Source organism: Dietzia sp. KRD202 (genome assembly GCF_017168155.1).
Lineage (GTDB): Bacteria > Actinomycetota > Actinomycetes > Mycobacteriales > Mycobacteriaceae > Dietzia > Dietzia kunjamensis.
Window position 1 is genome coordinate 25,459 of the sequence record NZ_JABFAN010000006.1, and the last position, 56,502, is coordinate 81,960.

Annotated in this window: 55 protein-coding genes; 14 read left to right on the top strand and 41 right to left on the bottom strand. The window is 70.6% G+C overall.

What is annotated here, in order from left to right:
* Positions 1-85 precede the first annotated feature (85 nt).
* The 5 genes from J1M64_RS03145 to J1M64_RS03165 form a co-directional block, all read right to left on the bottom strand.
* A complete protein-coding gene (locus J1M64_RS03145; protein ID WP_003855542.1) occupies positions 86-187 on the bottom strand; it encodes a 30S ribosomal protein bS22 in 102 nt (33 codons plus the stop codon).
* Positions 188-369: 182 nt separating this feature from the next.
* Positions 370-591, bottom strand: coding sequence for a helix-turn-helix domain-containing protein (locus J1M64_RS03150; RefSeq protein WP_067718677.1), 222 nt, complete (start codon positions 589-591; stop codon positions 370-372).
* 283 nt (positions 592-874) lie between these two features.
* Entirely contained in the window at positions 875-1,717 is an 843-nt protein-coding gene (gene proC, locus J1M64_RS03155; RefSeq protein ID WP_096906784.1) for a pyrroline-5-carboxylate reductase, read from the bottom strand.
* 274 nt (positions 1,718-1,991) lie between these two features.
* Positions 1,992-3,713 (bottom strand): hypothetical protein, encoded by a 1,722-nt coding sequence (locus tag J1M64_RS03160; protein WP_206472730.1) that lies wholly within the window; start codon positions 3,711-3,713, stop codon positions 1,992-1,994.
* A gap of 2 nt (positions 3,714-3,715) precedes the next feature.
* Positions 3,716-4,663 (bottom strand): Ppx/GppA phosphatase family protein, encoded by a 948-nt coding sequence (locus J1M64_RS03165; RefSeq protein ID WP_182608845.1) that lies wholly within the window; start codon positions 4,661-4,663, stop codon positions 3,716-3,718.
* A 33-nt stretch (positions 4,664-4,696) separates the two neighbouring features.
* Here J1M64_RS03165 and J1M64_RS03170 point away from each other — a divergent pair, with 33 nt between their 5' ends.
* The gene (locus tag J1M64_RS03170; protein ID WP_206472731.1) at positions 4,697-5,557 is read left to right on the top strand and encodes a hypothetical protein; all 861 of its coding nucleotides are present in this window, start codon (positions 4,697-4,699) and stop codon (positions 5,555-5,557) included.
* Positions 5,558-5,654: 97 nt separating this feature from the next.
* Here J1M64_RS03170 and J1M64_RS03175 read toward each other — a convergent pair whose 3' ends face one another.
* From J1M64_RS03175 to J1M64_RS03185, 3 genes are all read right to left on the bottom strand, one after another.
* On the bottom strand, positions 5,655-6,344 hold the full coding sequence (locus tag J1M64_RS03175; RefSeq protein ID WP_206472732.1) for a response regulator transcription factor: 690 nt from the start codon (positions 6,342-6,344) through the stop codon (positions 5,655-5,657).
* A complete protein-coding gene (locus J1M64_RS03180) occupies positions 6,341-7,537 on the bottom strand; it encodes a cell wall metabolism sensor histidine kinase WalK (RefSeq protein ID WP_206472733.1) in 1,197 nt (398 codons plus the stop codon). Before J1M64_RS03180 ends, J1M64_RS03175 begins: the two co-directional genes overlap by 4 nt.
* Before the next feature lie 114 nt (positions 7,538-7,651).
* Entirely contained in the window at positions 7,652-8,398 is a 747-nt protein-coding gene (locus tag J1M64_RS03185) for a phosphoglyceromutase (protein WP_206472734.1), read from the bottom strand.
* Between the two features lie 41 nt (positions 8,399-8,439).
* Between J1M64_RS03185 and J1M64_RS03190 the strand changes: the two genes are divergently transcribed.
* Positions 8,440-10,149, top strand: a complete 1,710-nt coding sequence (locus J1M64_RS03190) for a long-chain-fatty-acid--CoA ligase (RefSeq protein ID WP_206472735.1) — start codon at positions 8,440-8,442, stop codon at positions 10,147-10,149.
* A 24-nt stretch (positions 10,150-10,173) separates the two neighbouring features.
* Here the strand turns inward: J1M64_RS03190 and J1M64_RS03195 are convergent, their stop codons facing one another.
* The 3 genes from J1M64_RS03195 to J1M64_RS03205 all read right to left on the bottom strand — a co-directional run bounded on the left by J1M64_RS03195 (position 10,174) and on the right by J1M64_RS03205 (position 13,230).
* A complete protein-coding gene (locus J1M64_RS03195) occupies positions 10,174-10,737 on the bottom strand; it encodes a YbjN domain-containing protein (protein WP_069389592.1) in 564 nt (187 codons plus the stop codon).
* Between the two features lie 154 nt (positions 10,738-10,891).
* Complete coding sequence (mshA, locus tag J1M64_RS03200) at positions 10,892-12,202, bottom strand: D-inositol-3-phosphate glycosyltransferase (protein ID WP_206472737.1); 1,311 nt, start codon at positions 12,200-12,202, stop codon at positions 10,892-10,894.
* A gap of 116 nt (positions 12,203-12,318) precedes the next feature.
* Entirely contained in the window at positions 12,319-13,230 is a 912-nt protein-coding gene (locus J1M64_RS03205; RefSeq protein ID WP_206472739.1) for an alpha/beta fold hydrolase, read from the bottom strand.
* 73 nt (positions 13,231-13,303) lie between these two features.
* On the opposite strand from J1M64_RS03205, the gene J1M64_RS03210 reads away from it, so the two are divergent.
* Positions 13,304-13,753, top strand: a complete 450-nt coding sequence (locus J1M64_RS03210) for a limonene-1,2-epoxide hydrolase family protein (protein WP_154829827.1) — start codon at positions 13,304-13,306, stop codon at positions 13,751-13,753.
* Here the strand turns inward: J1M64_RS03210 and J1M64_RS03215 are convergent.
* Genes J1M64_RS03215 through J1M64_RS03235 form a run of 5 tightly spaced genes read right to left on the bottom strand, consistent with a single transcriptional unit; the run spans position 13,734 to position 18,672 of the window.
* Positions 13,734-14,198, bottom strand: coding sequence for an ATP-binding protein (locus J1M64_RS03215; protein ID WP_206472741.1), 465 nt, complete (start codon positions 14,196-14,198; stop codon positions 13,734-13,736). The genes J1M64_RS03210 and J1M64_RS03215 overlap by 20 nt on opposite strands.
* Positions 14,188-14,523 carry an STAS domain-containing protein gene (locus J1M64_RS03220; protein WP_206472744.1) on the bottom strand — a complete coding sequence of 112 codons (336 nt, stop codon included), beginning with the start codon at positions 14,521-14,523 and terminating at the stop codon, positions 14,188-14,190. The genes J1M64_RS03215 and J1M64_RS03220 overlap by 11 nt, the downstream gene beginning before the upstream one ends.
* Positions 14,520-16,439: a glycosyltransferase gene (locus tag J1M64_RS03225; protein ID WP_206472746.1), complete on the bottom strand. Its 1,920-nt coding sequence runs from the start codon at positions 16,437-16,439 to the stop codon at positions 14,520-14,522. The genes J1M64_RS03220 and J1M64_RS03225 overlap by 4 nt, the downstream gene beginning before the upstream one ends.
* A 50-nt stretch (positions 16,440-16,489) precedes the next feature.
* Positions 16,490-17,713: a PP2C family protein-serine/threonine phosphatase gene (locus J1M64_RS03230; protein WP_206472748.1), complete on the bottom strand. Its 1,224-nt coding sequence runs from the start codon at positions 17,711-17,713 to the stop codon at positions 16,490-16,492.
* Positions 17,714-17,721: 8 nt separating this feature from the next.
* Positions 17,722-18,672: a glycosyl hydrolase gene (locus J1M64_RS03235; RefSeq protein ID WP_206473197.1), complete on the bottom strand. Its 951-nt coding sequence runs from the start codon at positions 18,670-18,672 to the stop codon at positions 17,722-17,724.
* Positions 18,673-18,789: 117 nt separating this feature from the next.
* On the opposite strand from J1M64_RS03235, the gene J1M64_RS03240 reads away from it, so the two are divergent.
* A complete protein-coding gene (locus J1M64_RS03240) occupies positions 18,790-19,569 on the top strand; it encodes an SDR family oxidoreductase (protein WP_154829823.1) in 780 nt (259 codons plus the stop codon).
* A gap of 107 nt (positions 19,570-19,676) precedes the next feature.
* Positions 19,677-20,213, top strand: a complete 537-nt coding sequence (locus J1M64_RS03245) for a ferritin (RefSeq protein ID WP_206472750.1) — start codon at positions 19,677-19,679, stop codon at positions 20,211-20,213.
* Positions 20,214-20,427: 214 nt separating this feature from the next.
* On the opposite strand, the gene J1M64_RS03250 is transcribed toward J1M64_RS03245, so the two are convergent.
* The 4 genes from J1M64_RS03250 to J1M64_RS03265 form a co-directional block, all read right to left on the bottom strand.
* Positions 20,428-21,033, bottom strand: coding sequence for a dihydrofolate reductase family protein (locus J1M64_RS03250; protein WP_206472752.1), 606 nt, complete (start codon positions 21,031-21,033; stop codon positions 20,428-20,430).
* Between the two features lie 56 nt (positions 21,034-21,089).
* Entirely contained in the window at positions 21,090-22,712 is a 1,623-nt protein-coding gene (locus tag J1M64_RS03255; RefSeq protein ID WP_206472754.1) for an ATP-binding cassette domain-containing protein, read from the bottom strand.
* Between the two features lie 217 nt (positions 22,713-22,929).
* Positions 22,930-24,066, bottom strand: a complete 1,137-nt coding sequence (gene yidC, locus J1M64_RS03260) for a membrane protein insertase YidC (RefSeq protein ID WP_206472756.1) — start codon at positions 24,064-24,066, stop codon at positions 22,930-22,932.
* A 134-nt stretch (positions 24,067-24,200) separates the two neighbouring features.
* On the bottom strand, positions 24,201-25,286 hold the full coding sequence (locus J1M64_RS03265; RefSeq protein ID WP_206473198.1) for a UDP-N-acetylmuramate dehydrogenase: 1,086 nt from the start codon (positions 25,284-25,286) through the stop codon (positions 24,201-24,203).
* Positions 25,287-25,421: 135 nt separating this feature from the next.
* On the opposite strand from J1M64_RS03265, the gene J1M64_RS03270 reads away from it, so the two are divergent.
* From J1M64_RS03270 to J1M64_RS03285, 4 genes are read left to right on the top strand one after another with little or no spacing between them, the layout of a single operon-like run.
* The gene (locus tag J1M64_RS03270) at positions 25,422-25,922 is read left to right on the top strand and encodes a DUF2505 domain-containing protein (protein WP_154829819.1); all 501 of its coding nucleotides are present in this window, start codon (positions 25,422-25,424) and stop codon (positions 25,920-25,922) included.
* A 57-nt stretch (positions 25,923-25,979) separates the two neighbouring features.
* A complete protein-coding gene (locus J1M64_RS03275) occupies positions 25,980-26,894 on the top strand; it encodes a DUF2993 domain-containing protein (RefSeq protein WP_206472759.1) in 915 nt (304 codons plus the stop codon).
* On the top strand, positions 26,891-27,481 hold the full coding sequence (locus J1M64_RS03280) for a metallophosphoesterase (RefSeq protein ID WP_206472760.1): 591 nt from the start codon (positions 26,891-26,893) through the stop codon (positions 27,479-27,481). The genes J1M64_RS03275 and J1M64_RS03280 overlap by 4 nt, the downstream gene beginning before the upstream one ends.
* 58 nt (positions 27,482-27,539) lie before the next feature.
* The gene (locus tag J1M64_RS03285) at positions 27,540-28,490 is read left to right on the top strand and encodes an NADP-dependent oxidoreductase (RefSeq protein WP_206472762.1); all 951 of its coding nucleotides are present in this window, start codon (positions 27,540-27,542) and stop codon (positions 28,488-28,490) included.
* Positions 28,491-28,564: 74 nt separating this feature from the next.
* On the opposite strand, the gene deoC is transcribed toward J1M64_RS03285, so the two are convergent.
* Positions 28,565-29,263, bottom strand: a complete 699-nt coding sequence (deoC, locus tag J1M64_RS03290; protein WP_069390408.1) for a deoxyribose-phosphate aldolase — start codon at positions 29,261-29,263, stop codon at positions 28,565-28,567.
* 53 nt (positions 29,264-29,316) lie between these two features.
* Here deoC and purU point away from each other — a divergent pair, with 53 nt between their 5' ends.
* Entirely contained in the window at positions 29,317-30,183 is an 867-nt protein-coding gene (gene purU / locus J1M64_RS03295) for a formyltetrahydrofolate deformylase (protein WP_067717112.1), read from the top strand.
* 50 nt (positions 30,184-30,233) lie between these two features.
* On the opposite strand, the gene J1M64_RS03300 is transcribed toward purU, so the two are convergent.
* From J1M64_RS03300 to aceA, 9 genes are all read right to left on the bottom strand, one after another.
* Positions 30,234-30,944, bottom strand: coding sequence for a MerR family transcriptional regulator (locus J1M64_RS03300; protein ID WP_206472764.1), 711 nt, complete (start codon positions 30,942-30,944; stop codon positions 30,234-30,236).
* The gene (locus J1M64_RS03305) at positions 30,941-31,222 is read right to left on the bottom strand and encodes a DUF2516 family protein (protein WP_206472766.1); all 282 of its coding nucleotides are present in this window, start codon (positions 31,220-31,222) and stop codon (positions 30,941-30,943) included. The genes J1M64_RS03300 and J1M64_RS03305 overlap by 4 nt, the downstream gene beginning before the upstream one ends.
* Before the next feature lie 189 nt (positions 31,223-31,411).
* Positions 31,412-32,641, bottom strand: a complete 1,230-nt coding sequence (locus J1M64_RS03310; protein ID WP_206472768.1) for a hypothetical protein — start codon at positions 32,639-32,641, stop codon at positions 31,412-31,414.
* A 79-nt stretch (positions 32,642-32,720) separates the two neighbouring features.
* A complete protein-coding gene (locus J1M64_RS03315; protein WP_067717123.1) occupies positions 32,721-33,242 on the bottom strand; it encodes a helix-turn-helix domain-containing protein in 522 nt (173 codons plus the stop codon).
* 162 nt (positions 33,243-33,404) lie between these two features.
* Positions 33,405-34,613, bottom strand: a complete 1,209-nt coding sequence (locus J1M64_RS03320; RefSeq protein WP_154829813.1) for a DUF445 domain-containing protein — start codon at positions 34,611-34,613, stop codon at positions 33,405-33,407.
* Between the two features lie 89 nt (positions 34,614-34,702).
* Complete coding sequence (locus J1M64_RS03325; protein ID WP_206472770.1) at positions 34,703-35,011, bottom strand: hypothetical protein; 309 nt, start codon at positions 35,009-35,011, stop codon at positions 34,703-34,705.
* A gap of 21 nt (positions 35,012-35,032) precedes the next feature.
* Positions 35,033-37,465 carry a 5-methyltetrahydropteroyltriglutamate--homocysteine S-methyltransferase gene (metE, locus tag J1M64_RS03330; protein WP_206472772.1) on the bottom strand — a complete coding sequence of 811 codons (2,433 nt, stop codon included), beginning with the start codon at positions 37,463-37,465 and terminating at the stop codon, positions 35,033-35,035.
* A 4-nt stretch (positions 37,466-37,469) separates the two neighbouring features.
* Positions 37,470-38,387, bottom strand: coding sequence for a 3-hydroxybutyryl-CoA dehydrogenase (locus J1M64_RS03335; RefSeq protein WP_206472774.1), 918 nt, complete (start codon positions 38,385-38,387; stop codon positions 37,470-37,472).
* A gap of 135 nt (positions 38,388-38,522) precedes the next feature.
* Positions 38,523-39,812, bottom strand: a complete 1,290-nt coding sequence (aceA, locus tag J1M64_RS03340) for an isocitrate lyase (protein ID WP_067717135.1) — start codon at positions 39,810-39,812, stop codon at positions 38,523-38,525.
* A gap of 194 nt (positions 39,813-40,006) precedes the next feature.
* Between aceA and ramB the strand changes: the two genes are divergently transcribed.
* Both ramB and J1M64_RS03350 read left to right on the top strand, forming a co-directional pair.
* Positions 40,007-41,461 (top strand): acetate metabolism transcriptional regulator RamB, encoded by a 1,455-nt coding sequence (gene ramB, locus J1M64_RS03345; protein WP_206472783.1) that lies wholly within the window; start codon positions 40,007-40,009, stop codon positions 41,459-41,461.
* 5 nt (positions 41,462-41,466) lie between these two features.
* Entirely contained in the window at positions 41,467-42,051 is a 585-nt protein-coding gene (locus tag J1M64_RS03350) for a carboxymuconolactone decarboxylase family protein (RefSeq protein ID WP_182634014.1), read from the top strand.
* Positions 42,052-42,283: 232 nt separating this feature from the next.
* On the opposite strand, the gene J1M64_RS03355 is transcribed toward J1M64_RS03350, so the two are convergent.
* Positions 42,284-44,782: a glycoside hydrolase family 65 protein gene (locus tag J1M64_RS03355; RefSeq protein WP_206472785.1), complete on the bottom strand. Its 2,499-nt coding sequence runs from the start codon at positions 44,780-44,782 to the stop codon at positions 42,284-42,286.
* Entirely contained in the window at positions 44,779-45,513 is a 735-nt protein-coding gene (locus J1M64_RS03360; RefSeq protein WP_206472787.1) for an HAD family phosphatase, read from the bottom strand. Before J1M64_RS03360 ends, J1M64_RS03355 begins: the two co-directional genes overlap by 4 nt.
* Positions 45,514-45,769: 256 nt before the next feature.
* Here J1M64_RS03360 and J1M64_RS03365 point away from each other — a divergent pair, with 256 nt between their 5' ends.
* Entirely contained in the window at positions 45,770-46,552 is a 783-nt protein-coding gene (locus tag J1M64_RS03365; protein ID WP_206472789.1) for a hypothetical protein, read from the top strand.
* Positions 46,553-46,721: 169 nt separating this feature from the next.
* Here J1M64_RS03365 and lpdA read toward each other — a convergent pair whose 3' ends face one another.
* On the bottom strand, positions 46,722-48,113 hold the full coding sequence (lpdA, locus tag J1M64_RS03370; RefSeq protein WP_206472791.1) for a dihydrolipoyl dehydrogenase: 1,392 nt from the start codon (positions 48,111-48,113) through the stop codon (positions 46,722-46,724).
* A 123-nt stretch (positions 48,114-48,236) separates the two neighbouring features.
* A complete protein-coding gene (locus J1M64_RS03375; RefSeq protein WP_173674796.1) occupies positions 48,237-48,392 on the bottom strand; it encodes a hypothetical protein in 156 nt (51 codons plus the stop codon).
* Between the two features lie 171 nt (positions 48,393-48,563).
* Here J1M64_RS03375 and J1M64_RS03380 point away from each other — a divergent pair, with 171 nt between their 5' ends.
* On the top strand, positions 48,564-50,777 hold the full coding sequence (locus J1M64_RS03380) for a prolyl oligopeptidase family protein (protein WP_206472792.1): 2,214 nt from the start codon (positions 48,564-48,566) through the stop codon (positions 50,775-50,777).
* Here the strand turns inward: J1M64_RS03380 and J1M64_RS03385 are convergent.
* From J1M64_RS03385 to groL, 7 genes are all read right to left on the bottom strand, one after another.
* A complete protein-coding gene (locus J1M64_RS03385) occupies positions 50,737-51,639 on the bottom strand; it encodes an alpha/beta fold hydrolase (protein WP_206472794.1) in 903 nt (300 codons plus the stop codon). The genes J1M64_RS03380 and J1M64_RS03385 overlap by 41 nt on opposite strands.
* 139 nt (positions 51,640-51,778) lie before the next feature.
* Positions 51,779-52,894 carry an alpha/beta hydrolase family protein gene (locus J1M64_RS03390; protein WP_206472796.1) on the bottom strand — a complete coding sequence of 372 codons (1,116 nt, stop codon included), beginning with the start codon at positions 52,892-52,894 and terminating at the stop codon, positions 51,779-51,781.
* Between the two features lie 368 nt (positions 52,895-53,262).
* A complete protein-coding gene (locus J1M64_RS03395; protein WP_206472797.1) occupies positions 53,263-53,424 on the bottom strand; it encodes a hypothetical protein in 162 nt (53 codons plus the stop codon).
* Positions 53,425-53,549: 125 nt separating this feature from the next.
* Positions 53,550-53,708 carry a hypothetical protein gene (locus J1M64_RS03400; RefSeq protein WP_206473247.1) on the bottom strand — a complete coding sequence of 53 codons (159 nt, stop codon included), beginning with the start codon at positions 53,706-53,708 and terminating at the stop codon, positions 53,550-53,552.
* A gap of 411 nt (positions 53,709-54,119) precedes the next feature.
* Positions 54,120-54,278, bottom strand: coding sequence for a hypothetical protein (locus tag J1M64_RS03405; protein ID WP_206473249.1), 159 nt, complete (start codon positions 54,276-54,278; stop codon positions 54,120-54,122).
* A 45-nt stretch (positions 54,279-54,323) separates the two neighbouring features.
* Positions 54,324-54,467 carry a hypothetical protein gene (locus tag J1M64_RS03410; RefSeq protein ID WP_167457909.1) on the bottom strand — a complete coding sequence of 48 codons (144 nt, stop codon included), beginning with the start codon at positions 54,465-54,467 and terminating at the stop codon, positions 54,324-54,326.
* A gap of 244 nt (positions 54,468-54,711) precedes the next feature.
* Complete coding sequence (groL, locus tag J1M64_RS03415; protein ID WP_067719261.1) at positions 54,712-56,334, bottom strand: chaperonin GroEL; 1,623 nt, start codon at positions 56,332-56,334, stop codon at positions 54,712-54,714.
* Positions 56,335-56,502 lie beyond the last annotated feature (168 nt).

Sequence of the window (56,502 nt, forward strand, 5' to 3'; positions counted from 1 at the left end):
GAAATACACCGATGCCCGCCACCACTGTCGGTGACGGGCATCTGCTACAGGCGTGAGTCCGGGCGCTACCGAGGCGCCGCCGGACTCACTTACCGAGTTTGCGACGCTGCACGCGGGTCCGGCGGAGCATCTTGCGGTGCTTCTTCTTGGACATACGCTTGCGGCGCTTCTTGATCACAGAACCCATATCGGGGTCACCTACCTGTCGACTACTGGTCTGGGGCCTTACAGCCCGCGAAGGGCCTTGACTTGCGCTCCGGCGCCTGAGAGCGAGCTCGAAAGCCGGGACGGAACCCGTCCAGACTACCTCTCGCTCCCCGCGGCCACGAAAACGGGCCGGACACCGCCCCGCCGGGGCGGTTCAGTGCGTCAGCCCGCGGAGAAGTACGACGTGTCGAGGTACTCGTGCACGGCCTTGGAGTGGACCCGGAACGACCGCCCCACCCGCACGGCGGGCAGTTCGCCCGAGTGGACGAGTCTGTAGACCGTCATCTTGGACACGCGCATCAGCGCGGCGACCTCGGCCACGGTGAGGAACTGCGAGCCCCCCGCCGCCTGTGCGCCGCTATCGGTCTTGTCGGTAGTCGCCATCGTCACAACCCTTCGTGGCACGCGTCGTGCCGCAGGCTTCCCCTCCTGCGGTACGGACACGCACGTGCTGGGTATGAGCCTAGCGTGAATGGTGTGATCAATGCGACGGGAGTGGGCGAATTACATCGACGACACGCCGCCCGATCCGCGCCTCACCCGCCCTGAACTGGGCTTGTGCTAAACGAGCGACCCGCCGGGTGGGTCACATCTCACCCGGCGGGTCGGTTCGGTACGCGCACACCCGGCCCGTTCGGTCGCCTCGGCGACGGGCCCGGGTGGCGGGTCAGTCGATCTCGTCGTCGTCGTCGCCATCGGTGGAGGCCAGTGCCAACGCCCGCGACCGCGACGCCGCCGCCTCGACCGCGTCCGCCACCGCCGAGCGCAGTCCCCCGGCCTCCAGCCTGCGGATCGCCGCGGCGGTGGTGCCGCCCGGGGAGCTGACGTTGTAGCGCAGTTCGGCGGGTCCCTCGCCGCCGCCGGTGAGCATCGCGCCCGCGCCGAGCGCCGTGCCGGCCGCCAGCTTCAGCGCCACGTCGCGCGGCAGCCCGCGCTCCACGCCGGCGTCGACCATCGCCTCCGCCATGAGGAAGAAGTAGGCGGGGCCGGACCCGGACACCGCGGTCACCGCGTCCATCTGGGCCTCGGTGACGACGACGACGAGGCCCACGCTCTCCATGATCGTGGACACCTGCTCGAGATGCTCATCGCGCGCATAGCGGCCCTTGCAGAGCGCGGAGACGCCGTGCCCGACGAGCATCGCCGTGTTGGGCATGACCCGCACGACCGGCGAGCCGGCGCTGAGCTTGTTCTCCAGCACGGTCGTCGGCACGCCGGCCGCGAGCGAGACCACGATCGACTCGTGGACGCTGTCGGAGATGGCGTCGCCGATGCGGCCGACCACCGCCGGCACGTCCTGGGGCTTGACGGCCACCACGATCACGTCGGCGCCCTCGCAGCCGATGTCGAGGCTGGTGGACAGGATGTTGTACTTCTTGGCCAACTGCTCGGCGCGGGCCTCCACGGCCTCGATCACCACGATGTCCGACGGCTCGGTCCCGGCCTCACGGAGTCCCGCGATGAGGGCCTCGCCGATGCGTCCGCCACCGACCACTGCGATTCTCGTCATGCCCTTTACAGTGCCACACGCGTGCGCGGCCGCCCGCCGGCCGCGGTCGAACGGGGCCGCCCGCTCGCGCCACCCATCGACTCGCGCTCGCCGCCACCGCCGCCTATTCGATGTCGCTCCACCTATCGCATCCGGTGGGTGGAGCGACATCGGATGGGCGGCGGGAGGGATTCGGTTGCCCGTCGCCGGTTCCCGCTCGCGCACCGCGGCTGAAACGGCCCCGCCCGCACCTGGAGCAGGCGCGGGCGGGGTGCGGGTCGTGGCCGGGATGCGGCTAGGAGACGAGTCTGAGCAGGAGTGGCCCGCACGTCACGCCCAGGCCGACGATCACCGCGAGGGCGATGCTGACGGAGTCGTTGCTCCTGCGCAGGACGCGGACCATGGCCACCAGTCCGACGATCACGACGATCGCCAGCGCAAAGGCCACCCACGGCAGGTCGCGCCAGAGCAATTGGAAGCCGATGAACAGTGCCGCGCCCGCGACCGCGGAGGCGAGCACCTGCGCGACGAGGATTAGCCACTGCGACGCCGGCGACCGCTCGGGCTCGGCTCCGCCGGGGGCGTCGTCGACGTCGCGGTACTGCGAGCTGTCCGGCTCCGCCGGGGTCTGCTGCGACGCGTGTGCGGGGGTCGGAGCGTCGGCCCGGTCGGCGCCGGGCTGGTCTGTGCTCGTCCGGTCGGCGACGGGGGCGTCGGCCCCGGGCCGGGCGACCGGCTGCTGGTCCGCTGTCGTTGCGCCGGCCTTCGTCGCCTCGGTCTGCGCCGCGTCGGACTTCGCCGCGCCGGACTTCGTCTCGTCGCGCTTCGGCCGCTCGGTGCCGGTGCCCGCGCCGGCCACTGCCGCGGCCATCCCCGCGACCCCCGCACCTCCGGCGGCGGCAGCGGTCGCCGCACCCAGGGCACCCCCGCGCGTGGCGGAGTCGGAATCGTCGGGCTGCCCGGCTGGCGCCTCGGGGGCGCGGTGGGCGGTCGAGCCACTGCCCGACGGCACACCCCATGCGGAGGCATCGGCCCCTGCGGCGGGCTTGTCTGCGGGGGCGGGCTTGTCAGCCGCCGGAGCGGCGGAGGTCCCGGCGGGCTTGTCGGCCGCCGGAGCGGCGGAGGTCGCGGCAAACTTGTCGGTACCGGACTTGCCGGTGGCGGGCTTGGCGGTGGCGGGCTTGTCGGTGCCGGGCTTGACCGCCGGGGCGGTGGACGAGGCCGGCGCGGCCTTGCCTGCGGATCCGGCAGGTGCGGACGGAGCTGACTTGTCGCCCGAGCCCGGGGCTGCGGTGCCGGCGACACCGGCAGCAGCGGCGCCCGCGACACCTGCGGCCGCGGCGCCGGCGGGCCCCACGCCACCACGATCGGCGGGCGTCGGGCGGGTGGCGGGAGCGTCGGAACCCGACTGCTCCGCATCCTTGCGCTTGCGGCCGAACAGCCCGCGCAGACCGCCCTGCTTTCCCTGCTGGCCGGCGTCATCGGAGGCGGAGCGCGACGGGGTCGGCGCAGACGGGGTCCGCGCGGACGGACTCGACGACGTCGGGGCCTGCTGCGGGGCCGGCGAGGTGGTGCGCGTCGGTGCGGCGGACGACTTCTCGGCCGACCCGGCCGGCGTGGACGCGGGCGCCCCTGCCTCCGGGGCCCGCCGCCGTCCCGAGGGCCGCGGGGTCTGCGGGGTCTCAGAGGTGGACGACCTCGTCGTCGTCGTCCCCGGGGTCTCCCCGGCGCCCGTCGGGGCACCACCGTCGGCACCCGACTCCGCGTCCCGCTCGGCGTCGCCACCGGCGGCCGCGGCCTCTTCGGCCTCCCGCGCCCGACGCCGCGCCGCGCGACCACTGAGCACGGTGTCGTCGGTGATCTTGGGGATCTCACCGGTGAGCTCGGAGACGCTGAGTCCGCCGCCCTCGTCGGCCCGGCGACGCCGACGCCCGGCCGGGGCGTCCTGCTGCTCCGCGCCCATGCGCTTGAGCAGCTCCGCCACGGTGATCTGCTGACCGTCTGAATCCTCGGCCATCGTCAGCTCCCCTTCCCGTCGCCGCCCACGTCCCGGTCGAGACGCTGCAGGATGAGCCCCTCTCGCAGAGCCCACGGACAGATTTTCACACTTTCCAGACCCAACGCACGCATGGACGCCTCCGCCACCAGCGCTCCCGCCACCACCTGATGCGAGCGGTCGGAGCTGATGCCCTCCAACTCTGCCCTGTCGGCGGCCGTCATGCGGGAGATAAACGCGATCACCTGCCGCAGACCGGCGGCTGTGAGCACCCGGTCCACCCGCGGGCCATCCGACGACGGCGCCGCACCCGTGAGCCGGGCCAACATACGGAACGTCTTGGAGGTGGCGCACGCGAGGTCGGGCTCACCGGCCGCCCGGAGTTCCCGGGCCGGCCCGTCGAGCTCGGCGTCGATGTAGTCACGCAGCTGGTTGATGCGCTTGCGCTCCGGCGGGTCGGTCTTGAACCAGTCGTGGGTGAGCCGGCCGGCGCCCAGCTGCAGACTGAACGCCTGCTCGGGCAGCTCGTCCTCCCCGTGGGTCATCTCCAACGACCCACCACCGATGTCGAGGTTGATGATCCGCCCCGCGCTCCAGCCGTACCACCGACGCGCGGCGAGGAACGTCATGCGCGCCTCGTCCTCACCGGAGAGCACCCGCAGCTCGATGCCGGTCTCCTTCTCCACCTTGGCCAACACGTCGTCCGAGTTGGCCGCGTCGCGCACGGCGGAGGTGGCCAACGCCATGACCTCGCGGCACTTGGTGGCTTCGGCCAGCTCGGCGGCCTCGTTGACCGCGTCGATGAGCCGGGCGATGCCGGTCTTGGAGATGTTGTTGTCGTCGTCCAGGTACTCGATCAGGCGTAGCCGGGTCTTGGAATCGTTCATGGGCGTGGGATGACCACCCCGGTGGGCATCGACCACCACGAAGTGGACCGTGTTACTTCCCACGTCCAGGACACCTAATCTCACACGACCACCCTAAACGGTCTACGGTCGCAGGTTGTGACCGCCACCGAACGCCCCCCGACCCCGGGCGCCCCTCAGCCCGAGGTCCCCCTCGACTTCCCGCGGGAGTGGTACACGTTCCCCGACCCCGCGAATGACGAACATCTGATCTCCGCCGACATGACCTGGCTGCTCTCGTCGTGGACGTGCGTCTTCGGCACGCCGGCCTGCCACGGCATCGAACGCGACCAGCCCGACTCCGGTTGCTGCACGCACGGCGCCTTCCTCTCCGACGACGCCGACCGGCAACGGCTCGAGGCCAACGTCGCCCTGCTGCGTCCGGAGGAATGGCAGCACCGTGAGGCCGCCCACGCCGCCGCGGCGGCGGAGGGGGCCGCGCAGGAGGCGTGGCTGGAGGAGGACGAACTGACCGGCGACGACGGCGAGATGGAGCCCGCTCTCAGGACGCGCCGCCTGGGCGGGAGGTGCGTATTCTTCAACGACGTCGGATGGCCGACCGGGTCGGGCTGCGCCCTGCACCACCTGGCCGGGCGGACGGGGCGGAGCCTGCCCGAGTCCAAGCCGGACGTGTGTTGGCAGCTGCCGATCCACGTGACCCGCGAATGGGAGACCCGTCCCGACGAGGTGGAGATCCTCCACACCCGCGTCGGCGAGTACGACCGCCGCGGCTGGGGCCCGGGCGGGCTGGACCTCGACTGGTACTGCACAGGCTCGCCCGAGGCTCACGTCGGCGTCGACCCCGTCTACATCTCCCTGCACGACGAACTCGTCGAGCTCCTGGGCGCGCAGTGCTACGAGGTGCTCGCCGCGGCGTGCCGGCGTCGGCGGCAGCTCGGGATCGTGGCCGTGCACCCGGCGACCGAGCGGGCGCAGACCGAACGAGCCAGCGAGACCTGACCGGGGCAGTCCACAATCCGCTACTCCGACTCCGGATCCGCTACCCGTGTAGGGGTAGCGGATCCGGACGGAGGCTAGCGGATTTGCAGCGGGGCGGTCAGCCCTCGAACTTGTAGCCCAGCCCGCGGACGGTCACCAGGTGCACCGGCTTGCCGGGATCGGACTCGATCTTCGAGCGCAGACGCTTGACGTGGACGTCGAGGGTCTTGGTGTCGCCGACGTAGTCCGACCCCCACACCCGATCGATGAGCTGTCCGCGCGTGAGGACCCGGCCCGAGTTGCGCAGCAGGTACTCCAGCAGGTCGAACTCCTTGAGCGGCAGCGTGACGGCCGAACCGCGGACCAGCACCGTGTGCCGCTCGATGTCCATCCGCACCGGCCCCGACTCCAGGACGCCGATGTCGCTGACCGGCTCCGCCTCGGCCTCGGCGCCGCGGCGCAGCACCGCCCGGATGCGGGCGATGAGTTCGCGGGCCGAGTACGGCTTGGTCACGTAGTCGTCGGCGCCCAACTCCAGGCCGACCACCTTGTCGATCTCACTGTCGCGGGCGGTCACCATGATCACCGGGACGGTCGACGTCATCCGCAGTCGCTTGCACACATCGGTGCCGGACATCCCGGGGAGCATGAGGTCCAGCAGCACGATGTCCGCGCCGTCGGACTCGAAGTTCTCCAGCGCGGTCGGGCCGTCCCCCGCGACGGTGACCTCGAAGCCTTCCTTGCGGAGCAGGAACGCCAGCGGATCCGCCAGCGAGTCCTCGTCCTCCACGATCAGCACCCTGGTCACGGCACCTGGTCCTCTCCTTGGTCGGCGTGCTCGGCGCCGGGGGTCCCCCCGGCGCCACCCGGCTCCACATGAGCCGGAAGTTCGAGTGTGAAGGTCGACCCCGTACCGGGGCGGCTCCACAGGCTGACGGCGCCGTTGTGGTTCTGGGCGACGTGCTTGACGATCGCCAGACCCAATCCGGTCCCGCCGGTGGCGCGGGAACGGGCCTTGTCGACGCGGAAGAACCGCTCGAAGACGCGGGCCTGGTGCTCGGGGGCGATGCCGATCCCGCGGTCGGTCACCCGCAGCGTCACGGTGTCCCCGGTCGCGGCCCGGGTGATCGATACCGGGGTGTGGTCGGGCGAGTAGTTGATGGCGTTCGAGATGAGGTTCGACACCGCCGTGACCAGGAGGGTCCAGTCCCCCTTGACCTCCAGCCCGGACGGCGCATCGGTGATGAGCTCGATCCCGGCCGCCTCCGCCGCCGACGCGGACCGACGCAGGGCCTCGGCCACCACGTCGTCCACGTCCACCGGCTCAGGGTCGCGGATCCGTTCGGCCCCCTGCAGTCGCGAGAGTTCGATCAGCTCGGAGACCATCTTGCCGAGCCGCTGGGCCTCGCTCACCACGCGTCCGCCGAAGTACTCGACCGAGTCCGGGTCATCCTTGGACTCCAGCAGCGCCTCGGCGAGCACCGCCATCGCCCCGACCGGGGTCTTTAGCTCGTGGGACACGTTGGCGACGAAGTCGCGGCGGGCCGCCTCCATACGACGGTGCTCGGAGTCGTCGTCGGCGAAGACCACGACGAACTGCTCACCGTTGCCCTCGAGGATCTCCCCGCGCCCGCTCACCGACGGGATGCGGCGGCGGCCGGGGGCCATCTTGGCGGGAAGGTCGAACCGGGTGGGGTGGCCGTCCGTGAACGTCGACCGGGCCGCGCGCCAGACCGGCTCCACCAGCAGGCGGTCATCGACAATCCCCAACTCCGCTGCACGACGGTTGTAGAGGACCACGTCCTGGTGGCGATCCACGACCGCCAGTGCGTACGGCGCCTGCTGATAGACGCCCCGCAGGACATCCAGCCGGCTGGGCCCGGCCTGCTCCGCGCGCCGACGCTCACCGCGTCGGTGGATCAGTGGGACGACGAAGCCGCCCGCGATGAAGCCGATGATCCCGGCGACGATCGCGAGGAAGATCCCCAGACTGACCTGCACGACCCCGATCCTACGGTGTGGCGTTCCGTCGCCCGAATCGCCAAACCCCCGGCCACCTGCGCGAAGTTCGCAGGCTGCCGGGGGTTCGCGACCCGTTCACCGGGCCTTCACCTACTACTTGCCGCCCTGGTTGGCCACGGCGGCCGCACCCGCGGCGGCGGCCTCCGGATCGAGGTAGGTGCCGCCCGGGTTGGCGACCAGCCCGGTCTCGTCGAAGTGGTAGACCAGCGGGATCCCGGTGGGGATGTTCAGGCCGGCAATATCCTCGTCGGAGATGCCGTCGAGGTGCTTGACCAGGGCGCGCAGCGAGTTGCCGTGCGCGGCCACCATCACGGTCTTGCCCTCCGCGAGCTTGGGGGCGATCTCGGCGGCGTAGTACGGGATGAACCGGTCCACGACGTCCTTGAGGCACTCGGTCAACGGCACCTCCGGCAGGTCGGAGTAGCGCGTGTCGGAGGTCTGCGAGTACTCATTGTCCGGGTCGATCGGCGGCGGCGGGGTGTCGTAGCTGCGGCGCCACAACATGAACTGCTCGTCGCCGAACTGGTCCTTGATCTCCGCCTTGTTCAGGCCCTGGAGCTTGCCGTAGTGACGCTCGTTGAGCTTCCAGTGCCGGATCACCGGGACCCAGTGACGGTCACACGCGTCCAGCGCGATGTTCGCGGTGGTGATCGCGCGACGCAGCAGCGAGGTGTACAGGATGTCCGGCAGGATCCCCGCCTCGGCGAGGAGCCTGCCGCCGCGGACCGCCTCCTCCCGACCGAGATCGGTGAGGTCGACGTCGACCCAGCCCGTGAACTGGTTGGATGCGTTCCACGTGGACTGCCCGTGACGCAGGAGGACGAGTGTTCCGTAAGCCATACGGCCATTATGACCCGCGCTCCGAGGACTACGGTGCAGACATGACCACACACGCCGGAGACACCCCCGAATCGACCGGGCGGCCGTGGACCGTCCACTACACGCCGGGGACCACGCAGGATCTCGACTACGGCACCACCACGCTGATCGACCAGTTCGACGACGCCGTGAGCACCTACTCGTCCCGGCCCGCCACCGAGTTCTTCGGCCGCCTGACGACCTACGCGGACCTGGGCAGGCGGGTGCGCCGCGCCGCCGAGGGCCTGCGGCGCCTGGGCGTCGACCGCGGCGACCGCGTCGCCGTGCTGCTGCCCAACTGTCCCCAGGGCGTCGCGGTCTTCTATGCGGCCCTGCGCATCGGTGCGATCGTCGTGGAGCACAACCCCCTGTACACCGCCGACGAGCTCGAGGGCCCCTTCGCCGACCACGGGGCGAAAGTGGTCGTGACCTGGAACGTCGTCGCGCCCGTGGTGCGGGACCTCGCCGACCGGCCCGGCACCGCGATCGAGCACATCATCTCGGTCGACCTGCTCGACGAGCTCCCCGCCGCCAAGAGGCTGGCGCTCAAGCACCTGCCGGTGCCGTCACTGCGCGCCGCCCGGGACAAGCTCTCCCGGCCGGCCCCCGGCACGCTGGACTGGGCGGACCTCGAGACGGGCGCCGAGCTGGACTTCTCGTACCCGCGGCCGGCGGCCGGGGACCCCGCACTGATCCTCTACACCTCCGGCACGACCGGCACCCCGAAGGGCGCCGTACTCACCCACGCCAACCTGGTGGCCAACGCGAAGATGGGCCAGGCGTGGGTGCCCGGGCTCGAGTTCGGCCGCGAGCGCTTCCTGGCCTCCCTGCCGATGTTCCACGCCTACGGGGTGACGCTGTGCGTGGTGATCGGGATCGCGGTCGGCGCGCGGCTGCAGCTGGTGCCGACCCCCGACATGGACCTCATCATGCCGATCATGAAGAAAGACCTGCCCACCTTCATCCCGGCCGTCCCGCCGATCTACAGCAAGATCCTCGAGGAGGCGGACAGGCGGAAGATTTCCCTCCACGGCATCAAGCACTCGCTGTCCGGCGCCATGAGCCTGCCCGCCGAACTCATCGAGAAGTGGGAGTCCGCCACCGGTGGTCTGCTCGTGGAGGGCTACGGGATGACCGAGACCTCCCCCATCACCGTCGGCAACCCCATGTCGACGGCGAGGCGGGCCGGCTCCATCGGCGTCCCGTTCCCGGACACCGACATCCGCGTGGCCGACAAGGACGATCCCTCGCTCGACGTCCCGGCCGGCGAGCCCGGTGAACTGTTGGTCAAGGGGCCGCAGGTGTTCCCGGGCTACTGGCGCAACGAGAAGGCGACCGCCGAGACCTTCCACGACGGTTGGATCCGCACCGGCGACGTGGTGGTGCAGGACTCCGACGGCTTCCTCCACGTGGTGGACCGGATCAAGGAGATGATCGTCACCGGCGGGTTCAACGTCTACCCGTCGGAGGTCGAGGCGGTGCTGCGCACGGCCCCGGGCGTCGCGGACTGCGCCGTGGTGGGCCGCCCGAGCCCCGACGGCGGCGAGAAGGTCATCGCCGCGGTCGTGCCGGAGCCTGGCGCCACACTCGACCCCGACGCCCTGCGCGCGCACTGCAAGGGCTCGCTGGCCGGGTACAAGGTCCCGCGCGAGTTCGTCGGAATGGACGCACTTCCCACCAACCCGATGGGCAAGGTCCTGCGCAAGAAGGTCGCACGGCAGATCAACGCCTGACCTGCGCGCTGTCCCGGCCCCGGGCTACTCGGGCTGGGGCAGGTCCTCGGTGAGGTGGCGGAACGCGTCGAGGTTGCGCAGCGGCTCGCCCCGGGACACGCGCCACTCCCACTCACGGCGGATCGAGGTGTGGAAGCCCAGCTCGATGAGGACGTTGAAATCGTGGTCGGCGGCCTCGAGCACCTGACCCAGCACGCGGTCGAGCTCCTCCTCGGTCACCGCGACCAGCGGCATCCGGCCGACGAGGTAGATGTCGCTGTTGTTGTCCAGCGTGTAGGCCACCTGGTACAGCCGCCGGTTGCGCCGCAGCAGGTAGTTGTAGACCTTCTCGAAGTCCTCGTCGGGTCGGCGGCAGACGAACGCCTCGATGCGCACGCTCTCCCGGTTCACCGTCAGGTGGCACGCGGTCTTGAGGCGCTTCTCCCCCGGCAGGATCACGACGAAGGTGCGTCCGTCGGCCAGCGTCGACTCGATCTCCCGCTCCACGAGGAAGTTGCGGATCCGCTCGACGGTGGGGGCGTCGACATCGTCCCGGTGCGGGGCCGGCCCGTCGTCGTCCATGCGCTTGCTCTCGGTGGGGTCGATCATCGTGACTCCTTCGGGGTGGTCGGCTGGGACTTGTCGTCGGCTGGGGCCTGTCGTCGGCTGTGGCTTGCCGTCGGCTGTGGCTTGTCGTCGGCCGGGCCAGGCGTCGGCCGGGCCTCGTAGGCGATTCGACGCGGCGGCTCCCGCGGACGGGAGATCAGGACGCGGTGGCCTCCGCACGCCGGGCCCGGTATGCGGCCATCGTGCCCGCATACGAGGACAGCAGCCCGTCGGCGGTGGAGTCCCAGGAAAACCCGGAGGCGTGTACCGGGGCGGCCCGCGACATCGACAGGCGCAGCTCGTCGTCGTCCAACAATCCCGACAACACGCGCGCCCACTCCCGCGGATCGTGCCCGTCGACGGTGATCCCGGTCCGGCCGTCGGCGACGGCCGTCGGCAACCCGCCCACCGCGGCCGCGACGACGGGGGTGCCGCACGCCTGCGCCTCGAGCGCCACCAGCCCGAACGACTCGGAGTACGACGGCACCGCCACGATGTCGGCGGCGCGGTAGACGTCCACCAGCTCCGACGGCGGGCGCGGCGCCAGGAAGCTCACGCGGTCGGCCACACCCAGCTCCTCGGCCAGGTCCATGAGCGAACGCGGCCTTTCGAGCCCCGACCCGCTGGGCCCGCCCACCACGAGCAACCGCACGTCGCGGCGGGGCTGGGCGCGCACCATCTCGGCCAGCGCCCGCACGATCACGTCGGGGGCCTTGAGCGGTTGGATGCGGCCGACGAACGCGATCACCTCGGAGTGCTGCCCCAGCCCCAGCGCGCGGCGGGCCTGCTCGGTGCCACGCCGGGTGCCGGGGGTGTACTGCTCCAGGTCGGCGCCGGGCGAGACGACGTCGACGTCGGCGGGGTCGGCGTCGTAGTACTCGACGAGTTCGCGCAGCTCGCCGGTGGTGTTGACGACGAGCCGGTCCGCGGCGTCCACGATCTGCTGTTCACCGATACGCCGGGACTCGGGCTCGGGGGTGTCCCCCTCGGCGAGGACCGCGTTCTTCACCGCCGCCAGCGTGTGCGCGGTGTGGACCAGCGGCACGCCCCAGTGCTCGGACGCGACCAGCCCGGCCTGGCCGGAGAGCCAGTAGTGGGAGTGGATGAGGTCGTAGTACCCCGGCGCGTGCCCGGCCTCCGCGCGCATCACGCCGGCGACGAACGGGCACAGCTGCGTGGGCAGGTCCTCCTTGCGCAGTCCCTCGAACGGCCCGGCCACGATGTTGCGGACCAGGACGCCGTCGCCGGCCTGCTCGACCGGCGGCTGTGACGAGTGGGTGGCGCGGGTGAAGATCTCGACCTCCACGCCGAGGCGGGCCAATCGGCGCGCGGTCTGCAGGACGTACACATTGAGTCCGCCCGCGTCGCCCGTGCCCGGCTGGGCCAGCGGCGAGGTGTGGAAGGACAGGACCGCGACGCGCCGGGGCAGGGGATGCGCGGCGCCGGGGTCGAGGTCGGTTACGGTCACCCGTCCGATTGTGCCCCTGCCCGCGCCGGGGTGCACGTCGGCCGTGCCCCGCCGCCCTGATGTGACGACGACGACGAGGTGGGCTCCAGCGCGCCGGGCCCGCCCGTCGCGAATGGCTACAGGGAGGCGGCGAACTCGTCGAGCTCGGCGAGGAAGCGCGGCGTCTCCTCGAGGAACGGCGCGTGTGCGGACTCGGCGAACTCGACGTAGCGGCCGCCGGGGATCATCTCGGCGTTGGCCCGGCCGGCGGAGGGCAGCACCACCCCGTCGTGGGCGCCGTGGAGGACGAGCGCGGGGATCGTCAGACCGCGCAGGGTTTCGTCGTTGTCCACCTTGCGGGTGAGCAGCGCCTGCCGAACCTCCGGCGGCGTGGACATCGACAGTCCCAGGATCCGCTGCCCGTCCGGGCCCGATCCCGAGCGCATCATGGCGTTGCCGAAGCTCGTGAACGCCGCCAGCGCGACCGACGGCTTCTCGTCGAACGCCCCGCCCGAGGTGACCTCCTTCATGGCCGGGCCGATCGCGCCGCCCGCCGAGCGGGAGAGCGAGGTGACCGCGCCGCACAGCACGATCCCGCCGACCCGGCCCTCACCGCGGGCGGCCAGGTAGTCCGCGACCACGACCCCGCCGTAGGACCAGCCGAGAAGGATCGCGCCCGAGTCCTCGGTGATCCCGGCGGAGTCGAGGACGGCCTCGACGTCGTCGGCCCACTGCGGTGCCGAGTCGTAGCCGCCGGCCGGGACGTCGGAATGCCCGTGGCCGCGCAGGTCGATCGCCACCACGCGGAAACGCCGGGCCAGCTCGTTCAGCACGTCCTGCCCCCAGCTCGCGCTCGACTGCGCCCAACCGTGGATGAGCACGAGCGGCCGGGCGGCGGGGTCACCGAGCACGCGGTAGGCGATCGCGGTGCCGTCCGACGAGACGGCCGAGGCGAGGGCGGGCGCAGCGAGGGTGGGCCCAGGCGTCGAGGCGGCGGGGGCGTCGGTTCGGGCGTCGGTTGGCGAGGCGGAGGGGGAGGTTGAGGTCATGCGCCTCATCGTGCCAGAGCCGATCGCCGCGATCCGACCCCCAGACCCCGCCCGCGACGGTTACCGTTGCGCAATGGCAGCCACCAGCACCCGGACCGACCCCGATGTCGTGGTCCGCACGTTCTTCGACGCCCTGATGTCCGGCTCCACCGCCAGCGCCGCCGACCTGCTCAGTGAGGATGTCTGGTGGGCCAACATCGGCCTGCCGACCATCCGGGGCAAGCGCGCAGTCGTCGGCGCGATCTCCTCGATGAACCGCAGCATCCGCTTCGGCGTGGAGATCCACCACCTCGCGGTGTCGGCGCCCGCGGACCCGACCGACCCGGCGGCCCCCGTCGTGGTGCTCACCGAGCGCACCGATTACCTGGGGGTGGGGCGGTTCCGCGTCGGCTTCTGGGTGTGCGGCCGCCTCGAGGTCCGCGATGGCCGGGTGTGCGGTTGGCAGGACTACTTCTCCAAGGCCGACATGGCCAAGGGCGCGGTGCGCGGACTCGTCGAGATGGTCACCGGTCGGGGTCGCTGACCTCGTTGTCGTTGTCGTCGTTGTCGTTGTCGTTGTCGTCCCCGCGGTAACACACCAGCCGCCACTGGTTGCTCCCGCCGCGGCGCCGGTACTCCAGTTCGTCGAGCGCGGCCAGCGCGATGGCCAGACCGCGGCCGCGGTCTGCCATGACGTCGGGCATCTCCACGGTTCGCAGGTCCACGCGGGCCGGGTGGCCGTCGTCGGAGAAGCGCGCCTCGAGCCGATCGGGGGTGAGCTCCAGCTCGAGCGTGAGCGAGACCGTCCCCCCGCGGCCCGCGTGCTCGATGATGTTCGCGCCGATCTCGGCCACGGCCACCTCGAACTGCATCCGGGCGTCCTCCTCGACCTCCCCGGACGTGGTCATCTCACCCACCAGGTCGAGGATGCGGTCGAGGGTGACCTCGTCGGTGGACGAGGTGAGCAACCACCGACCGTCAGCGGCCATCGAAGGCGGCTTCCGCCGTCTCGTGCGCGGTGAGGACCTTGTCCAGCTTGGTCAGGGTGAGCACCCGGCGGACCTGCTCGGTGGGGGCGGCGATCCGCAGGTCGCCCCCGGCCTGACGAGCCGCCTTGAGCCCCGAGATGAGCGCCCCCAGCCCGGAGGAGTCGATGAACTCGGTGGTGCTGAGGTCCACCACGAGATGCCTCGACCCGCCTTCGACCAACTGCCGCAACTGCTCCCGCAGCCGCGGCGCGGCGACCATGTTCAGTCTCCCGGTCGGCTGCACCACCACACTGTGGTCGAGTTCCCGGGTGTCGTAGGTCGTCATGAGGCTCCTTCTGTCTGGGGACCACGGTAGCGAGCGGCCTGGAACACCACCGAGAGAATGAACAGGTCGAACACCACCCACACGAGGTTGGCCACCACCCCCAGCACCGAGTGCGCGCCGAGCGCCAGCCGCACCGCACCGATCACGGCCGCCACCACGAGGGCCGCCATCACCACGAGCTGCCAGCGGAACAGGTGCCACGGGGTGGCGTCCTGGCCCTGCCGGGTCTTGGGGGTCACGGCGAAGTCCAGTGGCTTGCCGAACCACACGTTCCGCACCGCGGTCCACACGGACATGATCCACACCGGGAACAGGGCCAGGCTGTACTGCTGGCCGCGCCACGTGGGCGTCCCCCGGCCCACCACGAAGAACAGCAGTTGACTCAGGAGGAGGAACGGGATGAGTCGGGCGAAGAAGTCCACGCTCCACGCCTGCACCGGGAGCACGCCGAACACGAGGTAGATCACGGGGGCGGCGAAGTAGGCCACGGCGGCGAACCCGGACAGGTAGCTCCACATGGTGGACCAGTACATGAGCCGCTGCGCCAGGGTGAGCCCCTTCTGGACCAGCGGGTTCTCCCGCAACATCACCTGGATGGTGCCCTGCGCCCAGCGCAGCCGCTGCGTGAGCATGGTCTTGGGGTCCTCGGGCGCCAGGCCGTAGGCCAGGACCTCGTGGTGGTAGGCGGTGCGCCACCCGGCCGCGTGGAGCCGCATGGCCGTCGCCATGTCCTCGGTGACCGAGATCGTGGCCAGGGCCTGGGTGGGCTCGGCCTCGTCGGCCCGGTCCACGTCCACGGCGGCGATGAGCGACCGCACGGACTCGATCGCACCGAGCGGTGACCACTCCCGGTCCGACAGCTCGTCGAGCATGAGCTCGTCCAGCAGCACGGTCTCCGAGGCGTGCTCGTCCAGGGCGGCGATCGCCTCCAGGTCCGCGCGGATCGCACCCGCGTCGGCGTCCACCACCACACGTGCGGCGGCGTCGACCTCCTGCTGGAACCGGTACGTCACGTCGGCCAGGGCGGCGTCCCCGCGCAGCTCCGCCCGGGCGGCCCGGACGGCACGCCGGACGCCCTTGAGCGCCTCCGCCACCTCGGGCTGGTCCGACGGCACCGACCGCTGCGCGCGGCGGACCACCCGGTCGGCGGTGCGCAGGGCGCGGGTCACCCCGTCCTCCACGGCGGTGACGTAGCCGGAGATGCCGAGTTGCATGAGGGCCTCGCGACGCAGCACGGCGTTGGAGCCGCAGAAGAACGCCGCGTTCCACCCGTCCTTGCCCTGCTGGATGGGGCCGTAGAACAGGGGCGCCTGGCTGCCGAGCGGGTCGGAGTCGGGGACGTTGGTGAAGTACTGCGGGGTCTGGACCAGCGCCATCCCGTCGTCGGTGAAGTACCCGAGCGTGTGGTCGAGGATCTCCGGTTCCGGGATCTGGTCGGCGTCGAGGATGAGGATGAACTCGCCGTCGGTGTGCAGGAGGGCGTTGATGAGGTTGCCGGCCTTGGCGTGGCGGGGCTTGTTGGTCCAGCTCGCCGCGCGCGTGAGGTAGTCCACCCCCAGCTCCCGGGCGGCGGCGGCGAGTTCGGGCCGCGACCCGTCGTCGAGGATCCACGTGCGGTGCGGGTACCGGATCCGCGCGGCCGCCTCGGCGGTGCGCAGCACCAGGTCGATGGGCTCGTTGTACGTGGTGATGAACACGTCCACCGTGAGGCCCTCGGGGGCGGGGGGCGGAGGGGGACGACGGCGCAGCCGCCACATCGTGAAGGCGAACAGCAGCGAGTCGACCAGGCTGTACGTCTCCGCCAGCACCAGGGGGACGGCGATCCACCACGCGTCCCAGTTGACGGAGAACAGCCACCGCCACACGATGTAATTGAGCCCCACCACCACCGTGAGCACCACTAGCAGACGCAGCATCGGCGAGGGGTACTCGCTCCGGCGGACCGGCGGCGCCGGGGACACCGCCCTCACGACTCCCCCCTCCGCACGGCCACCACGGTCACGTCGTCCAGAGGGGGCCGGCCCATCGCCAGCCCGCGGGACGCTTCGACCAGGTCCGCCGGGTCGGGATGGGCGGAGACGAACGTCTCCAGCGCCGTGCGGTCGCTGATCTCGTCGAGGAGGTCGAGCAAGCCGTCCGAACACACGACGAGCATGTCCCCCGGACCGAGGTGGGCGTGGGCCGTCTCCCGCTCGACGCCCGGGAGGATGCCGAACGGGATCCCGCCGTGGTCGAGGGACTCGATCGCGCCGCCCGCGCGGCGGATCATCGCCAGTCCGTGGCCGGCGTCGACGTAGCCGATCCGGCCGGTCGGCAGGTCGACCGAGGCGAAGAACGCGGTGACGAAGGTCTCCGTGTGTTCGAAGTCCTGCTCGAGGTGGTCGGCGGCCAGCCTCGCCACCGCGCCGGCGTCCGGCTCTCCGTCGGTCTCCCGCAGGAACCGCGCCGACCCGCGGATCGAGGCGCGGACGGCGGAGGCGACGATCGCGGCTCCCAGCCCCTTGCCCATGACGTCGGCAACGGTGACCGCCAGAAGGTCGCCACGCCTGTAGTGGTCATAGAAGTCACCGCCGACCGTGAACGCGGGCAGGCAGGTGGCGGCGACCTCGTAGCCTTGGAGATCCTCCAGCGGCCGCGGCAACAGCTGCCGCTGGATCTCCGCGGCCCTGTCGATGTCGTCCGAGCGCTCGAGTTCGCGCTGGGCCCACTCCGCCAGCTCGATGAACGTCTGGAACTCCTCCGCGTCGAGGTTGCGTGGGACGACGTCGTAGAGGCAGAACGTGCCCACCGGGTGGCCGGAGGGCCCGTACAGCGGGTACCCGGCGTAGAAGCGGATGCCCCCATCCCCGCCGATGCCGGGGATCTCCGCGAATTCCGGGTCCGCGGCGGCGTCCTCGATGACCAGCGCGGGCGAGTCGGGTTGCCGGTACGCGCGTGCGATGGTGGTGCGACACACCGTCTTCTCGCGGGGGATGACGGTCAGGTCAAGGCCGTCGACGGCCTTGATCCACTGGCTGTCGCGATCCATGAAGGACAGCGACGCGGCCGGCACCCCGAGGACCCGTCTGGCCATCCGGGTGACCTGATCGAAACGCCCCTCAGGAGGGGTATCGAGGAGCCCCAGCCGGTGGAGATCGCGCACCCTTTCGGCCTCGAGGTCGTCGGGGACACTCCACGGGTGCGGGGTCATCGGGCGTCTCATTCCCTTCTCAGCGCAGCGGCGAGGGCTGCGGCGGAACCGGGCGTGCTGCCCACCCTCCAATCCGCCTCCTTGTCATGATCGAACCAGATGAACGCCGACACTTCACGACGACCGTCAAGATAGCTGACCAGCTCACCGTTCCACGCCGCCTTGGACCCTCCGCTCTCGGCGCTCGCCACCTCGGTGATCACCACCGGCAGTCCGGGTGCCAGGCGACCCACCTCCTCGAGTGTGGAGCCGAAGATCTCCTCCGGCGACCGCCATCGACTCCACGGCTGTGACGTGCCCCAGTTGTATCCGTCCACGCCCACCACGTCCACGTACCCGTCCCCCGGGTAGAGCTCCCCGATCGGGCTGCTCCCCTCGTGCGGAACGTTGACCGCCCAGATCCACTTCACGTTGGTCGCCTGTTTGAGCCGGAACAGCTCGTGGACGTGCCGCCACGCCGCTACGTACACCTCGGGCGGGGTGCCGCCGGCGGGGCTCCACGGGTACCAGTCACCGTTGGGCTCGTGGGCGAACCGCAGATGAACGGTGCCACCCCAGGCACGCAGCTCGTCGGCCCAGCGGTAGAGCTGGTCGTCGTGGACTCCGTCGGCGATCTGCTCCAGGGTGATCGCCCGGGTGTCGTACCGGCCGTCACCGAGCGCGCGCCACGGCTCCCACGTCACCACCGGCTGCGCGCCCCGCGCTCGGACGGCGTTCAGCGCGCCGATCGGTGGCGGTGAGGTGAAGTCGACGAACCACATCTCCACCGCGGGGGCCCGCTCCACCGCCGCGGTGACCGCGCGTAGCTCCCCGATGGCATCGGGTCCGCCGGGAGTGCTCACCCCGAAGAGTGGACACGTCTGCCCCACCGATTCCAGATCGGTCTCACTCACCTCGCACCGCACCTCCTGGCCGCAGGACACGGTGAGCACCGCCGCCATCACCGGCACGAGCGCCATCCGCGTCAATCGCCTCACACGTCGAGCATCCCCGCCCCGGCGGGGCCCGTACACATTTCCGCCCCGGCGAGCGGATCACGTCGACCCCCGTCGGACCCGCCGCCTAGTCTCTAGGCCATGAGCATCGACCACTCCGCCGCCCGTGAGCGGCTCGCCGCCCTGCCCGCCGAGACCCGCGTCGCGGTGGTGACGGGGGCGTCGTCCGGGATCGGTGAGGCGTCCGCGCGCGAGCTGGCCGGCCTCGGCTTCCACGTGGTCGTCGGGGCGCGGCGGGTCGACCGGCTGGAGGCGCTCGCGGCGGACATCGGTGGCACCGCCCTGCCCCTGGACGTCACCGACGCCGACTCGTGCGAGGCGTTCTGCGCGGCCATCCCCCGGCTGAACGTGCTGGTCAACAATGCGGGCGGCGCCAAGGGCACGACCAGCGTGATGGACGCCGACGAGGACCAGTGGCGTTGGATGTGGGAGACCAACGTCATCGGCACGCTGCGCATGGTCCGCGGTCTCATGCCGGTGCTGGTCGACACGGGCGACGGACTGGTCATCACCATCACCTCGATCGCCGCCCTCGAGTCGTACGACAACGGCTCCGGCTACACCTCGGCCAAGCACGCGCAGGCGGTCCTGCACCGGACGCTGCGCGGGGAGCATCTGGGCCAGCCGGTGCGGTTCACCGAGATCGCGCCCGGCATGGTCGAGACCGAGTTCTCCCGCGTGAGGTTCGACGGCGACGACGACAAGGCGGCCGCCGTCTACCGTGGGCTCACCCCGATGGTGGCCGAGGATGTGGCGGAGATCGTCGGGTTCGTGGCGAGCCGGCCCTCGCACGTCAACCTGGACCAGATCGTGGTGAAGCCGCGGGACCAGCACTCCGCGATGCGCGCCCACCGGGGCTGACGGGCGGTAGGTGAGGCTGGCCATGGTGTACCCAGGTTAGGCTTACTGACCTGGCAGAACGCCGTTGGCGGCCATAGGCTGGCCCCCTACCGAAAGGGGCCTCCTCCATGGCCAGGAACAAGAACTCATTCGTCGAACTCCTCTCCGCTCAGGTCGGTCACGAGTTCGCCGCCAGTCAGCAGTACATCGCGATCGCCGTGTGGGCGGACGCGCAGGACCTACCGCAGCTGGCGTCGCGCTTCTACTCGCACAGCCTGGGTGAGCGGAACCACGCGATGATGATGGTCCAGTACATGCTCGACCGGGAGATCGCCGTGACGATCCCGGCCGTGCCCGCGCCGGAGGCCCAGTTCCGCGGTCCCGACGATGCGCTACGTGCGGCACTGGAGCAGGAGAAGCAGGTCACCCGGCAGATCGAGGCGATGTTCCAGGCTGCCCGCGCCGAGTCCGACCCGCTGGGCGAGCAGTTCATGCTGTGGTTCCTCCGCGAGCAGGTCGAGGAGGTCGCCAACATGAACACCCTGGTGACCATCGCCGAGCGCGCCGCCGACGACTGGTTCCGCATCGAGGAGTACCTGGCCCGCGAGAACGACTCCTCCACCAACACCGGCACCCCGCCCTCGGTCGCCGGCGGCGCGGTCTGACCCACGCCGGCTGCGCCGCCGGGCCACCGCGCCGCCGGGCCACCGCGCCGCCGCGCCCCCACGCCGTCGAGAAGACTGTTTCGCACGCATCCGCCGAGTAGAGGGTGCGCGGAACTGCCTTCTCGTTGGCGGCCCTGGGAGGCGAGGCGGCAGGGCGGCGGCAGGGCGGTGGCGGCGCGGTGGCGGGGAGGCAGCGGCGCGGCGGGCGTTGCGGTCAGCCGCGGGAGAACTCTACGTAGCTCACCCCGCTCACGAAGTCCCGACGCGTCCGACGGGTCAGTGCCAGCGGGAGCGCCCCGGCCGCCGCGCCCGACCCACCCGTCGCCCGCGCCACCAGCGAGATGCCCGCGCCGAGGACGACCGGATTGACCTTGAGGCGGAACTCGTCGATCTCGTCGACCACCTGCCCTGCCAGCATCCCGCCCCCGCACAGCCAGATGTGCAGCGGTGAGTCCTCGGCCTTGAGCCGGCGGACCAGCGTCACCGGGTCCTCGTCGGATGCGGTCAGCCCCTCCTCGGCGGGTAGCTCATCCGGCCGGTGGGTCACGACGTACTGGCGCAGGTGCGGGTACCCGCTGGACAGGCCCTCGTCCACGGCCACCTGATGGGTGGTGCGGCCCATGATCACCGTGTCGAACACCCGGTGTGGGGTCTGCATCAGCCCGAGCGGCTCGCGCAGGTGGCCGGGGATCGTCTCCGGGTAGTGCTCGATGATCCAGGGCATGTGGTCGCCCTCGACGAGAAAGTCGTCGAAGCCGCCGCCGGGGTCGGCGATGAAACCGTCGACGCTCACAGCCACGTAGTAGATGAGCTTGCGCATGGTGGGTCCTTTCTGCGGATGGGTGTGCGGTGTCGTCCACCCCGCCCGACGCGGGGTCAGCCGAGGATGATCACGTCGTCCACCCCCACCCGATCGCAGAAGCCGTCGTCGTGACTGACCAGCAGCAGCGCACCGCGCCACTGCGAGAGCGCGTCGGCGAGCACCTCTACACCGTCGAGGTCGAGGTTGTTGGTCGGCTCGTCCAGGACCAGCAACTGCGGGACCGGGCGGGCGAACAGCCGCGCCGCCAGCGCCGCACGGAGTCGCTCGCCGCCCGACAGGTCGCCGAGTCGGCGGAACCCGGCCCGGCCGGTGAACAGCAGCCGCGCCGCGTGGGCGTGGGCCTCCTCCGCCGACGCGGCGGGGCGGACGGCTCGGATCGCGTCGATGACCGACCACTCCGGATGCTCGACGCGCAGATCCTGCGGCAGCAGGGCAAACGGGACATGGACCACCTCGTCGTCGAACCCATCGTCATCGAACCCCTCGTCGACGCCGCCGGCGCGGTCCGGACCGCGAGCGCCGAGGAGGCGTCGCAGCAGCGTCGTCTTGCCGCTGCCGTTCGGCCCGGCCAGGCGCACGCGCGCGGGCCCCGCGAGATGGACCCGGCCCGCGACGGGGTCGGCGACATCCAGCACCACCCGGCCGGCCGGCAACCCGGGGTCGGGCAGCTCGACCCGCAGCTGCTCGTCGCGCCGGACCGCGGCATCGGCTGCGCGCATCCGCTCCCGCGCCTGCTCGACGCCGTGGTCGTGGACCGCCCGCAACCGGCCGGCCGATTCCTGCGCCGACGCGCGACGGGCGTTCATGAGGATCTTGGGCATTCCGCCCGCCGCCTGCACCCGCCGCCCCTGCGCGACCCGCCGGCTCGCCTTCTCGACCCCCTCGACCCTGTCCCGCCTCTCGGCGCGCAGGTCGTTCCGCGCCCCGGTCAGCGACTGCACCGCGGCGGCCTGCTCGGTCTCGATCACCTCGCGGTAGTGCGCATACGGCCCGCCGAACACCCGGCACCGGCCGGCCCGCAGCTCAACCGTCCTGCCGGCACGGTCCAACAGCTCGAGATCGTGGCTCACCACCAGGACCACGCGATCGCCGCCGCCGACGAACCCGCCGATCGCCGCGAACAGCCGCTCCCGCGCCCGCCCGTCGAGATTGTTGGTGGGTTCGTCCAGCAGGAGGACCCGCGGCCGCCCGAGCAGCCGACCCGCCACCGCGGCCAGAGTGCGCTCCCCGCCGGACAGCGCCACCACGGGCCGGTCCAACTCGGTCGGCAGGCCCAGGTCGTCGAGCAGCGCGATCGTGCGCTCGGCCACGGCCCAGTCATCGCCGGCGAGCCCGAAGTCGTCGTCGTCGCCCTCCCCCGCCTCGATCCGCGCCAACGCCGCCAGTCGCCCGCCCACGCCGAGCTCATCGGCGAGGGTCCGCCCCGCCGGGGCGTCGGCGAGCAGTTGCGGCAGGTATCCCACGGTGGGCGGGCCCGCCGGATCGCCGTCGACGGTGATCGACCCGCGCGTCGGCCGACGTTCGCCCGCGATGAGGCGGAGCAGGGTGCTCTTACCGGCACCGTTGCGGCCGACGAGGGAGGTCAGTCCGGGACCGACGGCGAGGTCGAGCCCGTCGAAGAGTGGGGTGTCGTCGGGAAACGCGTACGCGACGTCCGACAGGACGAGGGAAGACATGCGTGCTCCAGGAGAGGTGGCGTGGGGCCGGGACTCACCTGCGGTTCAGCACTGTCCTTCGATCTCCTCGTCCAGGTCTTCTCGGCTACGCCCCTCGCGGCCCCGGATCTCCCCGTGGTCGCGCCGTGCATCTGCCGACGTACCCGCTGACGCTACGCCGGGGTCGCTGCGGCGGCAAGAGTTCGCACTCTACGGGTGCCCGGGGCGGCGGCGAGGGTTACATGAACGCGCTGGGCGGCAGGCCCTCGCGGCTGCTCATGGGCAGTTCCTTCTCGAGCCGCTCCATGAAGAAGTGCGACTGCACCGCGGTCCAGATGTTGTTGGTGAGCCAGTACAGGCCGATCGCGATGGGGAAGTTGAAGAAGTACGCGCCCACGATCGGGAAGAACGGGAAGAGGTACATCATGATCTTCATCGACTGGTTCATCGACTCGGTCATGGACTCGGCCATCGACTGGAAGTCCTGCGGCTTGGCCGCCGCACCAGCGCCCGGACCGGCCGCGCCGGCAGCGCCCGCGGTGGCGGGAGCGCCCGGGGTTCCGGCCGCGCCATCGCGGCGGTCGGGCGCAGTGGAGCCGCTCTCCGACCCGGCGTCGGCGTCGGCCGCGGTGGCGGGCTTCTCCCCGTCGATCTCGACCACCTCGCCGTCGACGAACGGCCCGCCGGCGCGCTCCTCGGCCTCGACCTGCGCGACCGCCGCCTGCTCGGCCGCCTTGGCCGCCTTCTGCCGGCGGAAGGAGTTCCACATGTTGATGAACGTGGCGATACCGGCCAGCACGAACAGCGGCACGGCCAGCATGAGGATGTCCTCGCGCACGAGCCCCGGGTGCAGCGAGTCCATGACCTCCTGCGGCATCCGGATGTAGGACGCCAGCGGCACCCCGAAGATCTCGGCGTTGAGGAAGGAGGCGACCTGCTCGGGCTGGAACGCCCCGTTGGTCATGGTCGAGGCCTCCTCGATGGACTTGCCGGGAGGCGAGAAGTTGAGCAGCACGTAGTACAGCCCGAGGAAGACCGGGATCTGCACCAGCAGCGGCAAACAGCCGGCCGCGGGGTTGACGCCGGCACCGGAGTACAGCTCCTGCATCTCCTTTGCCTGCGCCTGACGGTCCTCCGGGGACTTGCGGTCCTTGTACTTGAGCTGCAGCTCCTTCATCTTGGGAGCGAGCTGCGCCATCTTGCGCATCGAGTACTGCTGCCGCCACATGGACCGCATGAGCAGCAGCCGCACGGTCACCACCAGCAGCAACACCGAGCCGACCCATGCGATGCCGGAGTCGGGGTCCACGACGAAGCTCAACGCCCAGTGCCAGAACTTCATGACGAGTGACACCGGATACGCGAACAGGTCCACGGGTTTCTCCAACGACGAGCGGCGCCGGATCGGGCGCACGGGGCGGGACAGACCACAAAGGTCGGACTCCAGCGTGCCAGGGTGGGCGGCGCAGGGGGGAATCAGGGTCGCGCGGCTGTGCCGGGCGGCCCGGGTCAGATGCGGCAGCCCACCCACACCGGCTCGGGGTGCAGCTCCACGCCGAACGCCTCGCGCACCCCGTCACGCACCTCGCGCGCCAACGCGATCACGTCGTCCGCGGTGGCCGAACCCCTGTTGGTCAGCGCCAGCGAGTGTTTGGTGGAGAGACGAGCGGGTGACGACGACGAGGGATGCCCCTTGGAGAAACCGGCCCGCTCGATGAGCCATCCCGCCGAGAGTTTGACGCCCCCGGGCGCGGAGAAGGCGGGCATCTGCTCAGACTGCGCGGTGCCGAGCCTAGCGGCCACCCGGGATCGCACCGTGGGGAGTTCGTCCTGGGGAATCACCGGGTTGGTGAAGAACGATCCCGCGGACCAGGTGTCGGAGTCGTCGTCGTCGAGCACCATCCCCTTGCCGCGGCGCAGGTCCAGCACCGTGCGCCGCACCACGGCCGGGTCGGTCCGGTCACCCGGGGCGACGCCCAGGCGGCCGGCGAGTTCGGCGTAGCGGATCGGTTCGCTGCGTCCGGCGGGGTCGAGGCGGAACTCCACCTCGAGGACCACGGCGCGGTCGGTGTTCTTGAGCACGGACGTCCGGTATTCGAGGCCGAGGGCGTCGGGGGTGACCCATTCGTCGACGCCGGTGGCGCGGTCGAACCAGCGCACGCGGTGCAGGATCTGGGCGACCTCCACCCCGTAGGCGCCGACGTTCTGCACGGGCGTCGCGCCCACCGATCCGGGGATGCCGGACAGACACTCGAGGCCGCCGTACCCGCGCCCGACCGTGTCGGCGACCAGATCGTCCCAGGTCAGGCCCGCGCCCGCGCGGACGACGAGCTGGTCCTCGGTCGGGCCGGCGAGGTAGTCGATCTCCCTGTTGCGCACCGCCACCGCCACCAGGTCGAGGTCGCCACCGGCCACCACCAGGTTCGAACCGCCCCCCAACACGAGCACCGGCACGTCCGCGGCGTCCAGGGCGCGGACCGCCGCGACGACCGCGTCCGGGGTCGCACACTCCAGCAGCGCGCGGGGGCGGCCGCCGATGCGCAGGGTGGTCAGGTCCGCGAGGCGGGCACCGGGCGCCACGTCGATGCCGCTGATGTGGGACAGCTGGGCGACGACCGGGTCGGCGGGGTGCGGATGGGTGCCCGCGGGGTGCGGCGCGGTGCCGGCGGGGTCGGGCGGCGACGGGTTCACACGACCGAGGGTAACCGGCGGCTTGTAGGGTCTGACCCCATGGCGACCCGCTTCTCCCACACGGCACGTATCGACACGCACGTCGAGAACGTGTTCACCTCCTACGGCGACGAGGCCTTCTGGCACGACCGCATCGCCGCCGTCGGCAGCCCCGAGGACACCCTCGACGACTTCTCCACCACCGGCGACACGATCACCGTGACCGTCACCCAGCACATCCCCGACTCCGACATCCCCGACCTCGCGCGCAAGGTCCTGCCCGGGCAGCTGGTGATCGTCCGGACCAGCACCTTCGGCGACTTCGACGGAGAGCGGTTCACCGGATCGGCCCGCGCCGAGGCCGCGGGCGGGCTCGGCATGATCGACGGCGGCGCCGAGGCCGTCCACCGGGACGGGGCGGCCCACGAATCCGTCTCCGGTCAGGTCAAGGTGTCGGTTCCGCTGCTCGGCGGCAAGCTCGAGAAGCTCGTCGTGGGGCACCTGGACCGACTGTTCGAGGCCGAGTACCAGCACCTGCGCCGCTGGACCGCCGCACGCTGACCTGCGGCGGGGACGTGGGCACTGCACGACCGGCCCGGATCGGTGACAATCGGACGAATGCAGCAGCCGCACGACACCCAGCGACTCCCCGCCTACGACCGGCCCGGCGTCCAGCACGCCGAGACGCAGCAATTCGCCGCAGCCTCCGGAACCGGCTCGCAGGGCCCCGGCGCCTCCGACACGGGTGGACCCTGGACGGCCGAGCGCGGCCCGGGCGGGCCCGGCTCGGGCGGATCCGGCGCTGACGGCGGGAGCCGGCGGGGACGCGGGCCGCTGATCGCGATCATCGCGGCGCTTCTCGCCGTGGGCCTCGTCGCGGCCCTGGTCGGTCTCGAGTTCGGCATGCGCAACGCCATCAAGAACCGCATGAGCGACGAGGTGACCGCCAGCCTGGGGTCGCCCGCCCAGGTCGAACTCGGTGCGCGCCCGGTGATCCTGTCCTACATCGACGGCAATCTCGGCTCCGTTCGCATCACCACCGACGGCTCGGCGGCCGACGGCGCGACCGGCCCGGCACCGCAGATCGACATCCGGGCCGACGGCGTGCGCACCGAAGGCGACCTGACCTACGTGGACTCGCTGACCGGGACCGCGTTCGTCTCCGAGCAGACCATGTCCGCCGCCGCCCAGTCCGAGGGCGCGGCCGGCGACACCCTGCTCGGCGGGCTGATCCAGGTCCAGGAGATCATCGCCGACCCCGCCGCCGGCACCCTGCGCGTCTCGATCAGCGGCCTGGCCGAGGCGGTCGTGACGCCGCGGCTCATCGGTGGCGACCTCGAGATGCAGCCGGAGCAGGCGTCGATCCTCGGCTTCCCGCTGCCCTCCGAGTTCCTCGGCGGGACCGTCTCGATGATGGACTCGGCGCTGGCCGAACTGCCGGAGGGTGTCCAGTTGACCGGCGTCCGGGTGGTGCCGGGCGGCATGACCGTCGACATCGCCGGGCAGGATGTCGTGCTCGAGGCGACCGAGTGACCCCTGCGCCTCACGCGGACGGCAGGGTCTCGAGCGGCAGGGTCTCGAACGGCAGGGTCACGGGCGGCAGTGACGCCGGCACCCGCCTGCTGCTCATCGCCGACACCCACGTCCCCACGCGGGCCCGCGACCTGCCCGAGCGGGTGTGGGACGAGGTCGACGCCGCGGACATCGTGATCCACGCGGGCGACTGGATGGACGTGGGGCTCCTCGACTCGTTGGAGGAACGCTCGGCTCGACTCATCGCCTGCTGGGGCAACAACGACGGTCCGGACCTGCGCGAGCGCCTGCCCGAGGTGGCACGCGAGACGATCGACGGCGTGCGTCTGGTGGTGACGCACGAGGCCGGCGCGTCCGCGGGCCGCGACACACGCATGGCCAAGGCCTACCCGGACACCGACGTCCTGGTGTTCGGGCATTCGCACATCCCGTGGGACACCACCGCGCCGAAGGCGTCCGGCCAGGGCGGCCTGCGACTGCTCAACCCGGGCTCCCCGACCGACCGGCGACGCCAACCGCACTGCACCTACATGACCGCGAGCATCGTCGGCGGCGCGCTGGGTGACGTCGAGCTGCACCGGCTCTGACGTCGCCCCGCCGCTCCGCGCCCGACCGGCGACCGCGGAATCTGCCTACCCTGGGTCCATGAGCAACGACACCACCATGCGCGCCGTGCACCAGGACACCCTCGGGGAGCCGGACGTCCTCGCCGTCGTCGACCTCCCCCGCCCCACCCCGCGCACCAACGAGGTCCTCATCCGGGTCGAGGCCGCCAGCGTCAACCCCACCGACTGGAAGCACCGTGAGAACGGCGGCTTCCTCGGTAAGCCCCCCTTTGTGCTCGGCTGGGACCTGTCCGGAGTGGTCGAGGAGGTGGGCATCGGCGTCGCGCGCTTCTCCCCCGGCGACGAGGTGTTCGGGATGCTCTCGTACCCGTTCGGGCACGGAGCCCACGCCGAGTACGTCGCCGCCCCCGCGGCCTGGTTCGCCCCCAAGCCCGCCTCCCTCGACCACGTGCAGGCCGCCGCCCTGCCGCTCGTGTCGCTGACCGCCTGGCAGGCGCTCGTCGAGTACGCCGACATCCAGCCGGGCCAGCGGGTGCTCATCCACGCCGCCGCCGGCGGGGTCGGGCACGTGGCCGTGCAGATCGCCAAGTCCCGCGGCGCGTACGTGATCGGCACCGCCAGCGCCGGTAAGCACGACTTCCTGCGCGAGCTCGGCGTCGACGAGGCGATCGACTACCACGACGTCGACATCGCGGAGGCGGTCAGCGACGTGGACGCCGTGCTCGACACGATCGGCGGTCAGACGTCCCTCGACTCCCTGCGGACGCTGCGTCCCGGCGGGATCGTGGTGTCGATCCTGCCCGTGGGGTCCGGCGACTTCTTCCGGGAGGCCGAGGAGCTGGGGGTGCGTGCGGTCCGGATGCTCGTGGATTCCTCGCGCCACGACCTGGTCTCGATCACCGAGCTCGTCGAGCAGGGGGAACTCCGGGCGACGATCGCCGAGGTCTTCCCGTTGGAGCAGGCCGCCGAGGCGCACCGTCGCGGCCAGACCGGTCGGACCGCCGGCAAGATGGTGCTGACCACGGGCTGATCCCGGGCGGTCGGCAGTCGGACGGTCAGCAGTCGGACGGTCGGCAGTCGGGCGACGGGCGACGGGCGACGCGGCTATTCGGGGAAGCCCTCCAGCACCGCGCGGGAGCCCGACAGCCCGAGGCGGGTCGCACCGGCGGCGATCATCGCGCGGGCGGTATCCGCGTCACGGATCCCGCCCGAGGCCTTGATGCCCAGCCGGCCGCCCACCGCCCGGTGCATGGCCTCGACCGCGCGCACGCTGGCGCCGCCGGCAGGGTGGAAACCGGTGGAGGTCTTGACGAAATCGGCCCCCGCCCGGGCGACGGCATGGCAGAGGGCCTCGATTCGTTCGTCGCCCGCCTCCTCGCCCAGCGCCTTGTGGATGGCCGCGGTCTCGAGGATCACCTTGATGACCACTGGCGGCGGCACGGCATCCCGCATGGCCAGCACATCGGCCATGACCTCGTCGACCAGTCCGGCGATGGCGGCGCCCACATCGATCACCATGTCCACCTCACGGGCCCCCTGGTCCACCGCGAGCCTGCCCTCCATCGCCTTGACCAGCGAGTGGTGCTTGCCGGAGGGGAAACCGGCCACCGTGGCGACGACGAGCTCCTCACCCCGCACCGGGAGCATGGCCGGGCTCACGCACACGGCCTTGACTCCCAACTCGCGGGCCTCGTCGACGCAGGCCCGGACGTCGTCGCGGGAGGCGTCGGGGGAGAGCAGGGTGTGGTCGATCATGGCGGCGACCCGGGCGCGGGTCAGCTCGTTCGTCGCAGTGGCGTCCATGCCGGCCAGCCTAGCGGGGGCGCCCGTCTTCCCTGCTGGCACAATGGGCACTCATGTCACGTCGCTTCGTCCTCACCCTGGGTTGCCCGGACCGCATCGGTATCGTCGCCCGGATCGCCACCTTCCTCGCCGAGCTGGGCGGGACGATCACGGAGGCGGCCTACCACGCGGACGAGGACTCGAACTGGTTCTTCACCCGCCAGTCCGTGAGCGCCGAGTCGATCGGCATGGAGATCGACGAACTGCGGCGCCGCTTCGAGCGGGTTGCAGCCGAACTGGGCCCGGAGACCGACTGGCACATCTCGGACTCCTCCGAGCCCAAGGACGTCGTCATCCTGGTCTCGAAGGAGGGGCACTGCCTCCACGACCTGCTGGGTCGGGTGGAGAGCGGTGACTACCCTGCGCGGGTCCGGGCCGTGATCGGCAACCACGAGAATCTGCGCGGCATGGCCGAGTCGCACGGTGCGCCCTTCCACCACGTGCCGTTCCCGGCCGACCCCGCCGAGCGAGGCCCGGCATTCGCGGAGGTCGCCGCGATCGTCGACGAGATCGACCCGCACGCGATCGTGCTGGCCCGCTTCATGCAGGTCCTGCCGGACGAGCTCTGCACGAAGTGGGCCGGGCGTGCCCTCAACATCCACCACAGCTTCCTGCCCAGCTTCGTGGGCGCCCGCCCCTACCACCAGGCGCATGTCCGCGGCGTGAAACTGATCGGGGCGACCTGCCACTACGTGACCGCCGACCTCGACGAGGGGCCGATCATCGAGCAGGACGTCATCCGCGTGGACCACACGGCGACGGTGAAGGACATGGTCCGGCAGGGGCGCGACGCCGAGAAGCTGGTCCTGGCCAAGGGTCTGCGCTGGCACCTCGAGGACCGGGTGCTGGTCCACGGCGGACGCACCGTCGTGTTCACCTAGGTCCGCTCCCGGGGAAGTCAGCTCCCCTGGGAGGTCCGCTCCCGGGGAGGTCAGCTCTTGGGGAAGCCGTGCCGCTCGCTGAGCAGGGTCTCGGCCGCCGAGAGGAAGATCAGGCGGGCGGCGGCGCCGGCCCGGGGCATGATCCCCGTGACCCTCTTGATGATGACGGACTGGTCCATCCCGGCGTCGCGCATCGTCTCCACCAGGATGTCGAGCGCCTCGGCCGAGGTGCTCTGCCCCTTGAGGAACAGGCGACCGATCTTGTCGATCCCCTCCTCACCGACCCCGAGGACGATGAGTTCGCGGAACAGCTCGTACATGTAGCGGTCCGCGAAGAAATGGTCGGCAGCACTCGGCTCACTGACCAGGCCGATGGCCGATCCCTGGTCGAGGAGTTCCTCGGCGAACTCGAAGCCCGCGACGGCCTCCATGCCGCCACGAGGGAGGCGGCGGCGGGTGCCGCTCGAGCGTCGCTCCGGTAGGACGGCGTCCGAGTTCAGAAGCTCGGAGAGCGTGAAGCCGTGGCGCTCCGCGATGAACAGCTCCTCGATGGTGGCGAACGTGTAGCCGCGGTCGAGCAGCCGGAGGATCTGGTTCAGTCGGTTCTTGTGGTCGGGCCCGTAGAACGCGGTGCGACCCCTGCGGACGGGGGCCGGGAGAAGTCCCCGCTCCTGGTAGACGCGGATGTTGCGCACCGTGGTGCCGGAGTCCTCGGCCAGCTCCTCGATCCGCTGGAGCCCGTCGGCCTCCGGTGGTGTCACCTGCGCCGTCCCCCGACAGCGGGCCGGACGTCGGCGAAGAACACACCCACTGCCACCATCGCGATGATGCCGAGGAAGCCGAACGGCCGGATCGCGAACATGAGGGCGGCCACGGCGCAGATGCCGATCCAGGCGGGCTTGGGCCACTTGCCCTCGATCGAGTACGCCGACGCGGGCGGGAGGACTGCCAGCACCAGTCCCGCCAGGGCCCACACGACGAGCGCGCCCTGGATAGCCAACTGGACCATGCCCCACGTCCCGGGAAGAGTGTCAATCACGCGGCCCAGTGTAGTCGGCGCCCATGGCACCGCGGTGTGACCATGTTCACGGCGTCCAGATCCGCGCCCGGTCCCCGCCCGGCCGCCGCCTGTCCGCCGGCTGGGGCCGGGCAGGACACCGCGGACCGCAACGCACGACGCCCCGGCCCCCTCCGTAGGAGGAGGGCCGGGGCGTCAGGTGCCGCTGTATCAGACGCGGTCGGTGCCGGCGGGGGGCAACGGGGTGTCCGCGGTGGTCAGCGCGGGATCGTTGTCCGCGAGCTCCATCGGCGTGGGGGCGTCCGAATCGCTCCCGGCCGATGCGGCGGCCGGCTTGGCAGCAGTCGACTTGGTGGCAGCCGGCTTGGTGGCGGCGGGCTTGGACGCCGCGGGCTTACCCGCGGCCGGCTTGGTCGCAGCCGGCTTGTCGGCGGTCGCCGCACCCGTCGTCGACGGGGTGGCCGTGGCCTTGGTGGTCGTCGACTTCGTGGCGGCCTTCTTGGCGGGCGCCTTCTTGGCCGGGGCCTTCTTGGCGGCAGCCTTCTTGGCCGGTGCCTTCTTGGCCGTGCGGGCCTCGACCTCGGCGGTGCCGCGAGCGACCTCGGCGGACGCCTTGGAGGCGGCCTGGTCGACGCGGTCGGCGGCCTTGTCAGCGGCCTTGTCGACGTTGTCGGCGGCCTTGCCCGCCGTCTTGTCGACGCGCTCGGCCACCTCGTCGACCCGCTCGGCCGCAGAGTCGGCGGCGTCGCCGGCGGTCCCGGCCGCCTGGCGGGCGCTCTTGGAGACGCGGCCGGCCGCCTTCACACCGATCGTGCGGGTCTGGCGGGCGACGGTACCGAGGGCGTCCTCGCCCAGCTCGACCTGCTCCTCGACGGCGCCGGCGGCGCGGGCCACCTGCTCGTTGACTCGGGCCAGGCCGGCCTCGAGCTGCGGGTTCTCCTCGCGGAGCCGGCTCACGACGTCCTCGCCGCGGGCGGCGAGGCCGCCGTAGATCCCGGCCGCGACCTGGACGTACGCGTCGGCGACCTTACGCAGCTCCTCCGGGCGGAAGCGGGTGACGAGCTCCTCGACCTCGGCCGGCAGGGCCTGGACGCGCTCGGGGACCTCGTTCACGCGGTGCTGGACCTCGGTGACGCGGTTCTGCGCCCCGGCCACGCGCTCGTTGATGCGGTTCTGCGCCTCGGCCACGCGCTCGGTGACCTTGGTCTGCGCTTCGGTGACGGCCTCCTCGGCGCGACGGCGCAGGTCCGCGACCATGCCGGAGACGGCCTGGATGGCGAGGTCGTTGACCCCGACGTAGGCGTAGACCGGGGTGCGCACGGCGGCGATGGCCTGACCGAGCGGGCCCTCCAGGGCCTGCTCCTTGACGGCTTCGCCCTTGGCCTGCTGCTCGGCGGCCTCGGCGGCGGTCTTCTTGGAAGTGGGCTTCTTGTCGGCCATTTTGACTCCTCGGTGGTGTCGTGCGGGTGTTCTCTTGTGCGGTGTCACGTGGCCCTGCGGGCCGCCGTCCGGCATTCCCTCAGGGAACGTCGACGACCTGGGCGGCTGCCGTTGCGTTGTTCACTCGGAACGACTCGTAGATCTCCACGAGCACCTCCCTCTGTCGCTCTGTGAGGTCCGGGGCGGTGAGGATCGCATCCCTCACCGGACTCCCCTGCTTGAGTTCGAGGATCCCCGCGCGGGCGTAGAGCACCTCGGCGGACAACCTCAGACCTCGGGCGATCTGACCCAGGACCTCGGCGGATGGCTTGCGCAGCCCGCGTTCGATCTGGCTCAGATACGGGTTGGAGACGCCGGCACGCTCCGCGAGCTGCCGGATGGACACCTCGGCGGCCTCCCGCTGGGCGCGGATGAACGACCCGATGTCCTGCGACTCAGACGAACGCTTGTCGTCCTCACCGTGCGAGGTGAGGTCGCTGTGACGCGGCACCTCACCCGTCGGCTTGTTGCGACGCGCGAGGGTCGCGGCGGTCGGTTCCTCGACCTGTGCTCCGGTGCTCTCCGCAGCCTCGTCGTGTGTGTGTCCACTCTGTGCGGCCATGGAGTCACCTCCCTCCGGCGTCCGTCTCTCATCGCCTGACCCCAACGCTAGCAACGAGTGCTTGCTACAGCAAGCGCTATGTGCACGCCGATGCGGTGCGATGGGTCACACAGGCCGGCAGGTCGGGATCAGGCTCGGGTTGGGATCAGGCTCGGGCCGGGATCAGAAGATGAGCTCGGTGGTGGTGTGGATGACGAGCCCCGCCAGGGCCCCCACGACCGTGCCGTTGATGCGGATGAACTGCAGGTCCTTGCCCGCGAGCAGCTCGATCTTGTCGGACGCCTCGTCGGCGTCCCACCGTTCGACGGTCTCGGAGATGATCGAGGTGACCTCGCCGGCGTAGTTCTCGGCGACGTAGCGGGCGGTGCGGGTCATGTAGTCGTCGAGCCGCGCCCGCATCTTCTCGTCGCCGACGAGCATGTCAGCCAGGCGGCCGAGGAGATCGTCGATCTTCACCCGCAGAGTGGACGAGGAGTCCTCGGTGGCCTCGACGATCATGCGCTTGGCGGCCGCCCACGCCGATCCGGCGGCGCGTCGCACCTCGTCGCGGCCCATGACCTCGTGCTTGAACGTCTCGAGCTTGGCCATGGTCGACGGGTCGTGCTGGAGGTCGCGGGCGAAGTCCTCGACGAACCCGATCAGCGCCACCCGAACGGGATGCTGCTTGTCGACCTTGATCTGCCAGGTCCACTCGCGCAGCTCGCGGTAGGCACGCTCGGAGAGCAGTTCGTTGACGAACTGGGGCGCCCACGTGGGGGCCTTCTCGCGGACCCAGCGGTCGATGGTCTCGGGGTTGGCCTCCACCCAGCCGTGGGCGCGGTCGGCCATGAGGTCCATCAGGGGCAGGTGGCGTCCCTCGTCGAGGAGCTCGGCGAGGATCCGACCGGCCGGCGGCCCCCATTCCGGCTCGGCGATGCGGGAGACGATGGTGCGTTCGATGATCGCGACGGCGTCGTCGTCGCGGAGCACGGCCAGAACGGCACGGATGGCCTTGGCGGCCTGGTCCGAGGCCATCGCGCGGTGGTCGTCCTCGGCCAGCCACTCACCGGCGCGTTCGGGGATGCGGGCGCCGCGGACCTTCTCGCTCACCATCTCGGGGTCGAGGAAGTTCTCCCCCACGAACCCGCCGAGAGAGGTGCCCAGCTGGTCCTTCTTCTTGCGGATGAGCGCGGTGTGCGGGATGGGGATCCCCAGCGGGTGCTTGAACAGGGCGGTGACGGCGAACCAGTCGGCCAGCCCGCCGACCATCCCCGCCTCGGCGGCGGCGCGGACGTAACCCACCCAGGGGTCGGCACCGTTGTGCAGCGCGTACTCCGCGACCAGATAGACCAGACCGGCCACGACGAGGAACCCCGTCGCGACCATCTTCATACGACGGAGGGCTGACCTCCGCTCGGCGTCGGTCGCCGGGTCGCCCGCCCTGAGAGCGGGCGCGCCGGCACCCACGACCGGGTCGACCGTCAGTGTGCGTCCTCGCGGCCGTGCTTACGGAAGCCGTACATGCAGATGAACAGCCCGAGAAGGAAGACGGCGGTGGTCGCGACGACCGCCGCGATGACCAGCCCCAGGGAGACCCCGGCGTTCTCCGTGTAGTACCCGATGGCGGTGATGGGCAGGCCCAGCATGCTCATGCTCAGCAGGAGGATGACAGACCCCACGTAGATCGAGGTCGAGTACAGCGGGTACGTGGGGGCGGCCTCCGTCGCGTACGGCGGGTAGTACTCCTCGACGATGGCGGCACCAGTGTGCTCGAGCGTCTGACCGGCCATGATGTCGTCCTCTTCTCTCAACTACCGATCCCGGGCCCGTGACCCGGGACTTGTTCTGTGTCCGATCTTATTGGAACCCCGTGGATCCGGGGCAACCGCCCGTCGGATCCGCCGCGCGGCGGCGACCAGATTGCGCAGGCTCGGCTCCAACTGCCAGGTGTAACGGCTCTTGAGCCCCCCGTCCGGGACCGCCCACAGCCGGTCCACCCCCACCGCGTCCACCGCCCGGAGCAGCCTCGAGTGCAGCAGGTCGATGTCCGGGACGAACCCCGACCGGGACTCGTACACCCCGGGCGCGACCTGCCGGGTCAGCGTGTGGTCCTCCAGGGCCTCCAGCACCCACTCGATCGACCGCGTCGCGACGATCGCGGTGACGTCGGCGTCGAGTCCCTCGATCGCCGCCTTCATCTCCTGCAACGACGAGTAGTTGAGGTGCGTGTGGATCTGGGTGTCCGGTCGCGCCCCGGCCGAGGCCAGCCGGAAGGTGCCCACCGCCCAGTCGAGGTACGCGCGCCGGTCCGCGCCGCGGCGCGGCAGGAGTTCCCGGATGGCGGGTTCGTCGATCTGGATGATCGCCGTCCCCGCCGCCTCCAGGTCCGCCACCTCGTCGCGCACCACCAGCGCGAGCTGCGTGGCGACCTCGGGCAGTGCCAGGTCCGTGCGACAGAAGGACCGCGCGAGCATCGTCACCGGGCCGGTGACCATCCCCTTCACCGGCCGGTCGGTCAGCGACTGCGCGTACCCGGTCCACTCCACGGTCATCGGCGCGGGCCGGGCCACGTCGCCGTACAGGATGGGTGGCCGCACGCAGCGCGAGCCGTAGGACTGCACCCAGCCACTGCGGGTGGCGGCGAACCCGTCGAGCAGTTCGGCGAAGTACTGCACCATGTCGTTGCGCTCGACCTCGCCGTGCACCAGCACGTCCAGACCGATGTCCTCCTGCAGCCGGATCACCGAGGCGATCTCGGCGCGCAGGTAGTCGCAGTACCTGTCGTAGTCGATCCGCCCGTCCGCCAGGTCCCTGCGGGCACGCCGGATCTCCCGCGTCTGCGGGAACGAGCCCAGGGTCGCCGTCGGCAGCGTGGGCAGTCCGAGCCGGTCGGCCTGCCGGGCAGCCCGCTCGGCATAGGGGACGCGGACCTTGTCGTCGTCGTCGACCCGGGCGGTCCTCGCCCGCACGTCGTCGCGGCGCGCGCTGGGCAGTACCGGCAACCGGCGCCAGCACGGTGTGGGGCCGTCGACCAGTGCGTGCGCGAGCGAGACCACCTCGGCGACCTTCTGCTCGGCGAACGCCAGCGAGTCCGCGAGCTCGGCGGGCAGGTCGGGCTCGGCGTTCACGTCGTACGGCACGTGCAGCAGCGTGCACGAGGTCGATACCACCACGTCCGGGAAGACGGCCCGCAGGTCACGCAGGTAGTCCAGGGTGGCGAACTTGTCGGTGCGCCACACGTTCTGGCCGTCCACCACGCCGGCGTAGAGGCGCTTGCCGCGCAGTCCCGGCACGTCCGCGAGGTCCGCCGCCGACCGCCGCCCGTACACGAGGTCCAGGCCGATCGCCTCGATGCCGGTCGCGGCCAGCGCCGGCAGCGCCTCCCCCAGGTCCCCGTACTCCCCGGTCACCAGGATTCGCGGCCGCCTCACCACGGCCGCCAGCCGGTCGTAGGCACGGCGCAACGCCGTGATCTCGTCGGCGGTGCGTTCCATCGTCATGCACGGCTCGTCGAACTGCACGCACGTCACGCCGGCTCCGGCCAGGACGCCCAGCAGCGCCTCGTACTCCGTGAGCAGGCGGTCGAGCAGGTCGATCGGCGCGAATCCCGGCGCGGCGCTCGGCGCGGCCTTGCTCAGCAGCAGCAGCGAGACCGGGCCGGTGACGACGGGCCTGATCTCGAACCCCTGCTCCCGTGCCCGCGCCACCTCCGCGAGCAGCTCGTCCGGCCGCAGCCCCAGCTCGGAGGCCTCGTCGAACTCCGGCTGGCGGTAGAGGTAGGAGGTGCCCTGCAGCGGGACCAGTTCGAGCGGCGGGACGTCGGCGCGGCCGCGGGCGAGCGCGAAGACGGTGTCGACGGGGCCGAGGTCGCGGACGAGGTCGCGGAACCGCGCGGGGACCGCGCCCACGAGCAGGGCGTCGTCGAGGATGTGATCGTAGAAGGAGAAGGTGTTTCCGGGGATCTGCGTGATGCCCGCGGCGCGCAGGTCGTGCCACGTGGCGTCGCGGAGTCTGCGGCCGGTGGCGAGCAGCTCGGCCCGGGTCCCGTCACCGTGCCAGTACCGTTCGAGGGCGCGTTTGAGCTCGCGGCGCGGGCCGATGCGCGGGTACCCGAGGACCGACGAGGCGCGTGCGGGTTCGAGGTGCGGCGGCGTGGGTGCGGGGTCGCCCGCGGTATCGCTGCGGGGGGTCGGCGGCGGTGACTGTGACTGTGCCGGCGGCGGCGACGACGACGACGACGACATGGTCTCAGCGCGCGGCGCGTGCCATCGCCCGCGGCGCGTCATAGCGGTAGAAGCCGCGGCCGCTCTTCTTGCCGAGCCTGCCCGCCTCCACCATCCGCAGCAGCAGCGGGGGCGGCGAGTACAGCGGCTCGGCGAACTCGGTGTACATCGAGTCGGCGATCGCCTTGATGGTGTCCAGGCCGACGAGGTCAGCCAGGGTGAGCGGCCCCATGGGGTGGGCGCAGCCCAGGACCATGGCCTTGTCGATGTCCTCCGGGGTGGCGAACCCGGACTCGGCCATCCGGATGGCGGAGAGCAGGTACGGCACGAGCAGGGCATTGACCACGGCCCCGGCACGGTCTGCGGAGTGGACGACCTGTTTGCCCAGTGCCTGCTCGGCGAACGCCTGTGCCCGGTCGCGGGCCGCGGCGCCGGTCTCGAGGGAGCTCACCAGCTCGACCAGCGGGAGCACGGGGACCGGGTGGAAGAAGTGCATGCCGATCACGCGCTCGGGCCGGGCGGTGCACGTGCCGAGCTTCATGATGGGGATCGACGAGGTGTTGGACGCCAGGACGGCGTCGGGGTCGGTGACGACCGAGTCGAGTTCGCGGAACACGGCGGTCTTGGCATCGGTGTCCTCGACGATCGCCTCGATGACGAGCTGCCGATCGACGAAGTCGCCGAGGTCGGTGGTGAAACGCAACCGCAGGGCGGCCTGCTCGCGCTCACGGGCGGTGATCTTGCCGGAGGACACTCCCCTGTCCAGGGAGTCGAGGATGCGGGCGCGGCCGCTGCTGGTCAGCTCCCGGGTGGATTCCCAGACGAGGACGTCGAGATGCGCGCGGGCGCACACCTCGGCGATGCCGGCGCCCATCTGTCCGGCGCCCACCACGCCGACGCGGGTGATCCGCCCCGGGTCGGCGCCGTCGCGGGAGCTGTTCATCTGTTCTGGGTCCTTCGGAAGGAGAAAACTCTGGGGTGGAGACACCACCGGGGGCCGGGCCGCCTCGTCGAGACGGCCGCGGCCCCCGGTGTGTTCACGCTGTTGCTGCGTCGACCGTGTGTGGTCGACCAGTGGTCAGTGGAACTGACCCTCCTCGGTGGAGCCCTTCAGCGCCGCGGTGGACGTGTTGGGGTCGACCGTGGTGGCGATGCGGTCGAAGTAGCCGGCGCCGACCTCGCGCTGGTGCTTGACGGCGGTGAAGCCACGCTCCTCGGCGGCCTTGAACTCGCGCTGCTGCAGCTCGACGAACGCCGTCATCTGGTTGCGGGCGTAGCCGTGGGCCAGATCGAACATGCCGTAGTTGAGCGAGTGGAAGCCGGCCAGGGTGATGAACTGGAACTTGAAGCCCATCGCGCCGAGCTCCTTCTGGAACTTGGCGATGGTCTCGTCGTCCAGGTTCGCCTTCCAGTTGAAGGAGGGCGAGCAGTTGTAGGCCAGGAGCTGGTCCGGGAACTCGGCCTTGACGCCCTCGGCGAACTTCTTGGCGTACTCGAGATCCGGGGTGCCGGTCTCCATCCAGATCATGTCGGCGAACGGGGCGTAGGCCTTCGCACGCTCGATGCACGGCTCGATGCCGTTCTTGACGTGGTAGAAGCCCTCGGCGGTGCGCTCACCGGTGATGAACGGGCGGTCACGCTCGTCCACATCGGAGGTGATGAGGGTCGCGGCCTCGGCGTCGGTGCGCGCGATGATCACGGACGGCACGTTGGCGACGTCCGAGGCGAGGCGGGCCGAGGTCAGGGTGCGGATGTGCTGGTTGGTCGGGATCAGCACCTTGCCACCGAGGTGGCCGCACTTCTTCTCCGACGCGAGCTGGTCCTCCCAGTGCACACCGGCGGCACCGGCGTTGATCATGGCCTTCTGCAGCTCGTAGGCGTTCAGGGCGCCACCGAAGCCGGCCTCGGCGTCGGCCACGATCGGGGCGAGCCAGTTCTCGACCGATGTGTCGCCCTCGATGCGGGCGATCTCGTCGGCACGCAGCAGTGCGTTGTTGATGCGGCGGACGACGGTCGGGACCGAGTTGGCCGGGTACAGCGACTGGTCCGGGTAGGTGTGGCCCGAGAGGTTGGCGTCGCCGGCGACCTGCCAGCCGGAGAGGTACACGGCCTCGAGGCCGGCACGGATCTGCTGGACGGCCTGGTTACCCGTCAGGGCGCCGAGGGAGTTGACGAAGTCCTTGTTGTTGACCTTGTCCCAGAGGATCTCCGCGCCACGACGGGCGAGGGTGTGCTCCTCGACGACGGTGCCCTGCAGCTCCGCGACCTGCTCGGCCGTGTAGTTGCGGGTGATGCCCTTCCAGCGGGGGTTGGTGTCCCAGTCCTGCTGGATCTCTTCAGCGGTACGTGCCTTGCCGATGTTCGACATCGCGACTCTTTTCTGTCTCGGGGGCGGGTCCGGATTCGCACTCTTGCGAGTTACGGCCCCTTACGGGAGACACAATGCCACACAGCGGACAGCGCGTCTACCTGCGACAAGTGCGAATGTGGCGAGTTTCTTTGCCTTCTTTGCAAAGTTTGCGAAGATTGTGGGGCTCGCCACGGACCTCGGAGGGAAAGCCGATGACGGCCTCACATATGGGATCGCGACTCCGCCGACTGCGCGAGGAGAACGGCCTGACCCAGGCCGCCTTCGCGCAGTCGCTCGGTTTGTCGTCGTCGTACCTCAACCAACTCGAGAAGGACGCCCGCCCCGTCACCTCCCGGGTCCTGGTGAAGATCTCCGAGGTCTACGGCGTGGACTCCGCGTTCTTCGCCTCGGACTCGGACACCCGGCTCATCGCGGCGGTCACCGAGGCGCTCACCGACACGCAGCTCTCCGCTGAGGTCCCGGCCGCCGAGGTGGTCGACCTTGTCCGCGCGCACCCCGCGCTCGCCCGTGCCTTCATGCTCCTGCACCAGCGCTACCGCAACTCCGCGGACCTGCTCGCCGCGCTGACCGAGACCCGCAACGTCCCGGACAGCTCGGTCGACCGGTCGGTGCTGTCCATGCCGCACGAGGAGGTGCGGGACTACTTCTACCAACGGCAGAACTACATCGACTCCCTCGACACCGCCGCCGAGGACCTCACCACCCGCATCCGGCTCAACCGCGGCGACGTCCGCGCCGAGCTCGAACACCGCCTGTCGGAGGCCCACGGGGTCCGCATCGCCCGCCGCGTCGACCTACCCGACGGGCTGTGGCACCGCTATTCCACCGAGGACCGCCGTCTCGACCTGTCCGCCCACCTCACGCCCGGTCAGCAGGCGTTCCGCGTGGCCTCCGAGCTGGCCTTCCTCGAGCACCGCGACCTGCTCGACAGTCTCGTCGAGGAGGGCTCGTTCGGCTCCCCCGCCGCCGTCGCCCTCGCGCTGCGCGGCCTGGCCAGCTACTTCGCCGCCGCCGTCCTCATGCCCTACCAGCGCTTCCTCGACACCGCCGAGGACTTCCGCTACGACGTGGAGCGGCTCATGGCCTTCCACGCGACCGGCTACGAGACGGTGTGTCACCGCCTGTCGACCCTGCAGCGGCCGGGCGCGGCCGGGGTGCCGTTCAGCTTCGTGCGCGTCGACCGCGCCGGCAACATGTCCAAGCGTCAGTCCGCGACCGGGTTCCACTTCACGACCTCCGGTGGCACGTGCCCGCTGTGGAACATCTACGAGTCGTTCTCGTTCCCCGGCAAGATCATGCGGCAGGTCGCGCAGATGCCCGACGACCGCCTCCATCTGTGGGTCTCGCGCACCGTCACCACCCGTCCGATGCGTTTCGGCCAGCCGCGCAAGACGTTCGCGATCGGCCTGGGCTGCGAGGCCCGCCACGCCCACCGGACCGTGTACGCGCAAGGCCTGGACCTCGACGACGTCGACGCCGCCACCAAGATCGGCTCCGGTTGCCGCATGTGCGACCGCCCCGCGTGTCCGCAGAGGGCCTTCCCGCCGCTCAACCACGCACTGCGGGTGGACGCCCACCGGTCCTCGCTCTCGCCGTATCTCCTCGACCAACCGTCCGCCCCCGGCGGGACCGCTGGCCTACCCTGACGGCCATGAGCCAGCCCCACGAGAGCAGCGACAGCCACGACGGCACCGCCGCGCAGGTCCCCCGCATCCGGCCCGGCGGCTTCCGGGAGCTCGGCCCGTTCGGCTGGGCCGTCAACCGGCTCGGCGCACGCGTCACCGGCTCGCGCGACGTGAACCTCTTCGCCACCCTCGGCCACGCCCGCCGGCTCTTCCCCGCGTGGCTCGCCTACTCCGGGATGATGATGCCGTTCGGCGTGCTGGACCGCCGCACCACCGAGCTGGTCATCCTGCGCGTCGCGCACCTGCGGGGCAGCGCGTACGAGCGGGCCCACCACGAGCGGATCGGCGCGGGCGTGGGTCTCGACGACGACGAGATCACCCGCACGACCGCCGACCCCGCCACCGCCGGGTGGCCGAACCGGCTGCGTGTGCTGTTGACCGCAGTCGACGAGCTGGTGCTGACCAAGGACATCTCCGCCGACACGTGGGCCGGGCTCTCGTCGCACCTCGGCTCGTCCGAACTGGTGGGGCTGGTGCAGTTGGTGGCGCAGTACGACGGGTTGGCCACGTCGCTGCACGCACTCCGGGTCCAGCCGGACCGCCCCCGCTGACCCGCCGCGCCTGACCCCGCCGCGGCCTGCTCCATCCCGCGGTCCCGGATCACGGTTCGCCCTCCGGATCACGGTTCGCCCTCCGGCCCCCGGACGCGGGTTGGATTCCGAGGGGCGGATCGGGCCTCAGCCGAGTGCAGCGGGTTCGGCCGAGTACAGCGGGCTCCGTCCGGTCGGCTCCGGCGGGCTCAGCGGAGTTCGTACGCCCGCCGGGCCGGAGCAGGGGCGCCGCTCAGCCCGCGTCGACGCAGGGCAGGCAGACGCTGGCCCGGGCATCGAGCTCCATCGACATCGTCCGCCCCGCCGGTACGGTCACCGGCTGGCCCTGGACCGAGCACGCGAAATCGGCGCCATTGAGGTTCTCGATGGTGATCTCCGTGTGCGTGCACCGCACCCGCACGTGCGTACCCCGCACCGTCAACCGGAAGGTCAGTCCCGTCCACTCCGCGGGCACCCGCGGGTCGAACGAGATCTCGCCCCGGTAGTCGCGCATCCCGCCGAACCCGCTGACGAGGGCCGACCACACCCCGCCGGTGGAGGCCACGTGGATGCCGTCGGCGGCGTTGCCGTGCACGTCGGCCAGATCCACCACGAGCGCCTTGGAGAAGTGCTCGAAGGCCTCGTCGCAGTAGCCGATCTCGGCGGCGATGATCGACTGGACCACGGCGGACAGTGTCGAGTCGCCGGTGGTCAACGGGTCGTAGTACTCGAAGTTCGCCCGCTTCTCCTCCTCGGTGAACTCGTCTCCGCGCAGGAACATCGCCAGCACCACGTCCGCCTGCTTGAGGACCTGGTGCCGGTAGATCACCAGCGGGTGGAAGTGCAGGAGCAGTGGCCGGCGGGGATCCTCGAGGTCCTGGTCCCAGACCTCCTTCGCGAGGAAGTCCTGGTCCTGAGGATGGACCTTCAGATCCTCGTCGAACGCGATCACCATGTTCTCGGCGGCACGCCGCCACTCGCTGGTCTCGTCGTCGCGCAACTTGAGCCGCCGGCAGACGGCCTCCCACTGGCCGTCACCCAACGCCGCGATCCGCTTGCAGGCGATCGCGGCGGCCACGAGGTTGAACCGGGCCATGGCGTTGGTGAACAGGTTGTTGTCCACGACCGTGGTGTACTCGTCCGGCCCGGTCACGCCGTGGATGTGGAACATACCGTCGCCGTCGAAGAAGCCGAGCGAGACCCACATCCGCGCGGTCTCGACCAGCACGTCCACGCCCTCGCGGATCATGAAGTCCTGGTCCTCGGTGGCCCACATGTACTTGACCATGGCGTGCGCGATGTCGGCGTTGATGTGGTACTGGGCGGTGCCGGCCTCGTAGTAGGCCGACGCCTCCTCACCGTTGATGGTCCGCCAGGGGTAGAGGGCGCCCTTGACGGAGAGGTACTTGGCCCGGTTCCGCGCCTTGTCGAGCATGTTGTAGCGGAAGCGGAGGGCGTTCCGGGCGAACCGCGGCATGGTGTACGTCAGGAACGGCAGGACGTACGTCTCGGTGTCCCAGAAGTAGTGGCCGGAGTAGCCGCTGCCGGTGACGCCCTTGGCGGCGATGCCGTTGTACTCGGCCCGCGCCGAGGCCTGGGCCAGCTGGAAGAGGTTGAACCGGATGGCCTGCTGCGTCTCCGCGGGCCCCTCCACCTCGACGTCGGCACGATCCCAGAAGTGGTCGTACCAGTCCCGCTGGGTGCGGTGCAGGTCCTCGACCCCGCGCACGCGGGCCCGTCCCAGGGTGCGCGAGCACCGGTCCGCCAGCTCGCTCGCGGGAACCACCTCGGAGGTGTGGTACGCGGCCAGTTTGGTCAGCTTGAGTACCCGTCCCGGCGTGACGTGGGCGTGGTAGACGATCTTCGAGGAGTCGTCGTCGATCTCGTGGCTCATGGCCACGTCGTCCTCGGTCTCGAGCAGGTGGTCCACGGCGACGGCGATCGTCATGCCCGAGTTGGTGCACCGGTACCCGTGCACGTGGTACCCGCCCTGGTCCTCGGTGACCTGGGGCTCGAGCACCCGGTGCTCGAGTCCCTCGGCGCGGCGGGGGTCGAAGCCCTCTGCCGGGGCGCCGTCGTCCGCGGCGGAGCTGTATTCGTCCTCGCCGTCCTGCCGATTGAGGACCTGCGAGGAGATCACCACGGGGGCGGGCTCGTCCGGGAGCTCGATCTCGTACGTCATCACCGCGAGGTGCTTCTCCACCATCGACACCATCCGGCTGGTGCGGATGACGACCTTCTTCCCGGCGGGGGTGCGCCACACGATCTCCCGAAGCAGCACCCCGTCCCGGAAGTCGATGCTGCGCTCGTAGTGTTCGAGGTCGGCCACGGATAGCCGGAGCGGTTCGTCGTCGACGTAGATGCGGATGGTCTTGGTGTCGGGGGCCTGGATCATCGTCTGGCCCTCGCGGGCGAGCCCGTAGGCGTCCTCGGCGTGCTGGATGTGCCACGTCTCGTGGAAGCCGTTGACGAAGGTGCCGTGCTGGGCGGAGTCGCGCCCCTCCTCCGGGTTGCCACGCATGCCCAGGTAGCCGTTCGCCACCGCGAACTGCGTCTCGGACACCCCGAGCGGCGACGCGTTCGGACGGGTCTCGACCCAACGCCACGGGTCGGCGGGGTGGGTGGAGCGGTTGATCTCGGGGACCTCGAGGTGGCTCCGGAGGTTCACGCCGTAGGTGGTGCGGATGTTGCCGGGCACGGACTCGCCGACGGTGTCGTGGACCGGTCCTCGGGAGAAGGGGATACGGGTCACCGGTTCGCCTCCGTCAGTCCGGGGATGAGCTCGGCCAGGTCGACGACGACGAGGTCGGCGCCCTCCGCGAGCAGGGTCTCACGCCCGGCTCCGCGGTCCACACCGACCACGCGCGCGAACCCGCCGGCGGCGCCGGCCTGCACGCCGGAGACGGCGTCCTCGATCACCATGCAGCGGTCCGCGGGTACACCGAGCAGCTCGGCGCCCCGCAGGTACGTGTCGGGGCGGGGCTTGCCGGGGATCCCCTCGGCGGCGGCGACCAGCCCGTCGACGATCACCTCGAACCGGTCCCGCAGTCCGGCCGCGGTGAGCACGGCCTCGGCGTTCTTGGAACTGGAGACCACGCAGGAGGCGATGCCGGCGGCGTCGAGGGCGTCGAGGTAGGCCACCGACCCGGGGTAGGCCTCGATGCCCTCGTCGAGCAGCTCACGGAAGATCACGTTCTTGCGCAGACCGAGCCCGTGGATCGTGTCCGCGTCGGGACCGGCCTCGTCGTCGTCGTCGCCCTCGGGCAGGGTGAGGCCCCGCGCGGCGAGCATCGACGCGATGCCCTCGACCCGCGGCTTGCCGTCTATGTAGCGGAAATAGTCCTCATCCGAGTACGGGTCGATCCCCCGGGCGTCGAAGTAGGTGGTGAACATCCGATTCCACGCCTGCATGTGCTTCTCGGCCGTCGGGGTGATGACCCCGTCGAGGTCGAAGAGCACGGCGTCCACACCGTCATGGTCCATAGCGTTGTCCTATTTCCGGGTAGGTTTCCGGGTCGGGGTGGTCGTCCGGGTGCCGATCGGGCTCGTCCGGTGACGGACCAAGGCTAGTCCCACCCGGCGATTTCCACTGCTTCCCCCCGCCCGGGCGCCGCCCCCGACTTCGGGCCCCCCGGGGCGGTCGGCGTCGACTACCGGGCGGCGGCGCGCGCGGACTTGATGCACAGAACCGACCGACCCGGTGGCACTATGAGGGGTAACCGAAAGACAAAGGAGAGAGATGCGCCTCCGCACCAGCACCCCCCGCCGCGTCGCGATCGCCGGCCTCGCGCTGGCCACCGCGGCTGCTCTCACGGCCTGTTCGTCGGACGAGGAGGACCCCCGGGGCGGCGAGCCCACGAGCGAGACCCAGAACTCGGAGACCGTGGCGCAGTCCGCGCCGCAGGCGCCCGTGGAGGAACTCGTCCTGTCGGAGGGCGAGGCGCCCGGTGGTGGCGTCGTCCAGGTCGTCGACCGTCAGCTGCTGCAGGAGGCGGTGGACAAGCTCGTCGCCGACCAGGGCCGCCAGCTCATGGAGGACCCGGCGTGCGACAAGGTCTCGCGCCTGGAGACCGTCTCCAACCACGCCACCACCGATGGGGTGACCGCCGCCGTCCGCTACAAGCAGTCGGAGGAGGACGAGACCGAGCACCGCTTCGGCATCGGCATGGTGGGCGAGCGGCTCGACGAGTTCATGGACCGCTCCCTCTACGAGGCGTGCACCACCTCGCGCAGCGCCGCCAACCCGAACGTCGAGCTGAACATGACGGTCACCGACGCCCCGGCCATCGACGGCACCGAGGGCTTCCGGGTCACCAGCGACTTCATCACGACGCGGCCGGACGGCACGCGCGCACTGAGCCGGGCCATCGCCATCCACGGTTTCGCCCGCGACACCACCGTGAGTGTCGAGTACGCGGCCCGCGGCGACGACCCGGCGGCGGACCCCGTCCTGCCGACCGCGGCCGGCGCCCTGGACGCGATCTACGTCGCGCAGATGGAGAAGATCCTCAACGCCGAGTAGTCGCCCGGCACACTGCGGCGGGCCCCCGACGAGAAGACCGTTTCCGCGCACGTCCCCCGAGAGGGAGGTGTGCGGAAACGGTCTTCTCGTTGCGGGGACGGGCCCGGGGCCGGGGGCCGGGCGGAGCGCCAGACGCCGGCGGACCCGGTGCCGGGCCCGCCGCAGGCTGTCAGAGGTTGATCATGTGGCCGCCGATGCCCTCGACGGCCTCCTTCATGGCCTCGGACAGGGTCGGGTGCGTGTGCACGTTGCGGGCGATATCCTCGGCGGTGAGGTCCCACATCTGCGCCAGGGTCAGCTCGGGCAGCAGTTCGGAGACGTCGGGGCCGATGAGGTGGGCGCCCAGCAGCTCGCCGTGCGTGCCGTCGGCGACGACCTTGACGAACCCGGTCGCGTGACCGAGCCCGTGGGCCTTGCCGTTGGCCGAGAACGGGAACTTGCCGACCTTGACGTCGTAGCCCTCGTCCTTCGCCTGGGCCTCGGTCAGCCCGAACGAGGCGACCTGCGGCTGGCAGAAGGTGGCGCGCGGCATCATGCGGTAGTCGCCCAGCGTCTGGGTCTCGGCGCCGGCCATGGTCTCGGCCGCCACCACGCCCTGGGCCTCGGCGACGTGCGCCAGCTGCAGCTTGGCGGTGACGTCGCCGAGCGCGTAGATGCCGTCGACGTTGGTCCGCATGTTGTCGTCGATGTCGATCGCGCCGCGGTCGGTCAGCTCGACGCCGGTGTTCTCCAGCCCGTAGCCCTCGACCCGCGGGGCGAACCCGACGGCCATGAGCACCTTGTCGACGGTGACGGTCCGGGTGTCCTCACCGTCCTTGGACTCGATCTCCACCTCGACCGAATCGCCGTTGTCGCTGATCGAGGTGGTCTTGTGGCCGGTGAGGAGCGTGATGCCGAGCTTCTTGTAGTGCTTGGCGATCTCCTTGGAGACCTCCTCGTCCTCGTTCGGCAGCAGCCGATCCATGAACTCGACGATCGTGACGTCGACGCCGTAGGCGTTCATCACGTACGCGAACTCCATGCCGATCGCCCCCGCGCCGACGACGACGATCGAGTCGGGCAGGTCGCGCGTGAGGATCTGTTCCTCGTAGCCCACCACGTTCTCGCTGAACTCGATCCCGGGAAGCGTCTTGACCACGGAACCGGTCGCGATGATGCAGTTGTCGAAGGTGTACTCCGTGCCGTCGACCTCGATCGTCTTGGCGTCGGTGAACTTCCCGAAGCCGTCGATCTCCGTGATCTTGTTCTTCTTCATGAGGAAGTGGACGCCCTTGACGATGCTGTCCGAGACCTTACGGCTGCGGTCGAACGCGGCGCCGAAGTCGAAGCTCACGTCCCCGGAGATGCCGAAGAGCTTGCCGTCGCGCTGGACGGTGTTGGCCAGCTCCGCGTTGCGCAGGAGGGCCTTGGAGGGGATACATCCGACGTTGAGGCATACGCCGCCCCAGTACTTCTCCTCGACGACGGCCACCTTGAGGCCGAGCTGCGAGGCGCGGATGGCGGCGACGTAGCCACCGGGGCCCGCGCCGAGGACGATGAGATCGTAATGAGTGTCAGCCACGACACTCAGGGTAGCGCTCCCGGGCGCACCTGAACGGCGGAGCGGGCCGGAAGTGCACCCGAAATGACCGACGCCGCCCCCTCCGTGTGGAGAAGGCGGCGCGGGCGCTCGCGTGAGCGAGGATCAGGACAGGTTGCCCAGGACCGACTTGAGGGCGGTGGCGACCAGCTCGCCGATGGTCTCGGCGATCGTGTCGGTGATGTTGCCGGTGGCGCTGCCGCCGCTGAGGGAGCCGGACTCGCCGGAACCGGCGCTGAGGAGGTCGGTGATGGAACCCATTGTGTGTATCTCCGTTTATTGAAATGCACTCCCGACCTGATCGGGAATGGCCGGGTCAGTCGACCCGCGGCTACGGAAGATGCTACTGACCTCACGAACGCGTAACAAGAGCCTGTGAACATCCGAGGTGGGTTTCGGTCTGTTCGCTTGATCACGTGCATCATCGAGGGCATGACCGACAGCGCGATCTCCGACCCGTTCCTCCACCTCGAGGCCGTCGACTCTCCCGAGGCGCTCGGATGGGTGCGCGAGCGCAGCGATCGGACGGTCGCCGATCTCGCCGCCGGCGATCATGCCGAAGCCGCGCATTCCCGCGCCCTGGAGATCCTCGACGCGACCGACCGGATCGCGTGGCCGGTCCTCCGCGGCCGGTACGCCTACACGCTGTGGAAGGACGGTGACCACCCCCGCGGACTGTGGCGCCGGGTGCCGTGGACCGTGCTGGCCGACGGGGCGCCGGGGGTGGACCACCCGGACTGGGAGACGCTCGTGGACGTCGGGGCCCTCGCCGACGAGGAGGGCGTCAACTGGGTGTACTCCGGCACGGTCGTGCGTCGTCCCGTCGACGACCGGGCGCTCCTGCGGTTGTCCCGCGGGGGCGCGGACGCCGTGGAGGTCCGGGAGTTCGACCTGACCGAGCGCCGCTTCGTCACCACCGGGGAGGGGGCGTTCCACCTGCCCGAGGCCAAGTGCTCGGTGTCCTGGGTGGACCGCGACACCGTGCTCCTCACCGCGCCGCTGGACCCGGACGGCTCCGACGCCACCGACTCGGGGTACGCGCGTGTGGTGCGGCTCTGGCGTCGCGGGACCGATCCCGCCCAGGCCCCGGTGATCTTCGAGGGCCGCACCGACGACGTCGCGGTGGGCGCCTCGCACGACCCCGTCACCGGGCGGTTCCTGGCCAGCCGGGCGCCCGACTTCCACACCTCGCAGGAGGTGTTCTGGACCCCGGGCACCGACCCCGCCTCCACCACCCCACTCGCGGTGCCCGTGCCCGAGGACTGTGACGTCACCTCGTGCGGCGACTGGCTCATGCTGCGCCCCCGCACCGATCTGGAGATCGCCGGCCGCTCCCACCCCGGCGGGTCGGTGCTCGTGGTGCCGTGGGCCGCCGTCGACGCCGAGCCGGGTCGGCTGCCGGAGCCCGTCGTGCTGTTCTCCCCCACCCCGTCCACGACCGTGGAGGACGTCACCTGGGGCCGCGGCCGGATCCTGCTCACCGTCCTCGACGACACCGAGTCGCGGATCGACGCGTTCTCCCTCCCCGACACCGCCGACGGCGAGTGGTCCCCGCTGCCCGTCGAGGGCCTGCCGGAGCACGTCTCGGTCGACGTGCTGTCCTGCGACCGGCTCTCCGGGATGGACGACGACCCGGTATCAGGAGCCGCACCCGGCTCAGCCGCACCCAGCTCAGCCGTACCCAGCTCAGCCGTACCCACCCACGCGGGCGAGCGCCCACACCCCGACGACGCGGTGCTCGCGGTCTCCGGGCCGGTCGTCCCGCCGTCGCTGGTCCTGCTCCGGGCGGACGGCAGCACCACCACCCTCGGCTCGACGCCACACCGGTTCGATTCCTCCGGGATCGAGGTCACCCGCCACACCGCCGTGAGTGACGACGGCACCGAGGTGCCCTACACGGTCATGCGCGGGCCCGGCCCCGCCGGACCACGTCCGACCATCCTCTACGGCTACGGCGGGTTCGAGGTGTCCATGCGCCCCGCCTACGCCGCTCTGCGCGGCGCGCTCTGGCTCGAGGAGGACGGGGTGTACGTCGTGGCGGGGATCCGCGGCGGCGGTGAGTACGGGCCGTCGTGGCACCGCGCCGCCATTCGGGAGAAGCGTCCCCGGGCGTTCGAGGACTTCGCGTCCGTGGCCCGCGCCCTCGTCGAGGAGGGCGTGACGACCCGCGATCAGCTCGGGGCGACCGGCGGATCCAACGGCGGCCTGCTCATGGGCGTCATGCTCACCCGCTATCCGGAGCTCTTCGGCGCCCTCGCGATCGCTGTGCCCCTACTGGACATGAAGCGCTACCACCTGCTCCTGGCCGGAGCGTCGTGGATGGCCGAGTACGGGGACCCGGACTCCGCCGACTGGGACGACTTCCTGGGTGCCTACTCCCCGTACCAGCACATCCGGCCCGCCTCGGAGGTCCGCTACCCGCCGGTCCTCATGACCACCTCGACCCGGGACGACCGCGTCCATCCGGGCCACGCCCGCAAGATGACCGCCGCCCTGGAGGACGCGGGACACGAGGTCCAGTACTACGAGAACATCGAGGGCGGGCACGCCGGCGCCGCCGACAACTCCCAGGAGGCCCGGAAGGCGGTCCTCACCTACGAGTTCTTCAGGCGTCGACTACCTCGTCGTCGTCCCCACCAGGGGTGACGGCACCCAGCTCGCGGTCGATCCACGACAGCACCCGGTCGACCACCTCGGCGGGGCGGCGGGCCCACGCGTTGTGGCCCAGCGCCTCCGGCTCCAGCTCCAGCGTCGTCCGCGCCTCCGGCAGCATCGCCAACAGGTTCCGGGCGGCGCCGGCCGGAGCCAGGGGGTCGTCGGCGATCGCCACCGCCAGCGCCGGCACGGTGACGCGCGCGAGGCCCGCCGGGTAGTCGAGGTCCGCCCGGGCCGGCTGCATGACGCCGCGCCCGGCGAGCCGGGACCAGTCGCGGACGCGGTCGGCCGGGATCCTCCCCTGCGCGCCGAAGAACTGGCCCGGCACGTGCCCGGACAACCAGGCCAGCGTCGGGAGGATGACCGACGCGGCGCGAAGCTTGTGCCCGAAGGAGCCCGGGAACCCCCGGTGGAACGGTGACTGGGCGGCCACGGCGACCAGGCCCACGACCCGCGGGTCGTGGCGGGCGAGGTGGTAGACGCCGATCTGCGCGCCCATGCTGTGGCCCAGCAGCACGACGGACCGCGCGCCGAGACGCTGCTCCATCGCGTCCAACGCGAGCGGGACGTCCTCGGCGGCGCTCTCGTGGTAGCCGGCCGGGCCGCTGCGACGCCCGATACGGTAGGTGCTCTCACCCTGACCGCGGAGCTCGGTGATCGCGACGTCGACGCCCTCGGCCGCCAACGCGCGGGCGAGGGGGAGGTAGTACCGGGCGCCGACGGCGATGCCCGGCAGCACCAGGATCGCGGGCCGGCTCTCGTCCCGCCGAGCCGTCTCGACGATCAGCAGCGGACTCGTGCTGCCGTCCGAGTGCTGCAGCTCCACCCGCTGCGGGTCCTCCATTGTGGTCATGTGTACAGGATGCCGGACTGCACTCCGGTCTGCCCGGCCGCCCCTGGATACGACGAACCCCGCGCCACCGGTCGTCGGCGGTGCGGGGATCGTGGTGGTGCGGGCGACGCGTGCGACGCCCTGCCTCAGGGGATCAGGCTCAGCCCCAGCTGGCGCCCATGGCGCGGCCCATCATCGGCCAGGACTGCTTGAGGTCATCCTCCCAGTAGCCCCACGAGTGCGTGCCGTTGGGCGCGAAGTCGAACTCGGCCGGGATGCCCAGCTCACCGAAGCGGCGGGCGAGGTTGGCCGTGCAGTACTGGGTGGCCGCCTCGATGACGCCGCCGACGATCGCCTGGTTGGCGAGCGCCGGGATGCTGTTGCGCAGACGCCAGTTCTCGAGCGACTCGTGCGGCCCGGGCAGGCCGTTGCCGGTCGAGATGAACATCGCGGGGAGCTGGTTGTTCTTCATCTGCTCCTGGAAGCGGAAGGCACCCCAGACCGGGTCGTTGTCGAACCAGTTGTTGGTCCCCGTGCGGGGCTCGCCCGGGAAGGGGCCCCACATGTTGTCGAGGTTCGCGCCGCCGCGCATACCGGTGACGATGTTGATGAACTGGTAGCCGATCGGCGTGGAGGTCTCGGCACAGCCCGAGTACGAGCCGATGGCCTGGAACCTGCCCGGGCGCTTCTGCGCGATCGTCAGGACCGAGGTGGCGGTCATGGAGATCGCCGCGAGGCCACGCTTGCGGCCCTGGTAGTTGCCGCCGTAGCGGCCCTCGAAGAGGTTCGGGAGCTCCTCGGCGAGGTAGGTCTCGAACGCCATCGGACGGTCGGTCTCGCGGGCGAAGCGGGTCTGGACGTTGGGATCGTGGCGCTGCCAGTCCGTGTAGTACGAGAAGGCGCCGCCGATCGGGGTGACGGTCCACGCGTCCTTGTCGGACATGAACTTCTTCACGTCGGACTGCGCCTGCCAGGTGGCCGAGTCCTCGCCGCCGCCCGCGCCGTTGATCAGGTACAGCACCGGCGCCCCGGCGTTGCCGTCACGCGGCGGCTGGACGATGTTGGGGACCTCGATCGCCATCTTGTCCGACCACACCGAGACGATCATGCGACCGTCGGGCAGCTTGGTCTCGACGACCTTGTTCGCAGCCGTGGCCTTGGTGTACTGGATGCTTCCGCCCTGGGCCTGGGCCGTGCCCGTGGCGACGACGGGGACCATGGCCGCAGCGAGGGCCGCTGTCGCGACCTTCGTGCCGAACCGCTTCACTGAACGCATATTTCGACGCCTTACATTCTCGTTGTTCACAGACGGACCCGGGCATTCCTGCGAAAACGCTAACCCGATTCCCAGTAGTCACACAATTCCCACTAGACACAGTAGTACCACTATTGCGTCCGCAGGTCGTGCGTATTGCATCCGCGGGGCACGCTCCGAGGCTCCCACAGTCAGGTGAACGGAGGGAAACCGCAGAGCCGGCCGGTGCGGCTCACGTCAACATTATCGACGGTGACCCGCGCCCCGTTACCGGTATGAATAAACTCATATTCGCGGATCTCCCACGGGGCGAGTACCGGCCACCGGCAGGGGTGCGAGGAAGGGCCCCGGACGCCAGTCCGGGGCCCTTCCTCTAGTCGGTGGACGACTCAGGCCATGAAGCCCTTACCCAGAGCCTCCTGGAGGTCGCCACCGGCGAAGTAGCCGATACCCTTGACCAGGTTGTTGACAGCGCCGAGCAGGCCGCCGGCGAGGTCAACGAGACCCTTCGGACCGAGGACGCCGCCAACAGAACCGAGATCGATACCCATTACGTTCTCCTTAGAAGTGTGTGCAGTCCGGCCGCGTTAGAGACCGGATCGAGAGGGGCTTTCCGCTCCAGCGCGGCGCGCGGGAGCGAGGCCGTGGCGCCTTCGCCACGGGACTGAAGTCAATCTCAGTTTGCGGTGGTCTCGACGGCGTCGCTACTGAAGCCTGCCAGTTCCAGCGCGCCGTTGAGGCCGTCACCGGTCAGAGACCCGGTGAGGCTGACGACGCCATCGATGAGGTTCTTGACCGCGGTGAGCGCGGCACTGATGGCGCTGAAGTCAGGCATGTGTTTCTCCCTTTGCTGTGATGTCGCCCCGACTCGTGGGGCCCTCGGTAAGGTTAATCTAAGTCGCGCTGATGTCAATCGTGACGCGCGTCTCAGGTTCGCCTCTTGACGCTGGCCAGGCACCTACTCTGGGCCCGTGTCCTGGGTCACTGTAACCCACCAAGGCTTAAGAAGACTCATTAATCGAGCGGCTTTCAGAGAAATTCCTTCATACGTCACCCGAGGGATGTCTGTCGCTGGTGAGCGGCGTTCCGACGTCACCCCCCGTTCACCCTCGGGAATCACCGTGGGTGCTGGTGTCACCCCGGCGCGCACCCCTCCGGAGACGCCGAAGCGGCCCGCGCGAGGGAGAGCCGCGCGGGCCGCATTCGGATCCGTCAGGGTCGGTCTTCGCCCCGGACGGGGCTCGTGTCACTGCAGGAAGCCTCCTGTCAGCGCCTCCTGGAAGTCACCTCCGGTGAAGTACGCAAGGCCGGAGAACATGTCTCCGAACGCGCCGAGGAAGTCGTTGAGAAAGCCCAGTGCGCCACTGACGCCGGCAAGGGATCCGAACTCGGGGAAAGTCATCATCTGCTCCTGGAGGTGTTCTGGTGTGTGGTGGGTGGGTCGTGACGGCTATTCGGCGCTGATGCTCGTGATCGCGCCGATGAAGTCGTTGACCCCACCCTCGCCACCCAGGGACCCGGTGAAGAAGACGACGGCGCCGAGGATGTCGGTGATTCCGCCGAAGAGGTCGGACAGTTGACCGAAGTTGGGCATGGAGGTCTCCGTTCTCAGTGTGTACCGGCGCCCTCCGGGGCGCCTGACGCAGACATTAGGGCGGCCGTTCAGCAGCCACCAGAGACGAAACCGTTCCTTAACCGCAGGTCACAGACGTTTTACGCGGGACGGCCCACGTGACGATCGTGTTACGCGACCCAATGCCCCAGGAGAGCCCGACAACGGCCGTGGCCCGCACCGGATCTCCGGTGCGGGCCACGGCCGCGTGCTGGGATGGGCTACATCAGAAGCCCATGCCGCCCATCTCGTCGCCACCCGGCATGGCGGGCGCGGCGGGCTCGGGCTTGTCGGCCACGACGGCCTCGGTGGTGAGGAACAGCGCGGCGATCGACGCGGCGTTCTGCAGCGCCGAGCGGGTCACCTTGACCGGGTCGTTGATGCCGGCCTCGAGGAGATCCTGGTACTCGCCGGTGGCGGCGTTCAGGCCCTCGGCGCCCGGCAGGTTGCGGACCTTCTCGGCCACGACGCCCGGCTCGAGGCCGGCGTTGTGGGCGATCTGCTTGAGCGGGGCGCTGAGCGCGAACTTGACGATGTTCGCGCCGGTGGCCTCCTCGCCCTCGAGGGACAGGCCATCGATGGCGACCTCGGACTTGACCAGGGCGACGCCGCCGCCGGCGACGATGCCCTCCTCGACGGCCGCCTTCGCGTTGCGCACGGCGTCCTCGATGCGGTGCTTGCGCTCCTTGAGCTCGACCTCGGTGGCCGCGCCCGCCTTGATGACGGCGACGCCGCCGGCGAGCTTGGCGAGACGCTCCTGGAGCTTCTCACGGTCGTAGTCGGAGTCCGAGTTCTCGATCTCGGCGCGGATCTGGTTGACCCGACCCTCGATCTGACCCTGGTCCCCGGCACCCTCGACGATGGTGGTCTCGTCCTTGGTCACGACGACCTTGCGGGCCTTGCCGAGCATGGAGATGTCGGCGGTCTCGAGCGAGAGGCCGACCTCCTCGGAGATGACCTGGCCACCGGTGAGGATGGCGATGTCCTGCAGCATGGCCTTGCGGCGGTCTCCGAAGCCCGGGGCCTTGACGGCGACGGACTTGAAGGTGCCGCGGATCTTGTTCACGACCAGGGTCGACAGGGCCTCGCCCTCGACGTCCTCGGCGATGATGAGCAGCGACTTGTTCTCGCCGATGACCTTCTCCAGCAGCGGGAGCAGGTCCTTGACGGTGGACACCTTGCCGGAGACCAGCAGGACGTACGGATCCTCCATGACCGCCTCCTGGCGCTCCGGATCCGTCTGGAAGTACTGCGAGATGTAGCCCTTGTCGAAGCGCATGCCCTCGGTGAGCTCGAGGTCCAGGCCGAAGGTCTGGGACTCCTCGACCGTGATCACGCCCTCCTTGCCGACCTTGTCCATGGCCTGGGCGATGAGCTCGCCGATGGCCGGGTCACCGGCGGAGATCCCCGCGGTGGCGGCGATCTGCTCCTTGGTCTCGATCTCCGTGGCGGAGTCGATCAGGTGCTTGGTGACGGCCTCGACGGCCTTCTCGATGCCGCGCTTGATGCCCATGGGGTTGGCACCGGCGGCGACGTTGCGCAGGCCCTCGCGCACGAGCGCCTGGGCGAGGACGGTGGCGGTGGTGGTTCCGTCGCCGGCGACGTCGTCGGTCTTCTTGGCGACCTCCTTGACCAGCTCGGCGCCGATCTTCTCGTACGGCTCCTCGAGCTCGATCTCCTTGGCGATGGAGACGCCGTCGTTGGTGATCGTGGGGGCGCCCCACTTCTTCTCCAGCACGACGTTGCGGCCCTTGGGGCCGAGCGTGACCTTGACGGCGTCGGCGAGCTGGTTGAGACCGCTCTCCAGGCCGCGCCGGGCCTCTTCGTCGAACGCGATCATCTTTGCCATGGGGTGAATCATCCTCCGGGTATGGGGTGACACGCGTGTGGTCAGCGTCGGTGCCCGCGACGGACGGTGCGGACCGTGTCGGATCCGCGCCTCACCTTGCGACCTCGGTTCTCAGATCTTGCTGGCACTCAGGGTAGCCGAGTGCCAATCGCTTTTCTAGCACTCGCC

Coding starts and splice junctions, on each gene's coding strand:
- J1M64_RS03205 (WP_206472739.1), bottom strand. CDS start 13,230: ATGACCTCAACCTCCCCCTCCGCCTCGCCAACCGACGCCCGAACCGAC.
- metE (WP_206472772.1), bottom strand. CDS start 37,465: ATGTCGTCGTCGTCGTCGTCGCCGCCGCCGGCACAGTCACAGTCACCG.
- J1M64_RS03150 (WP_067718677.1), bottom strand. CDS start 591: ATGGCGACTACCGACAAGACCGATAGCGGCGCACAGGCGGCGGGGGGC.
- J1M64_RS03375 (WP_173674796.1), bottom strand. CDS start 48,392: ATGGGTTCCATCACCGACCTCCTCAGCGCCGGTTCCGGCGAGTCCGGC.
- J1M64_RS03380 (WP_206472792.1), top strand. CDS start 48,564: ATGACCGACAGCGCGATCTCCGACCCGTTCCTCCACCTCGAGGCCGTC.
- J1M64_RS03335 (WP_206472774.1), bottom strand. CDS start 38,387: ATGAACAGCTCCCGCGACGGCGCCGACCCGGGGCGGATCACCCGCGTC.
- J1M64_RS03270 (WP_154829819.1), top strand. CDS start 25,422: ATGGCGACCCGCTTCTCCCACACGGCACGTATCGACACGCACGTCGAG.
- J1M64_RS03230 (WP_206472748.1), bottom strand. CDS start 17,713: ATGACCCCGCACCCGTGGAGTGTCCCCGACGACCTCGAGGCCGAAAGG.
- J1M64_RS03245 (WP_206472750.1), top strand. CDS start 19,677: ATGGCCAGGAACAAGAACTCATTCGTCGAACTCCTCTCCGCTCAGGTC.
- deoC (WP_069390408.1), bottom strand. CDS start 29,263: ATGGACGCCACTGCGACGAACGAGCTGACCCGCGCCCGGGTCGCCGCC.
- J1M64_RS03360 (WP_206472787.1), bottom strand. CDS start 45,513: ATGGACCATGACGGTGTGGACGCCGTGCTCTTCGACCTCGACGGGGTC.
- J1M64_RS03195 (WP_069389592.1), bottom strand. CDS start 10,737: ATGATCGACCCCACCGAGAGCAAGCGCATGGACGACGACGGGCCGGCC.
- J1M64_RS03275 (WP_206472759.1), top strand. CDS start 25,980: ATGCAGCAGCCGCACGACACCCAGCGACTCCCCGCCTACGACCGGCCC.
- J1M64_RS03395 (WP_206472797.1), bottom strand. CDS start 53,424: ATGGGTATCGATCTCGGTTCTGTTGGCGGCGTCCTCGGTCCGAAGGGT.
- J1M64_RS03235 (WP_206473197.1), bottom strand. CDS start 18,672: ATGGCGCTCGTGCCGGTGATGGCGGCGGTGCTCACCGTGTCCTGCGGC.
- J1M64_RS03400 (WP_206473247.1), bottom strand. CDS start 53,708: ATGCCTGACTTCAGCGCCATCAGTGCCGCGCTCACCGCGGTCAAGAAC.
- J1M64_RS03405 (WP_206473249.1), bottom strand. CDS start 54,278: ATGATGACTTTCCCCGAGTTCGGATCCCTTGCCGGCGTCAGTGGCGCA.
- J1M64_RS03160 (WP_206472730.1), bottom strand. CDS start 3,713: ATGGCCGAGGATTCAGACGGTCAGCAGATCACCGTGGCGGAGCTGCTC.
- J1M64_RS03215 (WP_206472741.1), bottom strand. CDS start 14,198: ATGGCCGCTGACGGTCGGTGGTTGCTCACCTCGTCCACCGACGAGGTC.
- J1M64_RS03410 (WP_167457909.1), bottom strand. CDS start 54,467: ATGCCCAACTTCGGTCAACTGTCCGACCTCTTCGGCGGAATCACCGAC.
- J1M64_RS03225 (WP_206472746.1), bottom strand. CDS start 16,439: ATGCTGCGTCTGCTAGTGGTGCTCACGGTGGTGGTGGGGCTCAATTAC.
- J1M64_RS03255 (WP_206472754.1), bottom strand. CDS start 22,712: ATGTCTTCCCTCGTCCTGTCGGACGTCGCGTACGCGTTTCCCGACGAC.
- groL (WP_067719261.1), bottom strand. CDS start 56,334: ATGGCAAAGATGATCGCGTTCGACGAAGAGGCCCGGCGCGGCCTGGAG.
- J1M64_RS03210 (WP_154829827.1), top strand. CDS start 13,304: ATGGCAGCCACCAGCACCCGGACCGACCCCGATGTCGTGGTCCGCACG.
- J1M64_RS03350 (WP_182634014.1), top strand. CDS start 41,467: ATGAGCCAGCCCCACGAGAGCAGCGACAGCCACGACGGCACCGCCGCG.
- purU (WP_067717112.1), top strand. CDS start 29,317: ATGTCACGTCGCTTCGTCCTCACCCTGGGTTGCCCGGACCGCATCGGT.
- proC (WP_096906784.1), bottom strand. CDS start 1,717: ATGACGAGAATCGCAGTGGTCGGTGGCGGACGCATCGGCGAGGCCCTC.
- J1M64_RS03250 (WP_206472752.1), bottom strand. CDS start 21,033: ATGCGCAAGCTCATCTACTACGTGGCTGTGAGCGTCGACGGTTTCATC.
- J1M64_RS03185 (WP_206472734.1), bottom strand. CDS start 8,398: ATGGCTTACGGAACACTCGTCCTCCTGCGTCACGGGCAGTCCACGTGG.
- J1M64_RS03325 (WP_206472770.1), bottom strand. CDS start 35,011: ATGGCCGGTCAGACGCTCGAGCACACTGGTGCCGCCATCGTCGAGGAG.
- J1M64_RS03220 (WP_206472744.1), bottom strand. CDS start 14,523: ATGACGACCTACGACACCCGGGAACTCGACCACAGTGTGGTGGTGCAG.
- J1M64_RS03240 (WP_154829823.1), top strand. CDS start 18,790: ATGAGCATCGACCACTCCGCCGCCCGTGAGCGGCTCGCCGCCCTGCCC.
- J1M64_RS03285 (WP_206472762.1), top strand. CDS start 27,540: ATGAGCAACGACACCACCATGCGCGCCGTGCACCAGGACACCCTCGGG.
- J1M64_RS03145 (WP_003855542.1), bottom strand. CDS start 187: ATGGGTTCTGTGATCAAGAAGCGCCGCAAGCGTATGTCCAAGAAGAAG.
- J1M64_RS03385 (WP_206472794.1), bottom strand. CDS start 51,639: ATGACCACAATGGAGGACCCGCAGCGGGTGGAGCTGCAGCACTCGGAC.
- J1M64_RS03320 (WP_154829813.1), bottom strand. CDS start 34,613: ATGAAGATGGTCGCGACGGGGTTCCTCGTCGTGGCCGGTCTGGTCTAT.
- J1M64_RS03190 (WP_206472735.1), top strand. CDS start 8,440: ATGACCACACACGCCGGAGACACCCCCGAATCGACCGGGCGGCCGTGG.
- J1M64_RS03315 (WP_067717123.1), bottom strand. CDS start 33,242: ATGGCCGCACAGAGTGGACACACACACGACGAGGCTGCGGAGAGCACC.
- J1M64_RS03310 (WP_206472768.1), bottom strand. CDS start 32,641: ATGGCCGACAAGAAGCCCACTTCCAAGAAGACCGCCGCCGAGGCCGCC.
- ramB (WP_206472783.1), top strand. CDS start 40,007: ATGACGGCCTCACATATGGGATCGCGACTCCGCCGACTGCGCGAGGAG.
- J1M64_RS03365 (WP_206472789.1), top strand. CDS start 45,770: ATGCGCCTCCGCACCAGCACCCCCCGCCGCGTCGCGATCGCCGGCCTC.
- aceA (WP_067717135.1), bottom strand. CDS start 39,812: ATGTCGAACATCGGCAAGGCACGTACCGCTGAAGAGATCCAGCAGGAC.
- J1M64_RS03390 (WP_206472796.1), bottom strand. CDS start 52,894: ATGCGTTCAGTGAAGCGGTTCGGCACGAAGGTCGCGACAGCGGCCCTC.